This window comes from Stappia taiwanensis, from assembly GCF_014635285.1.
In the GTDB taxonomy this organism is placed as follows: Bacteria; Pseudomonadota; Alphaproteobacteria; order Rhizobiales; family Stappiaceae; genus Stappia; species Stappia taiwanensis.
Genome location: NZ_BMCR01000002.1, coordinates 672,809 through 729,887, shown reverse-complemented (window position 1 = coordinate 729,887; position 57,079 = coordinate 672,809). Strand labels below are relative to the sequence as shown.

General features: G+C 65.9%; 48 protein-coding genes and 2 pseudogenes (1 of these 50 only partly in view). 31 read left to right on the top strand and 19 right to left on the bottom strand.

Annotation, left to right across the window (positions count from 1 at the left end):
* The first annotated feature begins 86 nt into the window (after positions 1–86).
* Both IEV83_RS07165 and IEV83_RS07160 read left to right on the top strand, forming a co-directional pair.
* A complete protein-coding gene (locus tag IEV83_RS07165) occupies positions 87–965 on the top strand; it encodes a CoA transferase subunit A (protein ID WP_181759516.1) in 879 nt (292 codons plus the stop codon).
* 9 nt (positions 966–974) lie between these two features.
* Positions 975–1,778 (top strand): CoA-transferase subunit beta, encoded by an 804-nt coding sequence (locus IEV83_RS07160; RefSeq protein WP_181759515.1) that lies wholly within the window; start codon positions 975–977, stop codon positions 1,776–1,778.
* Positions 1,779–1,787: 9 nt separating this feature from the next.
* Here IEV83_RS07160 and IEV83_RS07155 read toward each other — a convergent pair whose 3' ends face one another.
* Genes IEV83_RS07155 through IEV83_RS07145 form a run of 3 tightly spaced genes read right to left on the bottom strand, consistent with a single transcriptional unit; the run spans position 1,788 to position 3,901 of the window.
* A complete protein-coding gene (locus IEV83_RS07155; RefSeq protein ID WP_181759514.1) occupies positions 1,788–2,231 on the bottom strand; it encodes an iron-sulfur cluster assembly scaffold protein in 444 nt (147 codons plus the stop codon).
* Entirely contained in the window at positions 2,228–2,668 is a 441-nt protein-coding gene (locus IEV83_RS07150) for a DUF1641 domain-containing protein (RefSeq protein ID WP_181759513.1), read from the bottom strand. Before IEV83_RS07150 ends, IEV83_RS07155 begins: the two co-directional genes overlap by 4 nt.
* A 42-nt stretch (positions 2,669–2,710) precedes the next feature.
* Positions 2,711–3,901 carry an NAD(P)/FAD-dependent oxidoreductase gene (locus IEV83_RS07145; RefSeq protein WP_181759512.1) on the bottom strand — a complete coding sequence of 397 codons (1,191 nt, stop codon included), beginning with the start codon at positions 3,899–3,901 and terminating at the stop codon, positions 2,711–2,713.
* A gap of 235 nt (positions 3,902–4,136) precedes the next feature.
* Here IEV83_RS07145 and IEV83_RS07140 point away from each other — a divergent pair, with 235 nt between their 5' ends.
* Positions 4,137–4,574, top strand: a complete 438-nt coding sequence (locus IEV83_RS07140) for a winged helix-turn-helix domain-containing protein (protein ID WP_181759511.1) — start codon at positions 4,137–4,139, stop codon at positions 4,572–4,574.
* A 27-nt stretch (positions 4,575–4,601) separates the two neighbouring features.
* On the opposite strand, the gene IEV83_RS07135 is transcribed toward IEV83_RS07140, so the two are convergent.
* Entirely contained in the window at positions 4,602–6,611 is a 2,010-nt protein-coding gene (locus IEV83_RS07135; protein ID WP_181759510.1) for an adenylate/guanylate cyclase domain-containing protein, read from the bottom strand.
* 303 nt (positions 6,612–6,914) lie between these two features.
* Between IEV83_RS07135 and IEV83_RS07130 the strand changes: the two genes are divergently transcribed.
* The 4 genes from IEV83_RS07130 (at position 6,915) to IEV83_RS07115 (ending at position 18,641) form a co-directional block, all read left to right on the top strand.
* Positions 6,915–8,795 (top strand): amidohydrolase, encoded by a 1,881-nt coding sequence (locus IEV83_RS07130; RefSeq protein WP_181759509.1) that lies wholly within the window; start codon positions 6,915–6,917, stop codon positions 8,793–8,795.
* Positions 8,796–9,124: 329 nt separating this feature from the next.
* A complete protein-coding gene (locus IEV83_RS07125) occupies positions 9,125–9,733 on the top strand; it encodes a hypothetical protein (protein ID WP_209003011.1) in 609 nt (202 codons plus the stop codon).
* 39 nt (positions 9,734–9,772) lie between these two features.
* Positions 9,773–11,458, top strand: coding sequence for a methyl-accepting chemotaxis protein (locus IEV83_RS07120; RefSeq protein WP_181759508.1), 1,686 nt, complete (start codon positions 9,773–9,775; stop codon positions 11,456–11,458).
* Positions 11,459–11,870: 412 nt separating this feature from the next.
* Positions 11,871–18,641, top strand: coding sequence for an autotransporter outer membrane beta-barrel domain-containing protein (locus IEV83_RS07115; protein WP_181759507.1), 6,771 nt, complete (start codon positions 11,871–11,873; stop codon positions 18,639–18,641).
* A 200-nt stretch (positions 18,642–18,841) separates the two neighbouring features.
* Here IEV83_RS07115 and IEV83_RS07110 read toward each other — a convergent pair whose 3' ends face one another.
* From IEV83_RS07110 to IEV83_RS07085, 6 genes are all read right to left on the bottom strand, one after another.
* Positions 18,842–19,918, bottom strand: coding sequence for a hypothetical protein (locus tag IEV83_RS07110; RefSeq protein WP_181759506.1), 1,077 nt, complete (start codon positions 19,916–19,918; stop codon positions 18,842–18,844).
* 494 nt (positions 19,919–20,412) lie between these two features.
* A complete protein-coding gene (locus IEV83_RS07105) occupies positions 20,413–21,213 on the bottom strand; it encodes an ABC transporter permease (RefSeq protein ID WP_181759505.1) in 801 nt (266 codons plus the stop codon).
* 3 nt (positions 21,214–21,216) lie between these two features.
* Positions 21,217–22,113: an ABC transporter permease gene (locus IEV83_RS07100; RefSeq protein ID WP_244628083.1), complete on the bottom strand. Its 897-nt coding sequence runs from the start codon at positions 22,111–22,113 to the stop codon at positions 21,217–21,219.
* Complete coding sequence (locus tag IEV83_RS07095; protein ID WP_181759504.1) at positions 22,106–23,182, bottom strand: ABC transporter ATP-binding protein; 1,077 nt, start codon at positions 23,180–23,182, stop codon at positions 22,106–22,108. Before IEV83_RS07095 ends, IEV83_RS07100 begins: the two co-directional genes overlap by 8 nt.
* A gap of 158 nt (positions 23,183–23,340) precedes the next feature.
* Entirely contained in the window at positions 23,341–24,360 is a 1,020-nt protein-coding gene (locus IEV83_RS07090) for a polyamine ABC transporter substrate-binding protein (RefSeq protein WP_181759503.1), read from the bottom strand.
* Positions 24,361–24,471: 111 nt separating this feature from the next.
* Positions 24,472–25,776 (bottom strand): NAD(P)/FAD-dependent oxidoreductase, encoded by a 1,305-nt coding sequence (locus tag IEV83_RS07085; RefSeq protein WP_181759502.1) that lies wholly within the window; start codon positions 25,774–25,776, stop codon positions 24,472–24,474.
* A 90-nt stretch (positions 25,777–25,866) separates the two neighbouring features.
* Here IEV83_RS07085 and IEV83_RS07080 point away from each other — a divergent pair, with 90 nt between their 5' ends.
* A complete protein-coding gene (locus IEV83_RS07080; protein WP_209003010.1) occupies positions 25,867–26,478 on the top strand; it encodes a cupin domain-containing protein in 612 nt (203 codons plus the stop codon).
* Between the two features lie 34 nt (positions 26,479–26,512).
* Here the strand turns inward: IEV83_RS07080 and IEV83_RS07075 are convergent, their stop codons facing one another.
* The 5 genes from IEV83_RS07075 to IEV83_RS07055 form a co-directional block, all read right to left on the bottom strand.
* Positions 26,513–27,364 (bottom strand): hydroxymethylglutaryl-CoA lyase, encoded by an 852-nt coding sequence (locus IEV83_RS07075; RefSeq protein ID WP_181759501.1) that lies wholly within the window; start codon positions 27,362–27,364, stop codon positions 26,513–26,515.
* A 10-nt stretch (positions 27,365–27,374) separates the two neighbouring features.
* Positions 27,375–28,697 carry a TRAP transporter large permease gene (locus tag IEV83_RS07070; protein WP_181759500.1) on the bottom strand — a complete coding sequence of 441 codons (1,323 nt, stop codon included), beginning with the start codon at positions 28,695–28,697 and terminating at the stop codon, positions 27,375–27,377.
* Positions 28,697–29,188, bottom strand: a complete 492-nt coding sequence (locus IEV83_RS07065) for a TRAP transporter small permease subunit (protein WP_181759499.1) — start codon at positions 29,186–29,188, stop codon at positions 28,697–28,699. Before IEV83_RS07065 ends, IEV83_RS07070 begins: the two co-directional genes overlap by 1 nt.
* A gap of 69 nt (positions 29,189–29,257) precedes the next feature.
* The gene (dctP, locus tag IEV83_RS07060) at positions 29,258–30,298 is read right to left on the bottom strand and encodes a TRAP transporter substrate-binding protein DctP (protein ID WP_181759498.1); all 1,041 of its coding nucleotides are present in this window, start codon (positions 30,296–30,298) and stop codon (positions 29,258–29,260) included.
* A 41-nt stretch (positions 30,299–30,339) separates the two neighbouring features.
* A complete protein-coding gene (locus IEV83_RS07055) occupies positions 30,340–31,641 on the bottom strand; it encodes a hydroxymethylglutaryl-CoA reductase, degradative (protein WP_181759497.1) in 1,302 nt (433 codons plus the stop codon).
* A 162-nt stretch (positions 31,642–31,803) separates the two neighbouring features.
* Here IEV83_RS07055 and IEV83_RS07050 point away from each other — a divergent pair, with 162 nt between their 5' ends.
* Positions 31,804–33,186 carry an aminotransferase-like domain-containing protein gene (locus tag IEV83_RS07050; protein WP_181759496.1) on the top strand — a complete coding sequence of 461 codons (1,383 nt, stop codon included), beginning with the start codon at positions 31,804–31,806 and terminating at the stop codon, positions 33,184–33,186.
* A 16-nt stretch (positions 33,187–33,202) separates the two neighbouring features.
* On the opposite strand, the gene IEV83_RS07045 is transcribed toward IEV83_RS07050, so the two are convergent.
* Both IEV83_RS07045 and IEV83_RS20200 read right to left on the bottom strand, forming a co-directional pair.
* A complete protein-coding gene (locus tag IEV83_RS07045; protein ID WP_244628082.1) occupies positions 33,203–33,907 on the bottom strand; it encodes an RES family NAD+ phosphorylase in 705 nt (234 codons plus the stop codon).
* Complete coding sequence (locus tag IEV83_RS20200; protein WP_181759495.1) at positions 33,904–34,317, bottom strand: MbcA/ParS/Xre antitoxin family protein; 414 nt, start codon at positions 34,315–34,317, stop codon at positions 33,904–33,906. Before IEV83_RS20200 ends, IEV83_RS07045 begins: the two co-directional genes overlap by 4 nt.
* Positions 34,318–34,598: 281 nt before the next feature.
* Here IEV83_RS20200 and IEV83_RS20420 point away from each other — a divergent pair.
* From IEV83_RS20420 to IEV83_RS07025, 4 genes and pseudogenes are all read left to right on the top strand, one after another.
* Positions 34,599–34,805: pseudogene (locus IEV83_RS20420) on the top strand (hypothetical protein); the annotation flags it as partial.
* Positions 34,706–35,320, top strand: a complete 615-nt coding sequence (locus IEV83_RS20195) for a hypothetical protein (protein WP_209003314.1) — start codon at positions 34,706–34,708, stop codon at positions 35,318–35,320. The pseudogene IEV83_RS20420 and the gene IEV83_RS20195, both read left to right, overlap by 100 nt.
* 46 nt (positions 35,321–35,366) lie before the next feature.
* A complete protein-coding gene (locus IEV83_RS07030; RefSeq protein WP_181759494.1) occupies positions 35,367–37,178 on the top strand; it encodes a condensation domain-containing protein in 1,812 nt (603 codons plus the stop codon).
* A gap of 185 nt (positions 37,179–37,363) precedes the next feature.
* Entirely contained in the window at positions 37,364–37,639 is a 276-nt protein-coding gene (locus IEV83_RS07025) for a phosphopantetheine-binding protein (protein WP_181759493.1), read from the top strand.
* A 173-nt stretch (positions 37,640–37,812) separates the two neighbouring features.
* On the opposite strand, the gene phnF is transcribed toward IEV83_RS07025, so the two are convergent.
* Positions 37,813–38,553, bottom strand: coding sequence for a phosphonate metabolism transcriptional regulator PhnF (gene phnF / locus IEV83_RS07020; protein ID WP_181759492.1), 741 nt, complete (start codon positions 38,551–38,553; stop codon positions 37,813–37,815).
* A 230-nt stretch (positions 38,554–38,783) separates the two neighbouring features.
* Between phnF and phnG the strand changes: the two genes are divergently transcribed.
* The 15 genes from phnG to IEV83_RS06945 all read left to right on the top strand — a co-directional run bounded on the left by phnG (position 38,784) and on the right by IEV83_RS06945 (position 52,618).
* Positions 38,784–39,263, top strand: a complete 480-nt coding sequence (gene phnG / locus IEV83_RS07015; RefSeq protein WP_244628081.1) for a phosphonate C-P lyase system protein PhnG — start codon at positions 38,784–38,786, stop codon at positions 39,261–39,263.
* Complete coding sequence (gene phnH / locus IEV83_RS07010) at positions 39,263–39,952, top strand: phosphonate C-P lyase system protein PhnH (protein ID WP_371873414.1); 690 nt, start codon at positions 39,263–39,265, stop codon at positions 39,950–39,952. The genes phnG and phnH overlap by 1 nt, the downstream gene beginning before the upstream one ends.
* Entirely contained in the window at positions 39,952–41,085 is a 1,134-nt protein-coding gene (locus IEV83_RS07005) for a carbon-phosphorus lyase complex subunit (RefSeq protein ID WP_181759491.1), read from the top strand. The genes phnH and IEV83_RS07005 overlap by 1 nt, the downstream gene beginning before the upstream one ends.
* Positions 41,082–41,999, top strand: coding sequence for an alpha-D-ribose 1-methylphosphonate 5-phosphate C-P-lyase PhnJ (locus IEV83_RS07000; protein WP_181759490.1), 918 nt, complete (start codon positions 41,082–41,084; stop codon positions 41,997–41,999). Before IEV83_RS07005 ends, IEV83_RS07000 begins: the two co-directional genes overlap by 4 nt.
* Positions 41,996–42,787: a phosphonate C-P lyase system protein PhnK gene (gene phnK / locus IEV83_RS06995; protein ID WP_181759489.1), complete on the top strand. Its 792-nt coding sequence runs from the start codon at positions 41,996–41,998 to the stop codon at positions 42,785–42,787. Before IEV83_RS07000 ends, phnK begins: the two co-directional genes overlap by 4 nt.
* A 2-nt stretch (positions 42,788–42,789) precedes the next feature.
* Positions 42,790–43,515 carry a phosphonate C-P lyase system protein PhnL gene (gene phnL / locus IEV83_RS06990; RefSeq protein WP_181759488.1) on the top strand — a complete coding sequence of 242 codons (726 nt, stop codon included), beginning with the start codon at positions 42,790–42,792 and terminating at the stop codon, positions 43,513–43,515.
* Positions 43,516–43,539: 24 nt separating this feature from the next.
* The gene (locus tag IEV83_RS06985) at positions 43,540–44,187 is read left to right on the top strand and encodes a DapH/DapD/GlmU-related protein (RefSeq protein WP_244628104.1); all 648 of its coding nucleotides are present in this window, start codon (positions 43,540–43,542) and stop codon (positions 44,185–44,187) included.
* A gap of 186 nt (positions 44,188–44,373) precedes the next feature.
* On the top strand, positions 44,374–45,081 hold the full coding sequence (locus IEV83_RS06980) for a DUF1045 domain-containing protein (RefSeq protein ID WP_244628080.1): 708 nt from the start codon (positions 44,374–44,376) through the stop codon (positions 45,079–45,081).
* A 10-nt stretch (positions 45,082–45,091) separates the two neighbouring features.
* Positions 45,092–46,231 (top strand): alpha-D-ribose 1-methylphosphonate 5-triphosphate diphosphatase, encoded by a 1,140-nt coding sequence (locus tag IEV83_RS06975; protein ID WP_181759487.1) that lies wholly within the window; start codon positions 45,092–45,094, stop codon positions 46,229–46,231.
* A gap of 14 nt (positions 46,232–46,245) precedes the next feature.
* The gene (gene phnN / locus IEV83_RS06970) at positions 46,246–46,839 is read left to right on the top strand and encodes a phosphonate metabolism protein/1,5-bisphosphokinase (PRPP-forming) PhnN (protein WP_181759486.1); all 594 of its coding nucleotides are present in this window, start codon (positions 46,246–46,248) and stop codon (positions 46,837–46,839) included.
* Positions 46,840–47,118: 279 nt separating this feature from the next.
* The gene (locus IEV83_RS06965; protein WP_181759485.1) at positions 47,119–47,832 is read left to right on the top strand and encodes an FkbM family methyltransferase; all 714 of its coding nucleotides are present in this window, start codon (positions 47,119–47,121) and stop codon (positions 47,830–47,832) included.
* A 206-nt stretch (positions 47,833–48,038) separates the two neighbouring features.
* Positions 48,039–48,524, top strand: a complete 486-nt coding sequence (locus IEV83_RS06960; RefSeq protein ID WP_244628079.1) for a putative pterin-binding protein — start codon at positions 48,039–48,041, stop codon at positions 48,522–48,524.
* A 25-nt stretch (positions 48,525–48,549) separates the two neighbouring features.
* Positions 48,550–50,544: a putative bifunctional diguanylate cyclase/phosphodiesterase gene (locus IEV83_RS06955; protein WP_181759484.1), complete on the top strand. Its 1,995-nt coding sequence runs from the start codon at positions 48,550–48,552 to the stop codon at positions 50,542–50,544.
* A gap of 274 nt (positions 50,545–50,818) precedes the next feature.
* Complete coding sequence (locus IEV83_RS06950) at positions 50,819–51,655, top strand: 3-oxoadipate:acetyl-CoA acetyltransferase (protein ID WP_181759483.1); 837 nt, start codon at positions 50,819–50,821, stop codon at positions 51,653–51,655.
* Positions 51,656–51,739: 84 nt separating this feature from the next.
* Positions 51,740–52,618 carry a glycosyltransferase domain-containing protein gene (locus IEV83_RS06945; protein WP_181759482.1) on the top strand — a complete coding sequence of 293 codons (879 nt, stop codon included), beginning with the start codon at positions 51,740–51,742 and terminating at the stop codon, positions 52,616–52,618.
* A gap of 15 nt (positions 52,619–52,633) precedes the next feature.
* Here the strand turns inward: IEV83_RS06945 and IEV83_RS06940 are convergent, their stop codons facing one another.
* On the bottom strand, positions 52,634–53,611 hold the full coding sequence (locus IEV83_RS06940; RefSeq protein WP_181759481.1) for a GlxA family transcriptional regulator: 978 nt from the start codon (positions 53,609–53,611) through the stop codon (positions 52,634–52,636).
* 81 nt (positions 53,612–53,692) lie between these two features.
* Between IEV83_RS06940 and bcoG the strand changes: the two genes are divergently transcribed.
* The 3 genes and pseudogenes from bcoG to IEV83_RS06925 all read left to right on the top strand — a co-directional run.
* Positions 53,693–54,601: a 3-dehydrocarnitine:acetyl-CoA trimethylamine transferase BcoG gene (gene bcoG / locus IEV83_RS06935; RefSeq protein ID WP_181759480.1), complete on the top strand. Its 909-nt coding sequence runs from the start codon at positions 53,693–53,695 to the stop codon at positions 54,599–54,601.
* Positions 54,598–55,544, top strand: a pseudogene (locus tag IEV83_RS06930) (3-hydroxyacyl-CoA dehydrogenase NAD-binding domain-containing protein); the annotation flags it as partial. The gene bcoG and the pseudogene IEV83_RS06930, both read left to right, overlap by 4 nt.
* Before the next feature lie 190 nt (positions 55,545–55,734).
* Positions 55,735–57,079, top strand: partial view of an ABC transporter substrate-binding protein gene (locus IEV83_RS06925; protein ID WP_181759479.1) — the 5' portion only. 236 nt of this gene lie beyond the right edge of the window; only the first 1,345 of its 1,581 coding nucleotides appear in the window; its start codon is at positions 55,735–55,737; its stop codon lies beyond the right edge, outside the window.

Below are 57,079 nucleotides of genomic sequence, written 5' to 3'. Positions count from 1 at the left end.
AGAGCGGCCGGTTGCCGCTCTAGGCTCATGGCGAGTGGGCGGAAATCCTTTCTGCCGAACGGCAACAGCGACTACGGGTTCATCACATGGACAAACAGAAAAACCTTCGCGAGGCCGTCCGCAGTCTGCATGACGGGATGGTCATCGGCGTCGGCGGCTGGGGCGCGCGGCGCAAGCCAATGGCCTTGGTGCGGGAGATCCTGCGCTCGGATCTGACGGATCTGACGCTGGTCGCCTATGGCGGGCCGGAGGTGGGCATGCTCTGCGCCGCCGGCAAGGTGCGCAAGGTGATCTACGGCTTCGTTTCCCTCGACCGGATCCCGCTCGAACCCTATTTCCGCAAGGCGCGGGAGGCCGGGGCGGTCGAGGTGATGGAACTCGATGAGGGCATGTTCCTGCTGGGCCTCAGGGCGGCGGCCGAAGGGGTGCCCTTCGCACCGACCCGGATTGGCCTTGGCACCGATGTGCTGACGCACAATCCGGAGCTGCGCCTGGTCACCTCTCCCTATGATGCGGAGGATGTGCTGGTGGCGATGCCGGCGCTGAAGCCGGACATTTCGCTGATCCACGTCAACCGCGCCGACCGGAGGGGCAATGTGCAGACCGACGGGCGCGATCCTTATTTCGACGATCTGATCGCCCGTGCCGCCGGCCGGGTGATCGTGTCGGCGGAGGAGGTCCACGACCGGCTCGACCTCACCCATTCCCACATGGCGCAAAAGAGCCTGTTCGACCGCTCCGTGGTGGAAACGGTGGTGGCGGCCCCGCTCGGTGCCCATCCCACCACCGCTCATGACGCCTATGGCTGGGACATGCCGCATCTGAAGGCTTACTGCGACGGCGCGCGCCAGGACGGGGGATGGGAGGCCTACATGCGGGATTACGTTGGCGCGGACGAGCCGAGCTATCTGGAACGGGTGGGCGGCGCCGAGGCGATCCGCAACCTGTCGATCCCCAATCTGTGAGGTGCCGTCATGATCCACGCTGAGACTTTCACCCTCGCCGAGCTGATGATCACCGCCGCCGCCCGGGCTTGGGCGGAGGACGGGGAGGTGATGGCGAACGGCATCGGTACGCTGCCCCGGATCGCTGCCGGCCTCGCCAGGCTCCGGCTGAACGACCGGCTGCTCTTAAGCGATGGCGAGGCCTTCGCGGTGGAAGAGCCTGTGCCGCTCGGCTGCGCGCCGGAGGATCGGCCCGGCCATTCCGGCTGGTTTCCCTACGGACGAGTATTTGAATGCCTCTGGTCCGGCCGCCGGCACGCAATGGTGACGCCGGTGCAGATCGACCGCTTCGCCCAGGCCAACATTTCCTGCCTTGGCGACTTCCAAAAGCCCAAGGTACAGATGCTCGGCGTGCGCGGCTTTCCCGGCAACAGCATCAACCACCGTAACTCCATGCTGGTGACGAGCCATGACCGGCGTACCTTCGTGCCGGGGGAAGTGGATGTGGTGTGCAGCGCCGGCTTCAACGACCGGCTCTGGCCGGAGGGCGCGCGGCGGCCGGACATCCGGATCGGCCTGGTCATCACGCCGCTTTGCGTGATGGATTTCGGCGGGCCGGACCACGCGCCGCGCGTGCGCTCGCTGCATCCGGGCGTGAGTTTCGACGAGGTGGCCGCGAACACCGGTTTCGAGCTGTTGCGGGCGCCGGATCTTCATGAGACCGCGACGCCGACGGCGGAGGATCTGGCGGTGATCCGCCAGCTCGATCCGCATGATCTGCGGGCCAGCGCGGTGAAGGGCAATCCGGCGGGCATCCGGGAAAAGGCCGCCTGAGGCGGCGTCTCAGGCGGGCGTGGGGGCGCTGAAGGCCTCCGCCAGCGCCTCGAACGGCAACAGGATCGAGCCGTGCCGGGTCGGGAAATCGCGGGCGGCCACGAACATCTCAAGCGCCTCCCAGGGGGCGGGGAAGCGGGTGTCCTCGCCGGCCAGCAGCTCTCGCAGCCTCTGTTCGGCGGCAAGGGTCTCTTCCACCGGTCGCCCCGGGGCGGTGGCAACCACCACCGCGGCCGAGGCCATTCCCAAGGTGCAGGCGCGCACCCGGTAGCCCAGTTCCTGGATCGTCCGGCCTTGCGCCCTGACATCAAGTGTCAGGGCGCTGCCGCAGATGGGGCTTTTCTTCGTGACGGTGAGGTCCGCAGGCGAAAGCCGGCGATCGTTGCGTGCCCTGGCGGCCCAGTGCCGCACCCTGTCCTGATAGAGTGCGGCAAGGTCCGCGTCGCCGGTCATGCTTCGCCGTCGTCCTTCATCCGGCTGCCGAGCACGGCGAGGAAGCGCAGCGCGAAATGCAGGCCGCGGCGCACGTCCTCGTCGCCGGCCGCGCGCAGCAGGCCGAACAGGGTCGGCACCGGCAGGGTGGCGGCCTCCGCCTGGGCGTAGCGGGCGGCATTGCTGAGCGACCAAGCCGCGCCGATGCCTTCCTCATAGGCCTTCATCAGCTTCTGGATCATGGCGTCATCGGCCATGTCGACCGCATCCGAGGCCAGCGACAAAAGGTCGATCACGTTGTGGAACCGGCCGGCCTGAAGCAGCGGCGCGACCTTTTCCAGAAGGTCCGCAAGACCCTTTTCGGTCGCTTCGTCCATCAGGGTGGAAGTTTGCGCGAGGCGCTCCACCAGCGGTTCGGTGGCGGCGGCTTCGGGCATGTCAGTGGTGGATGTGCTCATTGGTGTTTCCTTCCCAGAGGTTGTCGGTGATCCGTGCCGAAATCAGATGATGCCGCGAGCGACGGACCAGTAGATTCCTCTATTGAATGCCTTGCGAAGCAGTCCTCCGACCTTGGTCGGCGGGGTCGGATGCACATCCTCGTCGTAGTCGTACCAGAGCGGCATACCCAGCTCGAGACCCATCTGGGCGACCGCCTGGACGCGGCCGTCATAGGCATCGACCGTGTGGCCGAGACGCAAGTCGCCGGCGATGTTGTTGGCGATCACCGGGCACTGGTTGTGGCAGGAACCGCCGGCCTTGCTGATCGGCAGGTCGACCGTGTCGCCCATGATGTAGGCGTTGGGGTGGCCTTCGAGCTGCAGGGTCTGCCGGTCGGTGGGAAGCCAGCCTTCGTTGTTCGGCGCTTCGGAGATGCCGCTCTCGATCACCGCATCGACGGCGCGGATCGGCGGGGTGCACATGAGGATGTCGAATTCCTCTTCCTTGCCCTCTTCCGACACGGCGATCTTCTTGCCCGGATCGACGGACTCCAGCGTGAAGCCGCGCTGATACTTGATGCCCTTGCTCTCGAAAACCGGCGGCAGCACTTCGCAGACCTCCTGCTGGAGGAACAGGCAGTTGCGCAGAAGCTGGGAGACGGTCGGGTAGGTGTAGACGATCTCCACCTGATCGCGCACGCCCTTGCGGCGCAGATACTCGTCGACCATCAGCGTGGTTTCCATCGGCGCGATGCCGCACTGGTGCGGCACGTTCGGCGTCTTCGGGAAATTCACGGTGATGAAGATCCGGCCCTTCTCGAAGTTGCGCAGCTTCTCGGCAAGCTGGCGCGCCGGGTCGTACTGGTAGAAGTAGTCGCCGCCTTCCTTGAGGCCGGGAATGCGCTCGGGAGCAGGCAGGCAGCCGGTCGACACGACGATATAGTCATAGCCGACGGTCTTGCCGCTGGCGGTCTTCACCCGCGAGCCGGCAAAGTCGAACTCCACCACCTTGTCGACGTTGAAATCGATCTCCGGGCGCAGCAGCGTGCGTTGCTTGCGCCGCAACTCGCCCTCGAAGAACATGTCGAAGGCCACATACATGAAGGCCGGCTTGTAGTAATGCCAGGGGGAATCCGACAACATGCTGACCTTGACCTCGCCCCGGGAAATCTCCGGGTAGAGCTTGGCAACAATGCTGTTCGCGGTCATCGTTCCGCCGATGCCGCCGCCAACTACAAGTATGTGTTTCGTCATGCTTTTCTCCTCCGCCTCGCGCCGTTCCCGGTGCCTTTGGCGTGCCTTTATCATTGGCCATGGGACAGTGAGGTCATTCGCCGTGGAGCAGTTCGCTCCATGTTTCCAATAGCATGCGACATAACGCCCCGAGCTTCGGATGTTCCCATTCTGGAAAGGAGCCGGTAGCCTTGTGCAAAATGACAAGGTCTGCGCGAGGCGCGGGGGAGGGGAAAGACATGCAGCGGCAGCGCCAATGAATATCCGGCAGAAGTTCCCGCAAGGCGCGGAGGAGGAACTGCGGCGCATCGTGCAAACCCAGATAATCGAGTGCCTGAACCGGTTCTATGCCATCGAGACCGGTATGTGGGGCGGGCCGCTCGATGCGCTGATCATCCGCACGGTGATCGTCGGGGAAAACCAGCGGCGGCTTTATGATCTCTCGGCGCTGGCCGGCGTGCTCGACCTGCCGCTGTCCACCGTCCACCGCAAGGTGCGGGAGCTGGAGGCCGCAGGCTTTCTGACGAGCGAGCGAAAAGGGCGCTCAACCTATCTGCGGCCGACGGACAAGACGTGTGTGGAATTCGACAAGTCGTTCCAGGACATGATCGGCACCCTGCAGCGGCTCTACCGATCCCGCTCCGTGCCCTGCGTCGAAGTGGCGTCCGCTCCGCTTTGGGATAAACCGGACTGACCAGCGCGAAGGTGGCGACCGTTCAGGTCAACCTCGGTAAGCGGCCTCTCGGCCCTGGGCAGCGGTCGTTGTTCCCGGCTCCACCCCCGGCGTTGCGCCGTCGCCGGCCTCGCCAACGAGCTCAAACACATCCAAGGGTTCGGCCCGGCCCTTCACCTGGGTGCTGCCCAGGGGGCGGAACCGGATCGCGCTGCCGCAGCGCTCCACCACCGCCGCGCTGGTGAGGGCGGAGGTGCCGAACACCTTGTTGGTGCCTTCCAGGCGCGAGGCAACGTTGATGGTGTCGCCCATCGCCGTGTATTGCAGGCGTTCGGTGGCGCCGACGCTGCCGACGACCGCCGGGCCGGAGTGGATGCCGTAGCGGGTGCGGAACTCCGGCAGCCCCTTGCGGCGCTGCTCCGCGTTGAAGGCGACCAGCCGCTGCTCGATGTCGAGCACGCAGAGGCAGGCATGCAGTGCATGATCCTCGTCGGCAAGCGGGGCATTCCACATGGCATAGACGGAATCGCCGAGGAACTGGATGATGGTGCCGCCATGGGCACTGACGGCGGCGTCGAACACATCGAAATAGCCCGACAGCATTTCGACGACCTCTTCGGGGGAGAGGTTCTCGCTGATGGTTGTGAAATCGTAGATGTCGGAGAACATCGCCGTCACCTCCTGCCGGCGAGCGGAACGTCCCTTGAAATAGCCGGCCTCGATGCCCTTGCGCACGAACTCCTTCGGCACATAAAGGGCGAAGGTGAAGATCGCGTCCTGCGCCCGGTTGATGGCGCCGCCCAGGGTGGAAATCTCGGTGACGCGCGAAGTGGCGTCGATCGGCTGGGAAAAGTCGAGGCTCTGCATCCGGTGCGCGCCGAGGGTCAGGATTTGCAGGGAGCGGGAAATCCAGCGCGCCAGCGCGAGCGCGAACAGGATGGCCGCGATCACCACGGCGATGGAGATCAGGACCCCATGCAGAAGGTCGCGGTTGGCGCTGGCGAGCAACTCGTCGAGCGGGGCGGCGACGACAATACGGTGATCAGCGAGCAGAACACTGGAGATTTCCGGTCCGACCGTGACGAGGAACGGCTCGTCCTCGACCTGGTAAATGCGGGCGGGGCGAACGCGCGGCGCGGCGTCTTTCGGTCCAGCCGCCTCCACCAGCGGCGCCAGCACCTTGGCGGACCAGCCGTCGACCGCCTTGTCCGGCAATGCACTTGCCAGGCGCAAGGAACCGGGCCCGGCGTGAATGGCGATCCCCAACTCCTCGTCGAGGACGAAGGCGTTGGTGTGTTCGGTCAGGCGCCCGGCGGCGAGGAAATCGGTGACGGTGGCGAGGATGATGTCCGCGCCGATGACGATGCCATCCGCAGTCTGGTGTTCGCGGGCGATGGTCATGCCATGGGCACGGGTGGTCGCCATCTGGTAGGGGCCGACCGAGATCGTGCGTCCTCCTTGCGCGCTGGCCTGTTGGTACCAGGGGCGCGCGCGGGGATCGTAGGTGCCTGCGTCGAAGGGGCGCCGGCCAATGATCGTGCCGCTGTCATCGAGGAAGGTGACATAGGCGAGCCGACTGTCTTCCACTCCGGCTTCGATGGTGCGGATTGCAAGCGTCGCCTTTTCCGGCGCGGCCAACGTCTCTCGCCAACCGGCATCACGCAAGCTGACCGCATGGATGAAGCTGCCATCGGGATAGCCGGCATAGAGGCCATCGATCTGCGGTGACCGTGTCATGGCAACCCGCAGGACAGCGATCTTGTCGCTCATGCGCCCGGGCGGGGGGACGAGAAAGGCGTTCTCGGTCTGGGCCATGAGCTCGATCGGTGCGACCGTGTCGGCCGACAGGGCGCTGAGCCGGTCGGCGAGCCTTTCGGAAAAGGCGCCCATCGCCTGCTCCGCGGCGATCAACTCGGCCTTGCGGGTGCGCTGATAGTCGAGGGAAATCAGCACGCCGGAGAGGATCACGATCAGCGAGATCATCACAATGCCGAGCAGGGACCTCAGCGAACAGCTCCAGCTGGGGTTGCGAAACCCGGATTTGTCGGCGGTCGTCATGGCCCAATCCACCCGTTCTGGTCGGGCATTCGGTGACTTGCACCAGTTGCGCCCGTCCGGCATCGCTGAAGCCGCCTGTGCAGGCAGGCGTCTGATTTTTCTAGCACATCCTTTCAAGGTATGGGAACGGCGGTCGGCGTTCACAGCTATCGGTTGTCGATCCCTGTTTGTTCGTCTGACGCTTCATAATGATGAAAGCATTGGCGGCGCAGGATCGCTCCTGCGTGCCGAATCCGGCGGCCGGTCCTGGCTGGCCTTGCTCAGGGCGCGGGTTGAAGAGGCAAGGAGACTATCTTGACGCGAATGTCCATTTCATGCCTTGCGGTGATTGCCGCCGGGCTTAGCGCATTCCCGGCGTTTGCTGCCGAGGAAATCGCCGACCGGATCTGGTCGGGCGGCCCGGTTCTGACCATGAATGACCAGGCGCCCAGAGCCGAGGCGGTGGCGGAAAAGGATGGTGTCATCCTGGCTGTCGGCACGGCCGAGGAGGTGATGAAGTTCAAGGGCAAGGGGACAACGCTGATCGACCTGAAGGGCAAGGCCATGTTGCCGGGCTTCGTCGATGCCCATGGTCATGCCTTCATGATTGGCATTCAGGCGGTGGCCGCCAACATCCAGCCGGCGCCCGATGGCAAGGTCAACGATATTCCCGCCCTTCAGGCGACGCTCAGCGAATGGGCCAAGACCTATCCGGACCGGGCCAAGCGGCTCGGCACCATCCTCGGCTTCGGCTACGACGATGCGCAGCTTGCCGAGCAGCGCCACCCGACCCGTGAGGATCTCGACAAGGTCTCGACCGAGGTTCCGGTCATGGTGATGCATCAGTCCGGGCATCTGGGCGTGATGAACTCCAAGGCGCTGGAATTGGCCGGGATCACCGCGGAGACCCCGAACCCGACCGGTGGCGTGATCCGCCGTGAAGAAGGCTCGAACGAGCCGAACGGGGTTCTGGAAGAGGCCGCGTTCTTCGGCGCAGCGCTCAAGCAGCTCAGCGATCTCGATAAGGAAGGCGCGCAGGAGCTGTTCGTCGCTGGCACCGAGTTGCTGACGAGCTACGGCTACACCACCGGTCAGGAAGGGCGCTCGACGCCGGCCGTGGCCCGCCTGATGAAGGCGGCGGCCGATGCCGGCCGCATCAAGATCGACGTGGTGACCTATCCGGATGCGTTGGTCGACAAGGACTTCATCGCCAAGAATGTCTCCGCGTCCTACACCAACCGGTTCCGGGTGGCTGGCGCGAAGCTGACCATCGACGGCTCGCCGCAAGGCTTCACCGCGCTGCGCGATCGGCCCTACTACAATCCGCCCTCGACCTACCGGGCCGACTATGCGGGCTATGCGGCGGCGACCACCGACGAGGTGTTCGACGCGATCGACTGGGCGTTTGCCAACAACATCCAGATCCTGACCCATTCCAATGGCGAGGGGGCGTCGGACATGCTGCTGGCGGCGGTGAAGACCGCGACGGAGAAATACGGCCGCGCCGACCGGCGGCCGGTGTTGATCCATGGTCAGTTCCTGCGCAAGGATCAGGTCGCGGCGGTGGATGAACTCGATATGTTCCCGTCGTTGTTCCCGATGCACACCTTCTACTGGGGCGACTGGCACCGGGACCGGACCGTCGGTCCGCTCAATGCGGAAAACATCTCGCCGACCGGCTGGGTGCGCGAGCGCGGCATGATGTTCTCCTCGCATCATGACGCACCGGTGGCCTTCCCCGATTCCATGCGCATCCTCGATGCCACGGTGACCCGGCGGACCCGGTCGGGCGATATCCTCGGTCCCGATCAGCGGGTCGACGTGATGACGGCGCTGAAGGCGATGACCATCTGGCCGGCCTACCAGCACTTCGAAGAGGCCGGCAAAGGCTCGATCGAGGTTGGCAAGACCGCCGATCTGGTGGTGCTGTCCAAGGACCCGACGGCGGTGGATCCGGAAACCCTCGACAGTCTCAAGGTGGTGGAGACCATCAAGGAGGGTGAGACGATCTTCACCTACAAGCCGGAGGAGAAGCAGGGCTCCCTGCAGTTGCGTCCAGGCTCGACCGGCGGCGATGCCTTCGGTAACTTTCTGCGCCATGCCTCGGCCGAGGTCGAAGAGGCCGGCGGCCATGCGCATGGGCCGGATGTCTACTACACCGCCTTGTCGGAGGGGCTCGCCCGCAACGGAATGGCCGCGCGATAAAGTTTGAAAAAAACAGCCCTGTCCGGGCTTTACCCGGGCGGAGACAGCCACGACAAGCCGTCCGGGGCGAGCGCTCCGGCCGGCTTTTTTGTGGGCACAAGGAAGACCGCGCCCACAAAATCTGCCGATACGGCATATTCATATCCCATAGATTGCATTTTATTTTAAATATAGACCTGCAATTGCGGTTCGGCTCCACTGCGTTAAATGAGATGAAGTCCTTATCAGGGTGCGCGATTACAGGTTTTCGCATGAACTTTCATGCTTTGCACCTTTGATTAACATATCCCGCGAAAAGATAGGCTGCTCAAAATGGGGGAGCCTACGCGATGAAATCACCGACCTTTGTTCTCTTGTGTGCGTCATTGCTGATGACGAGTGGAGCCCGGGCGGAGCCGGCGGCGCCAGATGCCAAGGCGTTGATCACGCCGGCGGTGATCGAGGCGACCCGGGCCTGGCTGACCAACCCAATCGTGCCGCTGTCGGTGAACGCGCAGAACGAGCGGCGGGGCAACCTGACCCAGAGTGAGATCGACGCGCTCGACAAGCAGTGGCGGGCGGAGCGGGAGGTGGCGGACAAGCCGCTGATCTCCGCGACGCTGTCGGCCCCCCTGTCGATTTACCTGTTGCGGGTGCAGGCCGGCAGCCTCGGGCTCTACACGGAACTGTTCGTGATGGACGCCAATGGGCTGAATGTCGGCCAGAGCGCGATCACTGGCGATTACTGGCAGGGGGATGAGGCCAAGTTCCAGAAGACGTTCCCCGAAGGCAGGGAGGCGGTGTTCATCGATGAGCCCGAATGGGACGCGGAGCGGCAGATCTGGCGGGCCCAGCTCAACATGACGCTGGCCGACCCGAAGGGCGCGGGGCCGATCGGCGCCGCCACCATCGAGATCAATCTGACCGAATTGCAGCGCCGCACCATGCCGCAAGGCTGATTGGCTGCGCCATCCTGCTGACCCTTCGAGGACGTTTTCATGTTTGCCAATATGTCTGTTTCGCGGAAAGGCCTGATCGCCTTTCTTGGCATTGCGCTGATTGGCGCGCTCACCGGATTGACCACCTACTACAAGACCGCGTCGACCAACGCGGCGGTGCGGGAGGCGGAAGTGATCGTCTCGCTGGCGCGGGAGATCGACGGACTTCAGACCGCGGTTCTCGATCAGGCCCTGTCGGTCAAGACCTTCCTCCTGACCGGCGACCGGGAGTGGGTGCGCAAGACAGAAGCCAGCACCGCCGGGATCGACGAGGCGCTGAGCGGCCTGGAGCAGCGCCTCAAGGCGGCGGTGCCGGAGCAGGCCGGCCGGGTCGCGGATATCCGCGAGGCCTGGAAGGGCTGGCTCACCGGCTTTGCCAATGAGCAGATCCGCCTGATGCGAGACCCCAACACGGTCGACCTTGCCCGGGCGATGGAGCTGACAAGCACCGGCCAGAGCCTGCTCGACACGCTGTTTGCCCGGCAGGGCGACTTGCGCACGCAGTTGCAGACGCGTGAGAAAGCGCTGTTGGAGTTCGAACATGCCGAGCTCAGCTCCACCCAGATGATCGCCATTGGCGGCGGCTTCCTGCTGGTCCTCATGGCCATCGGCTTCGGGGTCCTCAACCATCGGCTGGTGTCGCAACCGCTGACGCGGCTGGCCGGCGTCGTCCGCCAGTTGGCCGAGGGCAACACCGAGCGGGAGGTGGACCTTGGTGCGCGTCGTGATGAGATCGGCCAGATGGGCGAGGCGCTCAGCGTCTTCCGCGCCAACCTCATCCGCACCCGCGAGCTTGAGGAGGAGACGGCCCGTGACCGGGAAGAGACCGCCGCGCGGCGTCACCGCGACATGCAGGCCGTTGCCGATCAGTTCGAAAGCACCGTTCTGTCGATCAGCGAAGAGATGATGACGGGGCTGGATACCCTGAACATCTCCGCCGAGGATCTGGCCGAGATCGCCCGGGTCACCTCGGAGCGGGCGCTGGCGGTGTCCGCAGCCTCGGAGCAGACCACCGGCAATGTCAACACGGTGGCGAGCGCCTCGGAGGAGCTGTCGAACTCGATTGCCGAGATCGACACCCAGGTCAATGGCGCGGCCAAGGCCGCCACCGACGCGGCTGGCGAGGTCGAGCGCTCCAGCGAGGCGGTGAACCGGCTGCAGCAGGTGGTCTCCAAGATCGGCCAGGTGACCGGGCTGATCACCGACATCGCCGAGCAGACCAATCTTCTCGCCCTCAACGCGACCATTGAGGCGGCGCGGGCCGGCGAGGCGGGGCGCGGCTTCGCCGTGGTCGCCTCCGAGGTCAAGGCGCTGGCCGAGCAGACCGCCCGGGCGACCGAGGAGATCGACCAGCAGATCACCGAGATGAAACGGGCGGCCTCCGATTCGATTGAGGCCACCGCGTCGGTCGCGGAGATGGTGCGGATGATCGAAGAGCGCGCCTCCGCCATGACCGAGGCGACCGAACAGCAGAATGCGGCGACCAACGAGATTGCCCGCAGCATTGCCGAGGCGGCGAGCGGCACCCAGAGCGTGACCGGGTCGATTGGCGAGGTCAGTTCCTCGGCCATCAAGACCGGCGAATACAGCACGGACATGCGCTCCTCGATTGCTGATCTGCATGAGCGGTCGGACCGGATGCGCACCGCGATGAAGGAGTTCCTCGCGACGATCCGGGCCGCCTGAGGCGCCGTCCGAAAAGTGGACCTACAGGGAACGCGTCGGCCATTCCGGTCGGCGCGTTTTTTGTTGGGACCTTTTTTGCCGGCCCCAGTGGGTTGCCCTATGCGGGATGGCGCCGGAGATCGAGACCCAGAGGGATATGTCATCGTAAAAAATGACAATTCACGTGAAAATTTAGCGGGTTGTTAAGCGAATGCGTCACTAGATGGCGCAATGAGAGGTTGCGTAACTGATCGGCTGGTGGGGACCAATGAACAAGTTTCAGATTAGTATTCTAAGTATATGTGCGGCGCTTTCGAGTTCTCTTCTGTCCTCATCGGCAATCGCCGGGTGCTCAATTTCCAACGGTTCGGAAACGTGTACCGGGTCATTCGGTCCGATATTCCACAATGATGGGTCTGTCGTCGATCTGACCTTGCAGGATCTCACCGCTGACTTTGGGGGGAGTGGCTCTGGAGTCAATGCTGTTCTGCTCCAGCATACGGGCGGCGAGGATGAGGTTGGAAAGGACCTTACGTTAACCGGCCATTTCGACAAGGGCTACGGCATCGTCAGCAACAGCGGCGAAGGCGTTCATCTGGAATCCACTGGCGGGGGCGGCAAGAAGGGCTCGGAGCACAAGACGTCCTTCACCACCGCCCGCGGCGACAATGGCCACGATGCCGGTGACGGTGGTGACCTGACCGCGACCTTCTCCAAGTCACCCTCCGGCGGCACCAGCAACGTCAAGCCGATCACATCGGGCATCGGCCACGGTCTTTTCCTTCGCACAACCGGTGGTACTGGCGGGACCGGCGGCGAAGGCTACATGGTGGGCTTCATCAAGGACGGTCACGGCGGCCAGGGGGGGGATGGCGGCCACGGCGGCACGGTCAATATCTCGTTGCTGGATGGCCATGCCATCAATCAGGTCGGTGCGGGCAGCGGCATTGCCGTCATGAGCAAGGGCGGCACCGGGGGACACGGCGGAGAGGGAAAATCCGGTGCCAGTGGCTATGGCGGCGCTGGTGGCGTGGGCGGCGATGGCGGCGATATCACCGTCAATGCCACCGGCGACAACAAGATCCACACCACGGCGGACGGCTATCATGGTGTGGTGCTGATCAGTGCCGCCGGTGATGGCGGCAAGGGCGGCGACGGCGTCGGCGGTGGTGCGCATGCGGGCAATGGCGGCGAGGGCGGTGATGGTGGCACGATCAAGGCCACGCTGAAGGCGGACATCACCACGGACGGCAAGCAGGCGGTGGGCATTCACATGCTCAGCCTGGGCGGAGCAGGCGGCGATGCCGGCGATGGTGACGGCACCTTTCATTCCCATGGCGGCGAATCCGAGGGGCCCGGGCCGGGCGGCAATGTGACGCTGACCCTGTCGGATAGCTCGGTGACGACGGCAGGCGCGGAATCCAACGGCATCCTGTTGCAGAGCGTCGGCGGTTTTTCCGGTGCCTCCGGATCCACCAGCGGTTTTGTCGCCTATGGTGCCAGTGGCCATAGCGGCGGCGATGCCGGGACGGTGACGGCGACGCTGTCCTCGGTGACGGTGACGACGACCGGAGCGCATGCGGCGGCCTTCGAGGCGATCAGCGTTGGCGGCGGCGGCGGCAAGGGCAGCAGCTCCGATGGCTTTGATGCCATGGGCGGCGATGGCGGTGCCGGCGGCGATGGTGGTGCGGTGACGGTCGACCTGACCAAGAGCACGTTTTCCACCGATGGGGTCAATTCCATCGGTGTGGGGCTGATCAGTGTCGGTGGCGGTGGCGGTGCCAGTGGCGCCAATGGCGGTGTGCTGACGACCGGCGGCGCCGGTGGCCCGGGCGGTGATGGCGGCACTGCCGATCTTTCGGTGAACGGTGTCACGGTTACCACCAAGGGCGACAGCTCGATGGGTGTTTATGTCGCCAGCATCGGCGCTGGTGGCGGCAATGCCCATTCACCCAGCGGACTGGAGGCGATTGGCGGCAACGGGGGCGATGGCGGCGGTGGCAAGGATGTCTCCCTGACCGGTTCGGGCGATGGGCTGTCAGTGACGACAGAAGGCCAGTTCGCCGATGGCGTGCTGTTGCAGAGCATTGGCGGCGGCGGCGGCAAGGGCGGCGGCACCTTCAAGCTCAACCTGGGAATCGGGACCACCGGGGTCGGCTCGACCGGCGGCGACGGCGGGTCCGGCGGCAATATCAGCTTCACCGGCACTGACAAGGACATGATCCACACCAAGGGTGCGCAGGCTCGTGGGTTCGTGGCGCAGTCGATTGGTGGCGGCGGCGGCACCGGCGGCACGGTCACCGAGATCGATGTCGGTCTCACCTTCGGCACCCAGACCGGTGCCACGAATGGCAGCCATCACCATGACGGGCGAACGGTGAAGGGATCGCTCGGCGGGTCGATCACCACCGAAGGGGACAGCGCCACCGGTGTTCTCCTGCAAAGCGTCGGCGGCGGCGGCGGGTCGTCTGGTACCCATGCCGATGTCAGCATCGCCGATATCAAGATCAATCACGATATGGGGGCCGATGGCGGCGATGGCGGCGATGGCGGCGAGGTCGACCTGACCTCCAGCGCGGCGATCACCACGAGCGGTCACGATGCCGATGGCATCCTTGCCCAGTCGATCGGCGGCGGCGGCGGCCACTCCAGCAACATCTATTCCGCCGGCGTTGGCGATCTGGAGATGAGCCAACAAGTCGGCCTCATGGGCGCGGAAGGTGGCGCGGGCGGTGCCGGCGGAACCGTCTCGGTGACGTCGAAAGGCAAGATCATCACCGCTGGCGATCATTCCACCGGTATCTCGGCCCAGAGCCTGGGCGGTGGTGGCGGCAAGGCCGGGAGCACCATCTCCGGCATGATCGGCCTCGATCTCGCCTCGCAGATGCTGGGTCAGCTTGGCGGCGATGGCGAAGCGGCCGGCACGGTCGATGTCTCCAGCTTCGGGGCGATCGAGACCAAGGGCTCCTTCGCCTACGCGATCCTCGCCCAGTCGCTCGGCGGTGGCGGCGGCAGTGGTGGCACCACGATCCACGGTGACATCTCCCTGGCCTCGGCCAGCTACACCCATGGCGGTGATGGCGCCTCGGGCGGTGCGGGCAATGCGGTCACGGTGACAAGCGAAGGCGACCTGACGACGACCGGCGATGCGGCGGTCGGCATTCTCGCCCAGAGCATGGGCGGTGGCGGTGGTGCCGGCGGTCTGACGGTCAATGGCGCGGCGTCGATGGCCTCGGTCAATGTCGCGGTTGGTGCGTCCGGCGGCGATGGCGGAACTGGCGGCACGGTCGACATCACCAACAAGGGCGGCATTTCCACTGCCGGCAACCTGGCGGCGGGCGTTCTTGGGCTTAGCCAGGGCGGCAGCGGCGGCAAGGCCGGCGTGCTGGTCAATGGCTCGGTAAGCGCCGGCGAGGTCTCCGGCGCGATCAATGTCTCGCTCGGCGGTGATGGCGGCAAGGGCGGCAAGGCCGACAAGGTGACCGTGGCCAATTCGGGAACGGTCAGCACCACCGGGTTCGGATCCGCCGGCCTTTCGGCCCTGAGCATTGGCGGCGATGGCGGCGCGGGTGGTGTCGTCTACGCCGGAACGCTCAACGTCTCGACCGAGGGCGGCGGTACGTTCGATCTGGCGATTGGCGGCGATGGCGGCGACAGCGGCGTCGGCGGAGCCGTGGAAATCAACAACGACGGCGCGATCACCACCAGCGGTCACTATGCCGATGCGATCTACGCCCAGTCGGTTGGCGGCAACGGCGGCAGCGGCGGCAGCAGCTATGCGGTGACGGCTTCGCTCAGCACCGGATCGAACCTGCAAAGCACCATCACCGTGGGCGGAGGCGGTGGCGGCGGCGCCGTTGGCGGCGACGTCAGCGTCACCAACACCAAGACGCTGACCACCACCGGCGGTTCGGCGGACGGCATCTACGCCCAGTCGATTGGTGGCAACGGCGGCGACGGTGGCTCGGGCATTGCCTTCCTGGGCGACTTCGCCATCGACAAGGACGAGACCTTCAAGGTCAATGCCAATGTCCATGTGGGCGGCAGCGGCGGTCCGGGCAGCGACGCCGGCAAAGTGACGATCGACAACTCGGGCAATATCTCCACCAAATCCGGCTCATCGAATGGCATCTTCGCCCAGTCGGTCGGCGGCGGCGGCGGCGATGGCGGCAGTGCCGGGTCCTATACCGTCGGCTACACCAAGAAACCGGAGGATCTGGAAGGCTCGGGCTTTTCGCTGGCGGTCACCATGGGCGGCAGCGGCAGCGGCGGTGGCCATGGCGATACGGTCACGGTGTCCAATTCGGCGCAGATCCAGACCGCGGGCGATGTGTCCTACGGCATCTTCGCCCAATCTGTCGGTGGCGGCGGCGGCACCGGCGGCAATGGCAGCCCGGGTCTTGAGGGCTGGGCGGCCGATATCTACGAGCTCTACGAGCAGATCAACCAGGCCAAGGAAGTCAAGGAACAGTATGAGGATTGGAAGAGCCTGTTCGAAGGCTTTTCCGTCGATATCGGTGGCTCGGCCGGTCAGGCGAGCAATGGCGGCGAGGTGCTGGTCACCAACGATGGCGGGATCATCACCACCGGCAGCGATGCCACGGCGATCTACGCCCAGTCGGTCGGCGGCGGCGGCGGTGCCGGCGGCGACGGATCCCAGGGGCTTCTCAACTCGGCGACGGTGACCGGCTCGGGCAGCGATGGCGGCGACGGCGGCAGCGTCACGGTCAAGAACAACAAGGGCATCAAGACCTCCGGTGATCGGGCGATGGGCATCTTTGCCCAGTCGGTCGGCGGTGGTGGCGGCGCCGCTGGCGATCTGGAATCGACCATCATCGCCAGCCTCGACAGCTTCGAGCAGACCCTGGGCGTGATGGCGGTTGGAACGGCGTCGACCGGCGGCGGCGGCAATGGTGGCGATGTCTCGATTTCCTCCGATGGCAGCATCGTCACCAGTGGCGATACGGCACATGGCATCTTCGCCCAGTCGGTCGGCGGCGGCGGCGGCGGCCGGGGATCCTATTCCTCCGGCGTTGGCGGGACCGATATCGAGTTCGAGGGTGAGGTCGGCAGTGAGGGCGCCAAGGGTGACAGTGGCGCGGTGTCGGTCGATGTGTCCGGCACGGTCTCCGTCAGCGGCGACAACGCGGCCGGCATCTTTGCCCAGAGCGCGGCCGGCGGCGACGATTCCGTCTCCAAGGGGGTTTCCATCTCCGTCTCCGGCACGGTTACGGCGGGCGGCAAGCACGGCCGCGCGATCCTTGCCCAGACCGGCGAGAGCAAGACCGACGCGGAGGCCTCGGCAACCGACGGGCAGGTGCATGTGACGATCGCCAAGGGCGCGACCGTTTCCACCACCAACGCCGATGCCTATGAAACGATCGCCATTCTTGGCGGCCGCAATGACAACGTCACCACCACCGACAGCAACCCGGATTTCAAGGGCAACTGGATCACCAACGACGGCACTCTGACCAGCGCCAGCTTTTCGTCGGTGGTGATTGCCAATGACGATGCGGCCAGCCTGGCGATCCGCAACACTGGCCTTCTGTCCGGCTCGATCAAGCTCAACGACACCAAGGCGCATTTGCTGATGAACGACAAGGGCGGTGTCCTTGCCATGGGCGACAGCATCGATCTCGGCTCGTCGACTTCGGTGAAGATGTACAATCACGGCACGATGTCGGCCCATGGGGTGGGGAAAGTCGGTACGACCACGCTGCGCACCAAGACCGGCTTCCTCCAGACATCCGACGGCACGCTGCTGGTGGACATGACCACCGACGGCGCAAGCGTTGCGGCCCCCTCGGCGGATGTGCTCACCGTCGATTTCGCCGGCGGCACCGGCAAGGCCGACTTCGGCAGCGGCTCGATCACGCCCAACTGGATCGGCTCCAACACCCTGGCCAGTGGCGACAAGGGCAGCGTGGCGATCCTGCACACCCAGAACGGCGGGTCCATGGACGTCAGCAAGGTGGTGCTGAGTGGCAAGCCGGCGGTCAAATACACGCTCGATCCGAGCCAGGACAGCAACACCACGCTGCAACTGAGCTACGAGGTCGACTACTCCGGTCAGGCGACCGGTGCGACCCTTGGCAACCGGTCGTTGCGCTTTGCCGAGTTCTTCGATGCAGCCATGACGGCGGTGCGCGATGCCTCTGCGGACGACGACACCAGCAAGGCGCTGTCGCAGGTCGGAAACCGGGCGCTCAATGCCGGTTCGGTGGCGGAGCTGGAGGGGATCTACGGCGAGCATGTGCTGGACGAAAGCTCGGTCAGCGCCGCCGGTGCCATCTCCGCCGCACGGGCATTGCGCGGTTTGCTGCAAAGCTGTCCGGAACTGGACCCGAACGCGGAGATCCCGTTCTACCGGCAGCGCGAATGCCTCTGGTCGCAGGCGCTCGGGTCGAAGCAGAACCAGGGTGCGACCAATGGCAACCCGGGCTTCGACGAGGTGATCACCGGTATCGCGCTTGGCGGCCAGCATGAGATCTTCGACGGAACCTTCGTCGAGTTCGCTGGCCAGTATGAGGATGTCTCCGTCAAGGGCAGCAACTTCTCGCAGAACGGCTACCGGATCAGCGCCGGTGTGGCCTTGAAGCACGAGATCGACAACTACACCCTGTCCGGCACCCTCAGCGGCGGTACCTACAGCTACGATCACAAGCGCAACTACGTCCTGGGGGGCGTGACCAACCAGGCACTGGGTGATCTCGATGGCCGCTACCTGTCGGCGGCGGCGCGGATCGCGGCGGTGTTCGAGCACAACACCTTCTATGCCAAGCCAAGCGCGGCGCTCGCCGTCACGCAGATCTGGCAGGATGCGATGACCGAAAGCGGAGCTGGGGGCCTGAACTGGCAGGTGGATGCGCTGTCGCATACCTTCGTTGCCCTGCGGCCGTCGATCGAGGTGGGCAAGTCCTTCAAGTGGTCGGAGCAGTCTGCGGTGGTGTTCCTGCGGGCCGGTGTGACTGCCGCGCTCACCGATCCGGAGATCACCACCACCTCCCGGCTTGTCGGCAGTGGCAGCATGTTCAACGACCTGACGGTTGCCAGCACCAGCGATCGCTTCATCGGCGAGCTGGAGGCCGGGCTCAATGCCGACCTCAGCGACCGGCTCTCCCTGTCGCTGCTCGGGCAGACCGCCTTTTCGGAGAACTCGTCCCAGTTCGGCGGCTATGCCCGGATGAAGATGCGGTTCTGATCTCGCAAGAAGGCCGGCGCCACAGTGTGCCGGTCCTTTCTCTCTGCCGGACATGAAAACAGCCTGCGCCCCGGTCGGGACGCAGGCTGTTTTCGTTTCTGTGGGCCCGTCGTTTGCCGCGAGAGGCGGTCAGTCCGCCTTGCGGGCGAACAGGGCGACGGCGATCAGCGCGGCCAGCCGACTGTCCCGGATGGCGATTCCTAGTCAACTGACGGCCTGTTTCGCCTCCACTCCTCCGGATTGAGCAGGATCGCCTTGGCGGCGGCGGCGGATTGTTCATTGTGAAACAACTGCGGGATGAGCTCGGGGGTCTCGAGAACATCGTCGGCAATCAGATTCAGTAGGGCCGTGCCTTTGCTCGCGCCTGCCTTGTCAGCGTCCTTCAGAGCGCCCTTCACATCATAGCCTGCTTCTTCCAAACGCTGGTGGAACTCCTCGGAGGAGAACTCGGAATAAAAGGCCTCCAGCTGTTCCACGGCTATCCTGTTGAGACGGACCTGACCGCTAACGGTCTGAAGGTCGGCGATGATCTGCTCCAATCCGAGCACTCCGGTGTAGCCGCGGTCATCTACGGCAGTTGGCAGGACATCGGGCAGATGTTCGAGAAGATCTCTGGAGCTGATGTCTTTCTCTCGGCCTACCGCCAGGATCTTGTCGACGACGCGTGGAAGAGCTTGGGCATCGATGTTCAACGCCCTAGACACCATTTTAAGTGTTTCTGCCGTGTCCTCGAACGACGCACCGGAGAACCTGGAGGCTTTGATGGTCGGCCGCAACCTCAGCCAGGCCTCGTCGTAATTTTTCACTCCGGCGTGCCGGATTGCGCGAAGTGCCTCAATGACGTGCTCTATGGGAATGCTTAACGCGTAGGCGATATCTGGGATTTTATCGCCGATCTCTTCTATTTCGCTGTCGGACGCGTCGAGACGAATGCCTATCTCTCTAATCTGCATTTTATAGTCTGCATGTTTTTTAAAGCGATCATAGGCTGTTTCACTGAGCAATATTATACCGCAACCAATGAGAAAGCCCACTAGGACGTTAGACGGCCACCCTGCGAGCTGAACGTCTTCTCTTCTCCGGAGGCGTTCCAGAATTCTGGTTTCGGGCGGCAACGACATCGCCCCCGGCACGTCGCCCTCGCCATCCTTGGCGAGCTGGACCGATTGGGCGGTCCGATGGGAGTCGCCCCAGGATGCCACAGTGACTTCCTGCGCCGTGCCAGCGGCGGTGAAGGCCAGCACCGTGCCGGCGGCGAGTTTGATGGGAAGGTGCATATGTCAGTTCTCCTCTCCCGACTTATGCACGTGGGTTGCAGCGGGCGGCAAGGGTATTTTCTCGCGTGCAATGGGCTCTTGCATAACGTCGATGGGTTTGGGGGGCGACCTGCTGCACCCATTGTAGCCGATAGCGGCGAACAACCCTTCCTCGGGTGCCGGCGATGCGTTCCGCTTCGAAGGCCCGTGCCCGCACCGCTTCGCCAACAATGGCACCACCGAGGCGCGTATCCTGTGGATGGTGACCGAGGCGTTCTCCTGAGCTTTGCCCCAGCCGCCGGGCGGGCGGGGGCCGGTCAGGGGATCTTGCTTGCGATCCGCTCCGCCTCGGCAAGGGCCGCCAGATCGACGCCGGTGGTGAAGCCAGGGGCGGTGATGCGCTCAAGTGCGCCGGCCTTGTCCTCTCTTCCTTTGGAGACGAAAACAGCCTGCGTCCCGGTCGGAACGCAGGCTGTTTTCGTTTCTGTGGGCCCGTCGCTTGCCGCGTGAGGCGGTCAGTCCGCCTTGCGGGCGAACAGGGCGACGGCGATCAGCGCGGCCAGGGTGATGACGATCAGCAACGAGGAAATCGCGGCGATGGTCGGTTCGATCTGATCGCGCAGCGACAGGAACATCCGCCGGGTCAACACCGTGTTGTCGCCGCCGGCGACAAACAGTCCGATCACCACTTCATCCAGGGAGGTGATGAAGGCGAAGAACGCGCCGGAGACCACCGACAGGCGGATCTGCGGCAGGGTCACGGTGAAGAAGGCCACCGGCCAGGACGCGCCGAGGCTGCGGGCGACCTTTTCCTGCGTCATGTCGAAGCTCTGCAGGCCCGCCAGCACCGTGACGACGACGAACGGGGTCGCCAGCAGGGTGTGGGCCAGGACGATGCCGAGCATCGAGTTCACCAGGCCAAGCTGGATGTAGACGTAGAACAGGCCGATGCCGATCAGGATCAACGGCACCATCTGCGGCAGGAGCATCAACACATGCAGGGACCGCACCCAGCGGCTTTGCGCCCGGTGAATGGCGTAGGCGGCGGCCGTGCCCAGCGGGGTTGCGAACAGCACCGTCAAGCTGGCGGCGATCAGTGACACGCGGGTTGCCGCCATCCATTGCGGATCGCTGAAATAGGCCGCGTACCAGCGCAAGGAAAAGCCGCGCGGCGGGAATTCCAGGAATTCCGAATCCGAGAAGGAAATCGGAATGACGATGAAGATCGGTGCGACCAGAAAGAACAGGACGCTGGCGACCACCCCGTAAAGCCAGAGCCGGCGATAGGGCGCGATGGGAAGGGGACCGACACTCATGGCTTACCTCGCGAAGATCCGGTCAAGGCCGGCCAGACGGTGAACAAGATAGAAGATCGCAAAGACGATCAGCAGCAGGACAACGCCAAGGGCACTGCCGGCACCCCAGTCGAAATAGGTCTGCACGTTCTGCTGGATCTTCATCGAGACCATGATGACGCGGCCACCGCCCAGGATCTGCGGCGTGACGTAAAAGCCCAGGCACAGGATGAACACCAGCAGCGAGCCGGCGATCAGGCCGGGCATCGACAGGGGCAGGAACACATCGCGGAAGGCGCGGGCGGGCGAGGCGCCCATGTTGTTGGCCGCGCGCATCAGGTCGCCATCGATGTTGCGCACCGTGGCATAGAGCGGCAGCACCAGAAAGGGCAGCATCACATGGGTCATGCCGATGATCGTGCCGGTCAGGTTGTGGGCAAGGCGCAAGGGCTCGTCGATCAGGCCGATGCCGATCAGCGCGTCGTTGACGATGCCCTGACGCTGCAGGATCACCAGCCAGGCATAGGTGCGCACCAGGATCGAGGTCCAGAACGGGACGATGACGAAGGCAAGGCCAATGGTCGCCAGCCGGGGCGGTAACTGACCGAGCAGATAGGCGACCGGATAGCCCAGCACGATGCACAGCACCGTGACGAACAGGCTGACGAGGATGGTGGTGGAAAAGATCGACAGATAGGCGCTGTACTCGACCATCCGCGTGTAGTTCGCCAGGCCGATTTCGCCGTTGGAGACGAAGGAGAGGGCGAACAGCCAGCCGACCGGGATCACCAGCAGGACGAGGATGATCGCCGCGGCGGGCAGGGAGAGGCCGAGGATCTGGCGCTTCTCGCGCCGCTCGTCCGCCGCCAGTTCCTGCCGGTTCAGCGTGTGGCCGCGTTGACAAGCTGTCATGTCATGCATGGGCGGCCTCGTCGATCAGCACCGTGTCGTCCCGGTGCAGGCCAAGGCGGATCGGCTCGCCGACCTGCGGCATCTCGCTGAGGGCCTGCTGGCGGGTGCCACGGCGCAGGGCAATGGTCTCGCCACCGGGGAGGGTAACGTAGATCAGCATGGTCTCGCCCTGGTAGACCAGCTCCTCCACCGTGCCGTCGATCGGATTGTGCTCGGGCGCGGGAGCGGCACTGAGAATGTCGAGCTTTTCCGGGCGCACCAGCAGCGCCTTGCCACCGGCGCCGGCGGCCTGCCCCTCGGCAAGCTGCAGGGGGATGCCGCCGAAGACGGCCGCGCCGCCGCGCATCTCCACGGGCAGGAAGTTGGATTCGCCGACGAAATCGGCGACGAAGCGGTCACAGGGCCGCTCGTAGATCTGGCGCGGCGGGGCGACCTGCAGGATATGGCCGTGGTTCATCACCGCCACCCGGTCGGACATGGTCAGCGCCTCGCGCTGGTCGTGGGTGACATAGACGGTGGTCATGCCGAGCCGGTCGTGCAGATGCTTCAATTCGATCTGCATCTGTTCGCGCAGCTTTTTGTCGAGGGCGGAGAGGGGCTCGTCCATCAACAGGATCTGCGGCTCGAAGACGATGGCGCGGGCAAGGGCGACACGCTGGCGCTGGCCGCCGGAAAGCTGGTTGATGCGCCGGTCCATCAGGTGATCGAGCTGCACCAGTTTCAGCGCCTCGCGCGCGCGCTCATATCGCTCGGCGGCACCGACCTTGCGCAGCTTCAGCGGGTAGCCGACATTCTCGCCGACGGACATGTGCGGAAACAGCGCGTAGTTCTGGAACACCATGCCGATGTTGCGCAGATGCGGTGGCTTGCGCAGGATCTCGTCGCCATCGACGGTGATGCTGCCGGCTTCGGGGCGAATGAACCCGGCGAGGATCATCAGCAAGGTGGTCTTGCCCGATCCCGACGGACCGAGCAGGGTCAGGAACTCTCCCGGGGCGATGTCGAGACCGACACTGTCCAGAGCCACGAACTGACCATAGGTCTTCCTGACATCGCGGATCGTGATGCTGCAGGCCATATATTTCTTTCCTGTGTTGCGGATCGGCGGCGGGGCCGGGCCGATGGCCCGGTACGGGCGCGGCCGGGGCGCCTTGCGCCCGGACCCGGACTGAAGCCGGGCCGAAAAGGGCCCGACCGGCGGCGGTCGGAGTGCCGCCGGTCGGGGAGTTTTGGGGGTCAGCGCTGGATCATGCTGTCCCAGCGTTCGCGCATGCGGTTGCCGTTCTCGCCCCACCATTCGGCATCGACGACGATCTGCTTTTCCAGATTGGCCGGAAAGGTGTTGATCTTGCTCTGGGCCTCTTCCGGGATCAGGCCGGTCTCGAAGGCGCGCACGTTCACCGGGCCGTAGGAGATGTGCTGGGTGAGCATCGCCTGCTGTTCGGGGGACACGAACTTGGCGATGGCCTTCATGGCCAGCTCCTTGTTCGGTGCGCCCTTGGGCACCGCGAGGCAGTCGGCGTTCAGCAGGCCCTCGTTGTAGGTGAAGTCGATGGCGGCCTTGTCGGCAATGGCGGCAGCGAGCCGACCGTCCCAGGCGGCGATCATGTCGACCTCGCCATCCTTGGCAAGCTGGACCGACTGGGCGCCGGATTCCCACCAGGTGGCGATATTCGGCTTCAGTTCCTCGATCTTGGCGAAGGCACGGTCGACGTCGAGCGGGTAAAGGTCCTTCGGCGCGACGCCATCGGCGAGCAGGGCCATTTCCAGCATCACCTGCGGGCGGTTGCGCAGGGAGCGGTCACCAGGGAAGTCCTTGACGTTCCAGAAGTCGGCCCAGCTCTGCGGCCCGGCCTTGACGGTCTTGGTGTTCCAGGCCGGCACGGTCGAATAGTAGATGACGCCGATCCAGTGATCGTTGACCATCTTGTCATCAATGCCCTTGGCGTCGATCACCGAATAATCGAGCTTCTCGAACAGTCCCTCGCGAGCGCCGATGGCGCAATCGGTGGCGCCGAGATCGACCACATCCCATTCCACGGCGCCGGAGCGTACCTGCAGGCGAATATCGGCAAGCCCGCTCAAGGTCGCTTCCTTGACGGTGATGCCAAGCTCCTTTGCGGTGGGCTTGAACATCGCCTCGCTCTGGGCAGCCTGATAGGACCCGCCCCAGGACGCGACGGTGACCTCCTGCGCCGTGGCGGCGGTGGTAAGGGCCAGCACCGCGCAGGCCGTGAGTTTGATGGGAAGGTGCATGTCGGTTCTCCTCTCCTGTCATATGCACGTGGGTCGCAAGGGCCGGCGGGAGCGTTTCCCCGCACACCATGGGCTCTTGCGAAAAGTCGATGGGTCTTTGCGGGCGCGACCTCAGGCCCTGTCGACCTGCCGGGCCTCCCTGTCGTCGCGCCAGCGGTAGTAGCGGATCAGTGCTTCGAGCACCGGGCGGTTAAAGCCATGGAAGCGCATGGGCTTGATGCCGGTAATCGGGAAGGCGGCGGCCTCGGCCGGGTCGCCGGCGGCCAGCCTCGCCAGTTGCCGGCCCATTACGGTGCCGAGGGCAACGCCGCGCCCGTTGTAGCCGATGGCAGCGAACAGCCCTTCCTCGGGCACATGCAGATGCGGCAGGTGATCGGCGGTCATGCCCACCCGGCCGCTCCAGACAAAGTCGATCTCGATGCCGGCAAGCTGCGGGTAAAGATCGGCGATGGCCGCTTCCAGCGGCGGGGCATCGCCCATGTCCGGCACTTCCTTGAAGGGTGCGCGGCCGCCCATCAACAGCCGGCCGGTGCTGTCGAAGCGGTAGTAGCGCAGCAGCCGGCGGGTGTCGGAGGCGACGTGGCCTTCCGGCAGGATCGAGGCGCGTTCTTCCGCCGTCAACGGGCGGGTGGCGATCTGGTAGCTGTAGATCGGCACGATGGTCCGCTCCAGCCCGGGCACCAGCGTGCCGGTGGTGTACGCATTGGTGGCCAGCACCACGGCGCGGGCGGTGATGCGCCCGCGCGGGGTGTCGATGGTCCAGCGGCCATTGGCGCGGGACAGCCGGTCGGCGCGGGTATTGTCGAACAGCCGCACGCCGAGGCCCGCCGCCGCATGGCCCAGGCCCCTTGCATAGCTGAGCGGCTGCAGGCCGCCGCCGCGATGGTCGATCAGGCCGCCCATATAGGCGCGGGTTCCGGTCAGCCGCGCCACCTCGGCCGCGTCGATGGTATGGATGTTCGCGCCGCGCGCGGCCCATTGGCGGGCACGCCGGGTCACCGTCTCGACCGCCGAGGGGCAATGCGCCGGCTGGATCCAGCCCACCCGGCTCGTCGGGCAATCCATCGCGTAGCGGTCGATCAGGGAAAAGGCCAGCTCCGGGCCGCCGCCGACCTCGCGGACAAGGCGCGGTCCGAGCTCGGGCCCCATCATCTCTTCCAGATCGTCCGGGTCGTATTTCAGGCCGGGAATGGCCTGGCCCCCATTGCGGCCCGAGCCGCCATATCCCAGACTGCCCGCTTCGATGAGGACGGTGTCCACGCCAGTTTCACCCAGGTGAACAGCGGCGGACAATCCGGTGAAACCGCCACCGATAATGGCGACATCGGTGCTGATATCCCCGGGCCATTCCGCTGAAAGCGGGGCAGGGGACGCAGTTGCAGCCCAAAGCGACGCAGGGGGATACAATGTGGACATGGAAAAATGGGAGCCCATTTGCACTTCCATACTTGTGAAATTATATCTAAGGCAATTTCACGCTAATGAAATATGATGGGCTGGTCAACCATGACGGATCAGAATGAAGGCGGCGGCGCCGCGACGGACGACACCGGCGGGAACTCCGACCGGGAGATGGGCGCGCGGCTGAGAGCCATGCGCAAGGCGCGCGGGCTGAGCCTGAAGGAGGTGTCGGAGGGGTCGGGCTCGTCGCTCGGGGCGCTCAGCCAGATCGAGCGCGGCGTCTCCTCCCCCTCGATCAAGGCGCTCCGCTCGATCTGCAATGTGCTGGATGTGCCGGTTAGCTCGCTGTTTTCCGGCGATGAGGGGCCGGGCGAGGAGCAAGGCATCATCGTGCGCAAATGGGCGCGGCGGCGGCTCGACTTTCACCACAAGGGCATGGCCAAGGAGCTTCTGACCACCGGCGAGGACGGCGGCATCCAGTTGATGGAGGTCATTCTCGACGTGGGCGCCGGATCGGGCGACCAGCCCTACAGCCATGCGGGCGAGGAGGCGGGCGTCGTGCTGGCCGGCCAGATGAGCCTGTGGATCGACGGGCGGCGCTATGATCTGGGCACCGGCGATGCGTTCCGCTTCGAAAGCCCGCGCCCGCATCGCTTCGCCAACAACGGCACCACCGAGGCGCGCATCCTGTGGATGGTCACCGAGGCGTTCTACTGAGCCTCGGTCACGGCGCCGGCCAGGCGGGATCCGGTCAGGCGATGGTTGCCGCGATCCGCTCCGCCTCGGCAAGGGCCGCCAGATCGACGCCGGTGGCAAAGCCTAGGGCGGTGATGCGCTCCAGCGCGGCGCGGGTGTCCACATTGCCGCTGGCGCCGGGGGCGTAGGGGCAGCCGCCAAGACCGGCGACGGAGGCGTCGAACACCCGCAAGCCACGGTGAAGCGCGGTTTCGATCATTGCCAGCGCGGTGCCGTGGGTGTCGTGGAAATGGCCGGCGAGCCGGTCCGCCGGCACGTGGTCGAGCAGCACATCGAGCAGCGCCGAGAGGCGCGCCGGGTCGCCGGCGCCGATGGTGTCGCCGAGCGAGATTTCATAGCAGCCCATCTCCAGCATCCGCGCGGCGATGCGGGCGACCGTCTCCGGAGGTGTCGGTCCGTCGAAGGGGCAGGCGATCACGGTGGAGAGGTAGCCGCGCACCGGCAGGTGATCTGCGGCGGCCGCTTCAAACAGCGGCGCGAAGCGGTCGAGGCTCTCCGCCACCGAACAGTTCAGGTTGGCGCGGCTGAAGCCTTCCGAGGCGGAGGCGAAGACGGCGACCTCGTCGGCGCCTGCCGCGCGCGCCCGGTCCAGCCCGGTGAGGTTCGGCGTCAGCACCGCGTAGCGCACGCCGGGTGCGCGGGTGATCCCGGCCATCACCTCGGCGGCATCGGCCAGTTGCGGCACCCATTTCGGGCTGACGAAGCTGGTGACCTCGATCTTGCCAAGGCCGGTGTTCGACAGGGCGTCGACCAGGGCGATCTTGGTCGCCGCCGGCACCTCGGTCTTGAGGCTTTGCAGGCCGTCGCGCGGACCGACCTCGAACAGGGTGACGGTATCGCCGGACATTGTGCGTTTCCTACTTCAGTTGGGCGGTTGCCATTTCCGGCAGCCAGGTGACGATGTCCGGGAAGACGGCGAACAGGACGAGCACGGCGAGCTGGATCAGGAAGAACGGGATCACGCCGCGATAGACCTGGCCGATGCCGATCCCCTCGGGCAGCACGCCCTTCAGATAGAACAGGGTGTAGCCGAAGGGCGGGGTGATATAGGCCATTTGCGCGGTGATCATGAACAGGACGCCGAACCACAGCGGATCGAAGCCGAGGGTGTGGACGATCGGCAGGAACACCGGCACGCACAACAGGATGAGGCCGATCTCGTCGAGGAACAGGCCGAGCAGGATCAGCACCGCCAGCATGGCCAGCAGGACCACCCAGCGCGAGGCCTCCAGCCCCTCGACAAAGCCGAGCACGCTGTCGGCGCCGCCGGTGGCGATGAACACCGAGATGAAGGCACGCGCGCCGATGGTGATCCACAGGATCATGGCGGTGACGCGCAGGGTGTCCGTCGCGGCGCTGGACAGGTTGGCGATCCTCAGCCGCCCGGAGACCGCCGCCGACAGCAGTGCGCCAAGCACGCCGACGGCAGCGGCCTCGGTCGGGGTGGCCAGGCCGAGATAGATCGTTCCGAGCACGCTGAAGATGACGAAGGCGGGCAGGATCAGCGTCTTCAGCGCCGCAAGCCGGACCGCCAGCGGCACGGCGGTCTGGGTGTCCGGGCGGGGCGCCAGCTCCGGGTTCAGCTGGACGCGGACGAAGATATAGAGGCAATAGCCGGCGGCGAGGATGACCCCCGGCACGATGCCGGCGATGAACATCTTGCCGATCGAAATCTGCGCGGTGATGGCATAGACGATGGTCACCACCGAGGGCGGGATGAGGATGCCGAGCGTGCCGCCGGCGCAGATCGCGCCAAGGGCGAGCGGCGCATTGTAGCGCCGGGCCAGCATCGACGGCAGGGCGAGGATGCCCATGGCGGCGACGGCGGCGCCAACCACGCCGGTCATTGCCGCCATGATGGTGCAGATGACGATGGTGCCGATGGCCAGCCCGCCGCTGAGCCCCTGGAACCACTTTTCCATCGCGTCGTAGAGATCGTCGATGATTGCCGATTTCTGCAGGATCGAAGCCATCAGCACATAGAGCGGAATCGCCATCAGCGATTCGGAGGTCATGGTTTCGAAGGTGTTGAGGACGGCGACGATCAGCGCGCCCGGCCCCCACAGCAACACGGTGGCGAGAAAGGCGATGGCGCCGAGGACGAAGGCGAGGCCGGTGCCGGTGAGCATCAGCAGCACCAGCGCGGAGAACATGCCGACGAGGATGAGGGAGCTTTCCATCAGGCGGCATCCTTGGGGGAGAACACGAAGATCAGTTCGGCGAGCGCCTGCAGCATCAGGAGCAGCGCGGCAAGCGGCAGCACCGCCTTGGTCGGCCAGATCACCGGATTCCAGGCCGAATAGCTGGTTTCGCCATATTCGAAGGACTGCATCGCCAGCGGCAGGGCGAACCAGAACAGAATGCCGCCGAACAGGAGCGCCATCAGCGCGGCCAGGGCGGCCAGGGCTCGGGCGGTGCGGCCGGTGGCGCGGGCGGACAGGATGTCGACGGCGACATGGCCGCCGGTGTGCAGCAGATACGGGCCGCCCAGCAGGAAGAACGGACCGAACAGGAGCGTCGCCAGTTCCGGCCCCCAGGAGGTCGGGTTGGCGAGGCTGTAGCGGGAAACCACTTCGAACAGCATCAGCGCCGCGATCACATAGACCAGCCATTTGGTCAGCGAAAACAGCGCCCGGTTCATGGTCGTGACCGCGCGTGCGAGTGCCTGCATCTCAATGCCCCTTGATGGAATGGGCCGCCCGGCGTCTGGCGCCGGGCGGCTGGTCGGATTGCCCTTGGGTCAGAGCAACCGCAGCTCCTGCATCAGTTGACGCTGGCTGTCCATCATTGCCTTGGCGAGTTCGTCGCCCTTGGTGGCCTTCTCCCAGGAAGCGACCGCCTTGGCGCGGGCCTCGGCGACATCCGCCGGATCGAGGGTGATGACCTCGACGCCGGCCTCCTCGAACTTGCCGATGTACTCGCCGTTGGAGACGATGATGTTCTGGCGCAGGGCGCCGGACACTTCGCGGGCGGCCACTTCCAGCGCGGCCCGCTGTTGGTCGTCGAGGCTCTGATAGGCCGCCGTGTTGGCCACATAGGAGGTGGCGGTGGAGGGTTGGTGCACGCCCGGAAGGATCAGGTACTTGGAGACTTCCTGGATGCCTTCCTCGTAGTTGGCCTTGATGTCACCCCGGTCGGCGAAATCGATCAGCCCCTTGTCGAGGGCGGAATAGACCTCGGAGGTCGGCAGCGGCGAGACGGTGACGCCGAAGTCGGCCATGACGGCGGAGGCAAGGCCGACGAAGCGTCCCTTCAACCCGTTCATGTCGGCGATCTTGCGGATTTCCACGTTGGAGTGGATCGGCTCCTCGCCATAGACCGTCGGCGCGATATAGGTCAGGCCGGCGGGGGCGTAGGACTTGCGGGCAAGCTCAAGGCCGCCGCGCTCGTAGAACCAGGCCTCGTACTGGTCCGCCTCGGGAAAGCCGAAGGGAACCGTGGAGGAAAAGCCATGGGCCGGGATCTTGCCGGCGGTGTAGCCGTCGAAGGTCTTCATCAGCTGGAACGCGCCGCCGCGCACCGCGTCGAAGGACTGGGCGGAGGGGACGATCTGGCCGCCGGAGAACGGGGTGATCTCCAGGCTGCCGCCGGTCAGCTCCGCGACGCGCTTGCAGAAGCGCTCCTCGTAGAGCATCGGCGTGGTGCCGCCGCCCCAAAGCGCCTGCATGCGCCACTTGGTGACCCCTTGGGCGCGCACCGAGGTGGCGGCGACGATGGCCGGGGCGGCGAGCGTCACGGCACCGGCGGTACGCAGGAAATCGCGTCTGCTTGATTTCGTCACTGGTGTTTCCTTCCCTTTTATGAAGTTTTTTGTCCTGCCGGCTATTGGTTGCCAAGCAGTTCCTTCGCCTTGCCGACGCTGACATCGCCAGCCGCCGCAAGGGCCTTGGCGATCCGGTCGACCTCTTCGCCCTTCGCACCGGCCATGATGGCGATGTTGCGGGCATGAAGCGTCATGTGGCCCTTCTGGATGCCTTCGGTGGCCAGCGCCCTGAGCGCGGCCATGTTCTGGGCGAGACCAACGGCCACGGTGACCTCGGCCAGTTCCTGGGCGCTGGTGACGCCCAGCACCTTCAGTGCCGCCTGCGCCGCCGGATGGGTCTTGGTGGCGCCGCCGACGAGGCCGAGCGCCATTGGCATTTCGATGGTGCCGACCAGGTTGCCGTTGGCGGCGATCTCCCAGTTGGTCAGCGAGGTGTAGCGGCCATCGCGGGCCGCCCAGGCATGAGCGCCGGCCTCGATCGCCCGCCAGTCGTTGCCGGTGGCGACCACCACCGGGTCGATGCCGTTCATGATGCCCTTGTTGTGGGTCGCCGCCCGGTAGGGGTCGATCTTGGCAAGGGTGCAGGCCTCGACCATGCCGCGCGCCACGTCGGCGCCGGAAAGGCTCTTGGTGGTCAGCGCCTCGGGGGTGAGGGTGACGCTCGCCCGGGCAAGGCGGCGGTCGGCGAGATTGGACAGGATCCGCAGGCGGACGTTGCCGCCGGTGATCTCGGCGACGCGCGGCGCGATCATCTCGGCCATGGTGTTGACCGTGTTGGCGCCCATGGCATCGCGCACGTCGACCAGAAGGTGCAGCACCACCATCGGTCCGACCGGCGAGGTCTCGAACACCTCGATCTCGATCTGCTTGCAGCCGCCGCCAAGGCCGATCAGCACCGTGTCGCGCGAATTGGCCATGGCGATCAGTTCATCGCTCGCCGCCAGCAGGCGCTGGCGCGCGCCATGGGGATCGGTGAGGCCGAGAGCCTGGATCTGCGCCCGCATGATCGGCTGGTCGCTGGAGGTGGTGAACCCGCCGCAGCCCCGGGCGATCTTGGCCATGTAGGAGGCGGCGGCGACGACGGAGGGCTCCTCGACCGCCATCGGCACCAGATAGTCGCGGCCATTGACGGTGAAGTTGGCGGCAAGGCCGAGTGGCAGCTCGAAGGTGCCGATGACGTTCTCGATCATGCCGTTGGCCCGGTCGAGCGGCAGCGCGCCCTTGCCGGCGAGGGCGGCCCTGGCATCGGCGTCGAGCCCGGTGGTCTCGGCCAAGAGGTCGAGGCGGCCGGTCGGCTCCAGCGCGCGCAGGCCTTCCAGGCGCGAATTGATCCGGCGGGCGGGCGAAAGAGTGTCCGTCATGGAAAGGCTCCGGGTCGCGGAATGGGAACAGGATCCGGACGGATCCGATTTTGGGTTCCTCACCTAGGCGGAGGGACGGCTGGAGAAAAGGTACAGTTCATGGCATTCTGAGCAAATCATACTCGTACGAATATTGGTACAGTTTGTCGGGAGGGGGCGGCAATGACCAAAACCGAGCGGATCGTCGCGGATTTGCGGCGGCGGATTGAGGAGGGCGCCTTGCCGGTCGGGGCGCGGTTGCCGTCGATCCGCCGGGCGGCGGAGGAGTTCGGCGTGTCCAAGAACACCGCCGTGGAGGCCTATGACCGGCTGGTGTCGCTCGGTCTGGTGACCGCCCGCCAGGGGGCGGGGTTCACGGTGGCGGCGGCGGGGCGGGAGGCGCGCGGCGAGGCCGCGCCCCGGCATCTGGTGGATGCGGTGGACAGCGTGTCGCTGCTGCGTGCCCAGCTCGATCAGAACTACGAAATGCGGGTTGGCGACGGGCGTCCGCCGGCTTCGTGGATGCAAGGGGTGGTGCCCAAGCGCACCTTCGGCGCCTCCACCGAGGCGATCGCCGACAGTTCCGGCTATGGCTCGCCGAAGGGGTACAGTGGCCTGCGCGACATGATCGCCGCGCGCCACAGAGCGCAGAACATCGCGCTCGATCCGGAGCAGATCGTCACCACCTTCGGGGCGAATCACGCGCTCGACCTGATTGTTCGGCGCTATCTGGCGCCCGGCGACACGGTGCTGGTGGATGACCCGGGCTACTATCCGCTGTTCGCCAAGCTGAAGGTCGCGCAGGTGCGCTATGTGGGGGTGCGGCGGCTGGCCAATGGTCCGGATCTGGAGGATCTGCGTGCCAAGGCGGCGAGCGAGCGGCCGGCGCTGTTCTTCACCCAGTCGCTGGCGCAGAACCCGACCGGCAGTTCGATGGATCTGGCCTGCGCCCATGGTGTGCTGCAGGCGGCCGAGACCTTCGGATTTCGCGTGGTCGATGATGACCCGTTCGTCGACCTGCCGGGTGCGCGCGGGGTGCGGCTCGCCGCGCTCGACCAGTTTCGCAACGTGATTTTCGTTGGCACCTTCTCCAAGACCCTGTCGGCGAGTTTTCGCTCCGGCTATATCGCCGCGGCGCCGGAGATCGTCGACAAGCTGGCCGAGCTGAAGATGATCACCGTGGTCAACAGTTCGCGTTTTTCCGAGCTTCTGATCGCCGACATGATCCACAACCGGCGCTACCAGAAGCACCTGAAACGGGTGGCGGGGCGGATCGACGAGGCGGCGCGGCAGCTTGCCGCCGGCCTTGCCGGGCTGGGCCTCACCACCCTCGCCCCGCCGGGCCATGGCTATTACACCTATCTGCAATTGCCCGAGGGCTGGAGCGACCTGGAGTTCGCGCAAGCCGCCGCTCGTGACAGCATTTTCCTGGCGCCGGGCACGGTCTTTGCCGTCGATGAGGCGGGGCACCGGCCGGGCCTGCGGATCAACATCGCCCGGGCGGGCGATCCCCGGTTCCTGCGCTTTCTGCGCAAAACCCTGTCGGGTGTGGGGCGGTCAGGGTAGATGGGCGCGAATGGCGTCAGATCCGGTCCATGGCCGGGGTCCGCTCGCCGGCCCAGGTGAAGCACCAGGTCGCGCCCTGACGAATGTTCTGAACCAGATTGGGACGGAAGGCGGCAAGGCACAGGCCCTGGCTTGCCCGCGCCGACGGGTAGAGCACCCCCGCCGAGCCGGTCTGGCGCAGGTTCTGGGCCAGCACCTGGCCGGCGGGATAGGCGGTGTCCGGATCGGCGCCGAGGAAGGGGGCGCCGGCAAGCCCCCTGAGGTCATGCATCCGGGTGGTGAAGCCGGCATGGAGCTCCCGGTAACAGGTGACATTGTCATAGACCTCGGTCGCGTCGAGCTCCCGGGTCAGGTGCCAGGCCACCTCGGCCCGGGCCGTGGGGCCGGCGTTCGGGCCAAAGGTGGCGTACCAGGCGCCGCGCTCCGGTCCGTTGAAGCGGTTGCCGGTGGCGCGGGTGTAGCAGAAGGCGGCGTTGATGTAGCTCCAGCCATAGCCATGGGCCTCGGTCAGAAGCTCCTCCGGCAGCAGGCCGGCGGGCAGCGGCATGGCCAGGACACGGCGGCGTGAGGTCAGTCCTTCCAGTGCCTCCAGCACGGCCAAGTCCTCCGCCGTGTCCGCGAGCGGGGCCATGGCCGGCTCGTCGATATGGGCGGTGGCGATCAGGCGGATGGTGTCCGGGTCGGTGAAGTCGGTTTGCGGAATGTCCGGCCAGTCGGTCAATTGCCACCTCGCAGGGCATCGATATGCTGGCGCACCTGCATCATCGCCGGGATGCCGCCGCGGATCATGATCTCCGCCGGGCTGCGGCCGCCGAACAGCGGGCCGGCATTGTCGGTGCGCACCCAGCCGAAGGTCAGCGGGCCGTTGAACAGCAGGCGCAGGCCCTTGTAGATGCCGATCAGCAGACTGGCCCGGGTCACTTTGTCCTGATCGAGGTTGCCGTTGAAGCTCTCCGCCTTCATCCGGTTCCAGGTGGCGACGGGCACATCGAACAGTGCCGCGCCCTCCGCGTTGGTCAGGCCCCAGGCCTCGGTTGCGCGTACCACCGCCTTGACGATGGCGGCGACCTGGTCCCGGTCCCGGATTGGCGCCATGCGCTCCGGCTGTGGCAAGGGGGCGGAGGCGGGCATCACAAGCCTCGTTCATGGATCATATGGAACATAATTTATGATCATATGATGAAATTGCAAGGGGCGCGACTGCCGTCACCCGCATGGTGCGGCGCCTGAAGGCTGCGCTGCGTAAGGAAGGTAAATGTAACTCGGGGGTGTTTTTGTAAAAAATACTATTTGAGGTATAAATCCTGGCTTGTAAGCTGAAAAGGCTAATTTCTGAAAATCACCACTCAATGAAATAATGTTTTCATTCGGGGGGCGATATGGAAATTCTGGGTGGCTAGCCTGTTCATGATCTTGTTGGCATCGGATTCGGCCCTTCAAATCTCGCAATTGCCGTAGCGGCGCGGAGGAGATCCTCAAGGATATCGGCCCGCGCCGGGGCAATGGCCGCGCCGAGCCGGTGCTGCCGGGCGGGCAGGCGGATGCGGCGGCCGCCGCATCTGCCCCCTTCGATTGCGCGCGGGTTCAGGTTGAGTTGCACCGGGCCGGTTCGGAGATGATGCGCGGGGCGCATGAGCTATGCGCCAAGGCCAATGACGCGCTGGCGGCGCCACATGCGCAGATGAATGCCGCCATTGCCGAGCGCACCAACGTGCTGCAGCGCGAGATGTTCGAGGCGTTTCAGCGGGCGCAGGCCAGCCGGATGGCGGCGAGCCAGAGCGGCGAGGCGATGCCGTTGCCGGAGCTGGTGGCGGCGAAGGCGGCCTATTGGAAGCTGCAAACCACCTTGTGCAATCTGACCGTACTCGATCCGGCCGCCAGCGATGCCTATGCGGCGTATCTCGCCAGCGAGGCGGAGATCCGCGCCGGCTACAGCCGGGAGATGGCCAGCCTGCAGGAGGACCACGACGGGCGGATGCAGGAGATCTTCGGTGTGGTGGAGGCCGCGGATCTGAGTGCGCAGGACCGGGCACAGGTTGCCGGCTTGCGGGCCTGGTACGCCAGCGGATCCATGGCGGGCCCCATGGCTGGCGGGATGACCGGCATCGCCGGCATGACTGGCGGCATGTGCTGAGTACCGCCGATATCACCACCTGCGGGCAATCAGGATTGGAACGCCAATGAGCGAGGGCGCCGTCACCCAAGGGGAGGGGCCGGAGAGGCCAGAGCCGTCAGGGCGGCCAGAGCAGCCAGAGCAGGCAGCGGCGCGGGGGCTGCGGCCCTTGTCCTTTGCCCAGGAGCGGCTGTGGTTTCTCGACCGCTACAATCCGAACTCGCCGCTCTACAATCTTCCGGCCTATCTGCCGATCCCCGATGCGGCGCCGGAGGATCTGGTGCGCGCGGCCATCGAGATCATCGCCGGGCGACACGAGACGATCCGCACCCGCTTCGTGGCGGTGAATGGCAAGCCGTATCAGGAGGTGGTTGCCGATGCGTCGATCGAGCTGGACACCCGGACCTTTGCCGAGACACTGCCCGATGACGCCTTCAACGGCGAATTGTTCCAGGCGCTGAAGGCCATCGGCGACCGGACGTTCGATCTTTCCGAGGCGCCCTTGATGCGGGCGGCTCTGCTGCGGCGCGGAGGGCGGGACGCCTATCCCGTCTATTGCATTCACCACATCGTTTCCGACGGCTGGTCGATCGGGGTGTTCCAGCGCGAGTTCACGGCGGCCTATCAGGCGCTGAAAAGCGGGGCGAGGCCGGCCCTGCCGGATCTGCCGATCAGCTACGTCGCCTATGCGGCGCGGCAGCGGGCGGAATTGTCCGGGGAGCGGGTCCAGCGGCGGCTGGCGGTCTGGAAAGAGCGGCTGGCCGGGCTCGATCTGGTGTTGCCGCTGCCGGCCGACCGGCCGCGCCCGGCTCATCTGACCTTCGCCGGGGCGGCCCAGAGCTTCGCGCTCGACCCGGAGGCCAGCGGCCGGCTCGCCGAGCATGCCAGGCGCTGGGGCGTGACCCCCTTCATGCTCTTTCTCGCCGCCTTCAAGGTGCTGTTGTTCCGCTACACCCACAAGCGGGAGGTGATCGTCGGCTGTCCGACGGCGGCGCGCACCACCACCGACATCGAGCCGCTGATCGGCTTTTTCGTCAACAGCATGATCCTGAAGACGGATCTCGGCTCCGAGATGACGTTCCGCGAGGCGGTGCAGGCGGTGCGCGAGACCACCTTGACCGCGCTCACCGACGAGGATCTGCCGTTTGAAAAGATCGTCGAGACGGTGCAGCCGGTGCGCAGCGCCAACATCAACCCGATCTTTCAGGCGATGTTCGATTTCCAGGGCACGACCATCGCCAGGGATGCGCCGCGCTACGAGGCGCCGGCACGGTCGGTTAATACCAGCACCTCGAAATTCGATCTGACCCTGCAGATGCAGACGCCCGGCGACCGGCTCCTGAGCTATTCTGAGCTGAATGCCCGGGCCAACCGGTTCGCACGGGCCTTGCGGGCGCGCAATCTTCCTGAAGGCGCGATCATTGCCATCTGCGTGGATGGGGCGCTGGAGCTGCCGGTGGTGGTGTTCGGAATTCTCAAGGCCGGCTATGCCTATCTGGCGCTGGACCCGCGCTATCCGGACGGGCGGATCGCCTTCATGCTGGAGGATTGCGCAGCGGCGCTGGTGGTGACCCAGTCGGAGCTGGCCGCACGGTTCACCGAGGGGCCGCCGGTGCTTTGCGTCGATCCGGGCGACGATTTTGGCGCGGATACTGGCGCGGATTTTGGCAACGATCCGGGGGCGGCGGAGCGGGACGCGGAAAATCTCGCCCTTTGCCGCCATCCGCGCAGCCTTGCCTATGTGATTTACACCTCCGGCTCCACCGGGCGGCCCAAGGGGGTGATGATCGAGCATCAGAGCGCTGCCAATCTGATCACCCAGACGATTGGAATCTTCGGCCTCGGTCCCGGCGACCGGGTGCTGCAATTCTCCTCCTGATGTCTCGGTGCGGGAAATCTTCGAGGCGCTGTTGTCCGGCGCAGCGCTGGTGCTGGCGCCGCGCGCGCAGCTTCCGGCCGGCGAGGAGCTTCTCGATCTGTTCGAGAGGGAGCGGATCACCGCCGTTACCCTGCCGCCCTCGCTGTGGAGCAGCCTGCGTCATCGGCCCTTGCCGCATTTGCGCTGTGCCGTCTCCGGCGGAACGGGAGGTTGCCGCGGTCTGGCAGGAGGTTCTGGACCTGGAAGGGCTTGGCGTTCACGACAACTTCTTCGAGCTTGGCGGGCAGTCGCTGCTCGCCGCCCAGATCGTCACCCGGCTGAATGATCGGGTTGGGAGCGGCATTGCGCTGCGGCAGATCTTCGAGACGCCGACCATTGCCGGGCTCGCCGCCGCTCTGTCGACGGACGCTGGCGAGGCTCAGCCGGGATCGGCTCCGCCGGGGAGCGCGGCGGCCCAATGAGCGTGGGGGCGGTGCATACGCTGGTCTGCCTGCCGCCCGCCGGGGCGAGCAGCGCCTATTTTCAGGGGTGGCAGGCGGCGGTGCGCGAGACGATTGCCGCTGTCGAGCCCTGACCGGAACGCGCGTTGCGACGGGCTGTCCTCGAGGCGGTCGTTTTCTGGTGGGTCTGGTTTCTAGATCTCCCCGGGCATCCTGACCGAGAGGGTCACCCTGTCGGCGGCAAAGCGGCTGCGGCTGTACTGGACCGGCCCGCCGCCAACCTCGCCGTTGACCGAAAGGGTCAGCAGCACGACGGCGCCGGGCTCCAGGTCGAGATCCTGCCGGTCGGCGGCGCTGGCCGGGGCGGCGGTGATATCGGTGAACAGCCGCACGTAATCCTCCACCCCACAGGCCGCCAGTGCCCGGGTGATCGAGCCGAACGCCCGGTAGTGGTCGGGCAGGTGCGCGAAGCGGGTTGCCTCGAACCAGTGGGTTGCCCGCGAGAGCGGGGTGCCATCGGCCTCGCCGAGCATGTCCAGCCGCAAGACCGGGGCATCCGGCGCAAGGTGGAGCGCCTCGGCAACCGGCGCGGATGCCGGTTCGATCCGGCTTTCCAGCCCACGGGAGCGGGTGCGCGCGACCTGCCCCTCAAGCCCGGCGGAAAACCGGGTGCGCGGACCGATGGGATAGCTCAGGCGCTTGCGGGCGACGACGAAGCTGCCGCGCCCTTGTGTTGTGTCGATCATGCCATCGCGGGCAAGGGCGGCAAGGGCGGCGCGGACCGTGTGCCGGTTGACGCCGAACTGGGTGGCCAGGGCCGCTTCCGTCGGCAGCTTGCCGGTGTCCTCATAGGCACCGTTGCCAATCGCCGCGCGAATGTCATCGGCGATCTGGCGCCAGAGCGCGATGCCGGTGCGTCGTTCAAGGCTGCTCATGGATGGGTCTTCTCTCCACTGGCGAGCGGATCGCCGATCAGTGCCCGCCCTGTCGCAAAAGGTCATGACAGTGTCACAAGGAGAGACTACATTACCGCAATGTTGGTTGTCTATAGAACTAGACAAATAAGAGATGAACGCAGCGCTGAAGGGGTTCGCTTCAAGCAAGGAGCGAAGCGCCATCGGTGCGGGCCGGGCGAGAGGGTGCGCGCAATGCGGGGATTTTCAGGATGACGGAGCGGGTGGACGCGGCCTCGCCGGCGGATGTGCCGGGTGGTGACTTGAAGCTGTTGATGGACGTGCTTGCCGCCGCGCCGCGCGCCGAGATCGAGGCCTGTGTCGCGGCGCTCGGGGATCTGCCCGAGGCGGTGCCGGTGCGCGGGCCTGAAACCGGACTTGTCATGGTGCGTGGGCGCATTGGCGGCGACGGTGCCCCCTTCAATCTTGGCGAGGCGGCGGTGACCCGCGCCAGCGTCCGGCTGGCGGACGGGTCGGTCGGCCATGCCTATGCGCTTGGGCAGGATCGGGCGAAGGCCAGCCTGTCGGCGCGGCTGGCGGCGGCTTGGGTGCAAGGAGACTTGCGGTCCGAGATCGAGACGCTGGTGCGCGATCCGCTGATGGCGACGCGGGCCGCCGAGGTGTCGCAGGTCAAGCGCGAGGCGGCAGCGACCAAGGTCGAGTTTTTCACGATGGTGCGGGGAGACGACTGATGACCCATTCTGCGCAAGCCTCCGCCTCACAGGCCCCGTCTTCCCAATCTGCAGTTTCCATGTCCGCTGCCTGTGTCGAGGGCGGCTTTTCCGATCCGGTGATGGAAGCGCAGGTTGCGTTTCGCGCGCTGATGGATGCAACGGCGCGTCCGGGCAGCCTGTGCGATCTGCCCGGCTCGTTGGCCCCGCCCGCGCCCTTGCCGGAGGGGCTCGGGGCGGTCGCCCTGACCCTGTGCGATCCGGATACGCCGGTGTGGCTCGCGCCGGCCTATGACACGCCGGAGGTGCGCGGCTGGCTGGCGTTCCATTGCGCCTGTCCCCTGGTCACGGAGCCCGCGGAGAGTGTCTTCGCCTTTGCCCCGGCCGGTGCCGATTGCCCGCCGCTGACGGCCTTCAATTCCGGCACCCAGGAATATCCCGACCGCTCCACCACGCTGGTGCTGGCGGTCGAGGCACTGGAAGGCGGCGCGCCGCTTAATCTTGAAGGGCCGGGCATCCGCTCCCGCGAAACGCTGGCGGCCGCTGGTCTGCCGGAGGGTTTTGTCGCTCAGCGGGCGGAGAACCGCGCGCTGTTCCCGCGCGGCAGCGATCTTCTTCTGGTGGCCGGTTTGAGGGGTTGTGCCCTGCCGCGCACCACCCGCGTCACCGCCGCATCGACCGGCACGTCAACCGATGAGGGGGCTGAATAATGTATGTGGCAGTCAAGGGCGGCGAGGCCGCCATCGCCAATGCGCACAAGCTTCTGGGCGACCGCCGGCGCGGCAATCGCGACCTTCCGTCGATCACGCTGGACCAGTTGGTCGGGCAGCTGTCGTTGGCCGTCGACCGGGTGATGGCGGAAGCCTCGCTCTATGCGCCGCATCTGGCCGCTCTGGCGGTCAAGCAGGCGCGTGGCGACATGATCGAGGCGATCTTCCTGCTTCGCGCCTACCGCACCACGCTGCCGCGTTTCGGCGCCTCCCGACCAGTGGAAACCGGCGAGATGGTGGCCGAGCGACGGGTGTCGGCGACCTTCAAGGACCTGCCCGGCGGGCAGGTGCTCGGCCCGACCTTCGACTACACCCATCGGTTGCTCGATCCGGAGCTTGCCGGCGACGGTGAGGTTGAAGCGGCGCTGCTCAGTGAGACCGACGGCGAGCCGCTGATGCGGGTCACCGACATTCTCGCCCATGAGGACATCATCGAAAGCTCCCGGGGCGCGGGCGGGGACACGCCCCTGCCGGAAGAGCCGAGCGGCGACCTGACGCGCGAGCCGCTGGAGTTCCCGATGCAGCGGGATCAGCGCCTGCAGGCGCTGGCGCGCGGCGACGAGGGCTTCCTGCTGTCGCTCGGCTATTCCACCCAGCGCGGCTATGGCCGCACCCATCCCTTCGTCGGCGAGATCCGCATGGGTGAGGTCGAGGTGGAACTGGATGTGCCGGAGCTGGGCTTTGCCGTTTCGCTCGGCACCATCAAGGTCACCGAATGCCAGATGGTGACCCAGTTCGCCGGATCGGCCAAGGCGCCGCCGCAGTTCACCCGGGGATACGGGCTTGTCTTCGGCCAGTCCGAGCGCAAGGCCATGTCGATGGCCCTGGTGGATCGGGCGCTGCGGGCGGACGAGTTCGGCGAGGACCGGCTGGCGCCGGCGCAGGACGAGGAATTCGTCATCTCCCATTCGGATAACGTGCAGGCCACCGGCTTCGTGGAGCATCTGAAACTGCCGCATTACGTCGACTTCCAGGCCGAACTGGATCTGGTCCGGCGCATGCGCGGCGAGTTCGAGGCGCGCGAGGCGGCCAGCCTTGAGACTGACAACGCGAGCCGGGAGGCAGCGGAATGACCGGACAGGCACAGGATATCGCCGGCGGCATGGCCGCCTACAACTTCGCCTATCTCGATGAGCAGACCAAGCGGATGATCCGCCGGGCGATCCTCAAGGGCATCGCCATTCCCGCCTATCAGGTGCCCTTCGCCAGCCGCGAGATGCCGATGCCCTATGGCTGGGGTACGGGCGGGGTGCAGGTGACCGCTTCGATCATCGGCCGCGACGACACGCTGAAGGTGATCGACCAGGGCGCCGACGACACCACCAATGCGGTGTCGATCCGCGCCTTCTTCCAGAAGGTCGCCGATGTGGCGGTGACGACGCGCACCCGTGAGGCGAGCGTGATCCAGACCCGCCACCGCATTCCCGAGGAGCCGCTGACCGTCTCCCAGGTGCTGGTCTATCAGGTGCCGATCCCCGAGCCCCTGCGCTTTCTGGAGCCGCGCGAGACCGAGACCCGCAAGATGCATGCGCTGGAGGAATACGGCCTCATGCATGTGAAGCTTTACGAGGATATCGCCCGGCACGGCCATATCGCCACCACCTATGCCTATCCGGTGCTGGTCGACGACCGCTATGTGATGGATCCCTCGCCGACGCCGAAATTCGACAATCCGAAGATGGATATGTGCCCGGCGCTGCAGCTCTTCGGCGCGGGCCGGGAAAAGCGGATCTACGCCATCCCGCCCTACACCCGGGTCGTCAGCCTCGATTTCGAGGACCATCCCTTCGAGGTGCAGCGGTTCGAGGAGCCTTGCGCTCTTTGTGCGGCCCGCGACGTCTATCTCGATGAAGTGATCCTCGATGACAAGGGCGGGCGCATGTTCGTCTGTTCCGACACCGATCACTGCGAAGAGCGGCGGGCCGCCGGTAATCGTGGCCATCTGGCCGCCGAGGAAGCCTATGCAACGACGGAGGCGGCGCAATGAGCGGACCGCGTGAGGATGATCAGCCGCTTCTGTCCGTGCGCGGGCTGGGCAAGCGCTATGGCGACCGGATCGGTTGCCGCGATGTGAGTTTCGACGTGTGGCCGGGCGAGGTTCTGGCGATCGTCGGCGAATCCGGATCGGGCAAGACCACCTTGCTCAACTGCATCTCCACCCGGCTGGAGCCGACGACGGGCGCGGTGCGCTATCGTCTGCGCGATGGGCAGGAGCGCGATCTCTACGAGATGAGCGAGGCGGAACGGCGTCTCCTGATGCGCACCGACTGGGGCTTTGTGCATCAGAACCCGGCCGATGGCCTGCGCATGAGCGTTTCGGCCGGCGCCAATGTGGGCGAACGGCTGATGGCGGTCGGTCAGCGCCACTACGGCAACATTCGCGGCACGGCGGCGAACTGGCTGGAGCGGGTGGAAATCGCCGAGGACCGGATCGACGACCGGCCGCGCGACTTTTCCGGCGGCATGCGCCAGCGTCTGCAGATCGCCCGGAACCTGGTCACCGGTCCGCGTCTTGTCTTCATGGACGAGCCGACCGGCGGTCTCGATGTGTCGGTGCAGGCGCGGCTTCTCGATCTCGTGCGCGGTCTCGTCGCCGATCTGGGACTGGCGGCGATTGTCGTGACCCACGATCTGGCGGTGGCCCGGCTGTTGTCGCACCGGATGATCGTGATGAAGGACGGGGCCGTCATCGAGGCCGGGTTGACCGACCGGGTGCTCGACGACCCGCAGGCGCCCTACACCCAGCTTCTCGTTTCCTCGATCCTTCAGGTGTGACCATGACCGCACAGGCACAACAGGCGGCGCCCGTCGCCGTTTCCGTCGAGGCGCTGGCGAAGCGCTTCACCATGCATCTTCAGGGCGGGATCGAACTGCCGGTGGTGGAGAACGTCACCTTCAGCGTTGCCAAGGGCGAGTGCGTCGTCCTCGGCGGTCCGTCCGGCGCGGGCAAAAGCTCCGTGATGAAAATGCTTTACGGCAACTATGCCGCTGGCGGCGGGGCGATTCTGGTCCGCCATCATGGCGAGATGGTCGATCTCGTCAGCGCCGATCCGCGCCAGGTGATCGCCATGCGGCGCGACACCATCGGTTACGTCAGCCAGTTCCTGAGAACGGTGCCCCGGGTCAGTGCGCTCGACCTGGTGGCTGAACCGCTGATCGCGCGCGGGACGGATTCGGAGGAAGCGCGGGAGCGGGCGCGTGTGCTGATGGCCCGGCTCAATGTGCCGGAGCGGCTGTGGTCGTTGCCGCCGGCAACCTTTTCCGGTGGTGAGCAGCAGCGGATCAACATCGCCCGCGGGTTTATCACCGATCATCCGGTGCTGTTGCTCGATGAGCCGACCGCGTCGCTCGATGCTCTGAACCGGGAAATCGTCATGGCGATGATCGCGGAGAAGAAGGCCGCCGGGGTCGCACAGATCGGCATTTTCCACGATGCGGATGTGCGCGACGCGGTCGCCGACCGGATCATCGACATGCGCCAGTTCGCCGCTGCGGCGGCCTAGGAACAGGGGGATATCGTGACGGGCATCACCGCAGCCGCGCCGGCGACGACGCGCCTTTCCGACGAACCGTTGGTGCATGAAACGGCCGAGGTCAAGGACAGCCGTCTTGGCCGCTACACCGAGATTGCCGAGCGGGTGCGCATCAGCGAGACCGAGTTCGGCGATTATTCCTATGCGATGTGGGACACCACCATCTGGTGCGCGACGATCGGCAAATTCGCCAATATCGCTGCAAGCGTGCGCATTAATGCACCAAATCACCCGCTGGAACGTGCAACTTTGCATCATTTCACCTATCGAGCGAACGACTACTGGCCGGGTGCGGATCAGGATGCGACGGTCTTCGCCTGGCGGCGGGAAAACCGGGTGGTGATCGGCAACGATGTGTGGATCGGTCACGGCGCCACCGTCCTGCCGGGCGTCACCATTGGCGATGGCGCGGCAATTGGCGCCGGCGCGGTCGTCAGCCGCGATGTCGCCCCCTACACCATCGTCGGCGGGGTGCCGGCCAAGGTGATCCGCGAGCGCTTTCCCGCCGATATCGCCCGGCGGATGGCCCGGCTCGCCTGGTGGGACTGGGACCATGACCGGCTGGGCGCGGCGCTGGAGGATTTCCGCACATGCGACGCGGAAACCTTCCTTGCCCGCCATGAAGGCGCGGTGCCGGCCTGACGTCCGGCGCGCCGGACGGGCTGTCGGAAAACGGTCATGAAACCGAATTTCGACTGTCATGAAAGGGCTCTACGGCAGCGGGACCTTGCCCCGCCTCCGACCTGCCCGACGCCTTGAGCGAAACGGCCTGTTCCCCGCTGCCCTCGTGGTGGGCGGGGGGACGGGGACAGGAAACAACCGATACGGATGATCATGCGCTACGCCATCTATTTTACCCCGCCCGCCGAGCATCCGCTGGTCCTGCGCGCCGAGGAATGGCTCGGCCGCAGTGCCTTCGGCCGGAACGTGCTGCCGACGGAGATCGGCGGCCTGACGCCGGCAGCGCGGGCGGAGCGGGTGACTGATCCGGCGCGCTACGGATTTCACGGCACGCTGAAGGCGCCGTTCCGCCTGGCGGAGGGCTCCAGCGAAGCGGACCTGATTGCCGCGCTTGACGATTTTGCCGCCAAAACGCCCCGGTTGCCGCTGCCTTTGCGGCTTTCCGCGCTCGATGGGTTTCTGGCGCTGACGCCGGCAGGCGATGCCGCCGCGCTCAATGGTCTTGCCGGCGCGGTGGTGCGCGGTTTCGACCGGTTCCGCGCAGCCATGACCCCGGCGGAGCGGGCCCGACGTCGGCCGGAGCGGCTCGATGCGGTGCAACTGCGCCACCTCGACGACTGGGGCTACCCTTATGTGTTTGATGCCTTCCGCTTCCACATGACCCTGACCGGGCGGCTCGATGCGCCGGCGACCGAAGAAACCCTGGCTGCGCTCGCCCCGCATTTTGCTGAGGCGCTCACGGCCGATCTCGTCATCGATCATCTGGCGCTGTTCCGGGAGCCTCAGCCCGGTGCGCCCTTCAGCTGTCTCCACCTTGCTCCCTTGACGGGCGCTGTTCGTCCGATACCTGCCTGAAAGACCGATTATGGAAACGATCTTCACCAATGCCCGCATTGTCCTTGGCGATCAGGTGATCGACGGATCGCTGCATCTCAAGGATGGCCGGATCGCCGGGATCGACACGGGCGCCTCGGCCTCAGCCTCGGCGCGGGACATGGAGGGCGATTACCTGATCCCCGGTCTGGTGGAGCTGCACACCGACCATCTGGAGACCCACTACACGCCGCGGCCGAAGGTGTTCTGGAACCCGGTCGCCGCTGTCTGTGCCCATGATGCGCAGATCGCGACCAGCGGCATCACCACCGTGTTCGACGCGCTGAGGGTCGGGCTCGACGACGAGGCCGGGGTGACCAGCACCGACATGCGCCGCCTTGCCGATGCCATCGAAAACGGCGTCGAGCGTGGCCGGTTGCGGGCGGATCACTTCATTCACCTGCGCTGCGAGGTGTCCGCGCCCAATTGCATCGAGGGGTTCGAGGCCTTTGCCGGAGACCGCCGGGTGAAGCTGGCCTCGCTGATGGATCATTCCCCGGGGCAGCGTCAGTTCGTCAGCCTGGAGGCCTATGCCATCTACTACAAGGGCAAGAACAAGATGTCCGACGCGGAGTTCAACGACTTCTGCGAGCGGCGGATGGCGCAGGCGGCGCGCTACTCCGAGCCCAACCGGATGGCGGTGGCCGAAAGCGCGCGGGCGCAAGGCATCATGCTGGCCAGCCACGACGATGCCACCACCGCGCATGTGGAGGAGGCGGCGGAGCTGGGAACGAAGGTGGCGGAGTTCCCGACCACGATGGAGGCGGCCCGCGCCTCGCACGAAAAGGGCATGGCGGTGCTGATGGGCGCGCCGAACGTGGTCCGGGGCGGGTCACATTCGGGCAATATCTCGGCGCGGGATCTGGCCGGCGCCGGCGTGCTCGACATTCTCTCCTCCGACTACATTCCCTTCAGCCTGATCCAGGCGGCGTTCTTTCTCGGCGATGTGGTGGAGGAGGTCAGCCTGCCGCAGGCGGTCGCCATGGTGACGCGCAACCCGGCCGCCGCCGCCGGTCTCGATGACCGGGGCGAGATCGCCATCGGCAAGAACGCCGATCTGGTGCGGGTACGGGTGGAAGAGCACATTCCGATCGTGCGCCGGGTCTGGCGCCGGGGCGAGCGGGTGGCGTGAGCGGGGCAGGGCAGATGGCAACCCTTGACGCCCGCGCGCCGGGACCGCTGATCGTCGTCGTCGGTCCGAGCGGCGTCGGCAAGGATAGCCTGCTGGCGGCGGCCCGGGCGGCTTATGCCGGCCGGCCGGAGATGCTGTTCGTCCGCCGGGCGATCACCCGCCCGGCCTCGGGGGATGCGGAAGACCACCTGCCGATGAGCGCCGCCGACTTCGAGGCGACGCTGGCGCGTGGCGGTTTTTGTCTTGCCTGGCGGGCGCATGGGCTGGCCTATGGCTTGCCGGCCGCCTTGCGGGCGCATCTCGACGCCGGACGGCCTGCGGTGGTCAACGGCTCGCGCCGGGCCTTGCCGGAAATGGCAGAGTGCTTTGAGAACCTGGCCATCCTGTCGGTGACGGCAAGGCCGGAGGTTCTGGCCGCCCGGCTGGCCGGGCGGGGACGGGAAAGCGCTGAGGAGATCGCCGCCCGGGTGGCCCGTGCCGCGCCGGTGCCGCCCGTTGCGCCGATCCGCGAGATCGACAACAGCGGCAGCCTTGAGGCTGCGGTGCCGCGCTTCATTGATGCAATTGCCGCGTTTTCCGGTCTGGAGCCTCTGCCGCGAACGGCGTGACGCGCTGTCGCCCTGCCATTGACGCAGGCAAAGGCGTCCTGCCGGACGCAAGCGCCAGCGGCGATCGGGGAGCGGCGCGGCACGATCTTTCAGTTTCGCTCCCATCGAAACGCGCGTTTCTTTTCGCGTCCCGACTGCACGCCAGGCGATAGGGGCGCCGTTCGGAAAATGTTGTGATTGCATCTTGCGTGGCATGTTGGCTATCACCCGGGGGCAGGATGCGGCATTCCCCCGGACGGCGGGCGGGAGGGCATCCTTTGCACTCAAGGGAGGTGGGCCATGTCGCATGAGATGGTCAAGCACGGGACTTGCGATCTCTACCTGAGCGTCGATCAGCTTGTCGCCAATGACCGGATCGTCTCGGAAATCGAGAAGGGCCGCTACGAGACCAGCGAACTCAACGTGGCGACCCGGTTCGTCAAGCCGACTGATCGGGTGCTGGAACTTGGCGCCGGTGTCGGCTTCATCTCCGCCGGGGTGATGCGCGCGGTGCGCCCGGCGTTCTACGCGGCGGTGGAGGCCGATGCCCGGCTGATCCCGCATATTCGCCGGACCCACCAGCACAACGGGGTCGAGGGGGTCGAGGTCATCAACGGCGCCTGTGTCGCCAATCCCGCGACCCTGAGCGAGGGCCGGGTTGAATTCGTGGTGCACCGGGAGTTCTGGCAGTCGGGGATCGACCGTCGCCGCCGCACCGAGGATACCATCGTCTCGGTGGAGACCTTCGATGCCTCACGCTTCATCAAGGAGCACGCGGTCAACGTGCTGATTGCCGATATCGAGGGGGCGGAGCTCGATCTGCTGCGTCATCTGCGGTTTGGCAGCTTGCGCAAGATCGTGGTGGAACTGCATCCGCAGACCATCGGTCAGGAGGGAGTTCTGGAGATCTTCTCGATCCTCTGCGCCGAGGGCTTTGCCTACAGCACGGCCCTGTCCGCCGCCACGGTGGTGTGTTTTGAGAAGGTGCGAAGCCGGTCCGATACCGGCGCCTGAAACCATCGCCAACCTGGCCATTGTGTTGCGGATGTGCCGATAGGGAAGTTTTCGCCGCGCGCGCCCGATTTTTTTGGCGGGCTGCGCAGAATCTTCAGGGTTTCTCGATATTCTTCGGTAAGACAGGGCCCATTGCACACTGGTATCGGAAGGGGGAACTGTCGATGAGGCCAGGGGACCGGGCGAAAGCCGTGGCCGGAAATTGCTTGCGTGCACTTGCGGCGGTGGTGGTGTTGCTGTGTCTGGCGAGTGCGTCCGGTGTTGCTGCTGGACAAAGAGCCGACGGCGTGGTTCTGACCATCGACGGAAAGATCGCTGGGGAGGGCCCCCGGCAGTTTACGCTGGATGACCTGGAGGCCATGGAGCGGGAGAGCTTCACCACCTGGACCCCGTGGCACGATGCACCGGTCACCTTCGAGGGCGTACCGCTGGCGGCGCTGATGAAACACGTCGGCGCGCGCGGCCATTTGGTGAGCGCCAAGGCCCTCAACAATTACTATGTGGAATATCGGGACTTTGACTTTGCGCGTTATAAACCAATCGTCGCTTACAAGGCCGATGGCGCGTATATGGAGATCAGCGACAAGGGGCCGTTGTTTGTGATTTTCCCGTTCGATTCCGATCCGGAGCTGAGGAGCGCGACCTATCTCGCTCTCTCGATCTGGCAACTCAGATGGATGACCGTGCAATGAGCGCTTCGGTCCGCGCAGGTCTCCCATGTCGCGCACGGGCATGATCGACTGGTTCCGCCATATCGCGATCGGTGTCATCTGCCTGCTCGGCATCGCCATCGTCGTGCATTCGGACACGGTCTCGACGTCGAGCGAGACCGTCGAGCGGTCCATGCGCTACGATATCGCCGTGACCGCCTTCACCGGCCGGATCGACGTGCTGCAGGCCAGGGAGCGGCTGGCGCGCTTTATCGTCACCCGCTCGCCCGCCGACGCGCAAGGGGCGACGCTCAGCTACCAGATCCTGCTCGGCCGGCTGGAGACCTGGACCTCCGGCGGGTTCGGCGAATTCGTCAATGAAGCCAAAGACCGGCGCGCCGTGCTGATCCGGCTGAAGGACGAAATCTACGAACTGGACGATGAATACGAGACCCTGTCCGATCCCGAGGCCGTGGCGGAAATCCAGGAAACGCTGGATGAGGCGGTGGCCATCATGGACCGGATCGGCGGTCAGGCGCATATGGCCAATCTCGCCGAGGCCGAAGAGATTCGCGAGACCCTGCGCGAAAAGCAGCACCTGCAGAACACGCTGGTCGAGGCGCTGATCGGCGTCGGCGCGGCGCTTCTGGTGTTCACCACCTTCCAGTCGCGCTCGCTCCGCCGTGCCCATGAGGAGGCGCAGAACAACGCCCGCAAGTTCGAGTTCCTGGCTCAGCACGATTCGCTGACCGGCCTGCCGAACCGGCTGGCCTTCACCCAGGTTCTCACTCGGACCGACTGCCAGCCGCAGGACGGACGGCAGATCGCCGTTCTTGCCATTGATCTGGATGGGTTCAAGGCCGTCAACGACATGCTCGGCCATGCGGCCGGCGATGATCTCCTGGTGTCGGTGGCGCGCCGCTTGCAGCGGATCGTCGATGACTGGGGCGAGGGCAATCTGGTCTCGCGGGTAGGCGGCGACGAGTTCATCGCGCTTCTGACCGTTGAGGGCGGGCAGGCCGAGGCGATGGACAAGGCGCAGCAAATGGTTACGGTGCTGCGCAGGCCGCATGAGGTCGTTGGCGGCAATGTGGTCGTGAATGCGACCATCGGTCTTGCGCTTGCCGAGGAATGCGGGCCGGATGCGCGCGAAGCGCTGCTGCGGGATGCGGATCTTGCTCTTGGGCATGCCAAGGCCCGGGGCAAGGGCCGGGTGCACACCTACGATCCGTCCATGCGCGCGGCCATCATGCGCCGCAGGCAGATTGAGGCGGACTTTCCCGCAGCGCTCGTGCGTGGGGAGATCCGGCCCTACTACCAGCCGCAAATCGAGATGCAGACCGGCCGGACCACCGGCATCGAGGCGCTGGCGCGCTGGCATCATGCGGATCTGGGCTGGATTTCGCCGGCTGAGTTCATTCCCATCGCCGAGGCGTCTGGCCGGATCATCGAAGTGGGGCGGACGGTGCTGGAATCGGCCTGCCGCGACGCGGTGCGGCTCGGCGATGGCCTGGCGGTGTCCGTCAATCTGTCGGTCGCCCAGCTCGTGCGCGAGGATATGGTGGAGACCGTGCGCGCGGTTCTGTCCGAGACCGGCCTCGCCGCCACGCGGCTCAAGCTGGAAGTGACCGAAAGCGTCGTCATGACCGACACCGAGCGGGCCGTTTCGGCGCTGCGCCGGCTGCGCGAGATCGGCGTTTCGATCGCGCTCGATGACTTCGGCACCGGCTATTCGGCCCTTTCGTACCTGCGCAAGTTCGAGTGGGACGAGTTGAAGATCGATCGCAGTTTCGTCAAGTCGCTCGACACGGACCTGCACAGCCTGTCGATCATCGAGGCGATTGTGTCGCTGGCGCGTCAGCTTCGGATCGCGGTGCTGGTGGAGGGAGTGGAAACCCAGGAGCAATTCACCCTGCTCAGCAAGGCCGGATGCCGGACCGCGCAAGGGTTCCTGTTCAGCCGGGCGGTGTCGGTGGAGGAGTTGCCGGAGCTGATGAAACGGTGCCTGGAGGACGCGCCCAACTGGCGGCGGGGTGAGGCGTTGCCGGCGGAAACGGTCTGATCCGGAGGGGGTGAAAGCTGGGCCGCGCGCGGTTGGGCTTGAGTTTTCTGACGTTACGGTATTTGCGATTTCCTTCAGGTAACTGTCTGATATTGTGATGAATACCCCATTGCATGCATATGCCGGAATTGCCGTGGCCAAGTGAAGCTGATAGAGGTTTGGCGTGCATTGCGGGGAGGGACCGGTGCCGATCGGGGGACCGCTTCACGCGGTGCTGTCGATCCGGGGCGTCTCGCCCCTTTTAGGGATCTTTGAAGAAAAGAGGCCGGCGGACATGTCCGAACCCTGTATCATCTGCGTTGCCATCACCGGATCCGTTCCGCAGAAATCCGACAATCCGGCGGTGCCGATCACGGTTTCCGAGCAGATCGAGAGCACCCAGGCGGCCTTCGAGGCCGGTGCCAGCATCGCCCATTGCCATGTGCGGGAGGAGGATGGCACGCCGACCTCCGATCCGGAGCGCTTCGCCCGGTTGGTGGAGGGGCTGAAGACCCATTGCCCCGGCATGATCATCCAGCTGTCGACCGGCGGGCGTTCGGGTGCGGGCAAGACGCGCGGCGGCATGCTGTCGCTGGCGCCGGACATGGCCTCCCTGTCGGTCGGGTCGAATAACTTCCCCACTCGCGTCTATGAGAATCCGCCCGATCTGGTCGACTGGCTCGCCAGCGAGATGCGCAGCTACGAGGTCAAGCCGGAGATCGAGGCTTTCGATCTGTCGCATATCTTCCAGGCAGTGGCGCTGAACCGGGACGGACGCATTCCCGGCAAGCTTTACGTCCAGTTCGTGATGGGCGTGAAGAACGCCATGCCGGCGGACCGGGAGGTGTTCGACTTCTACATTCGCACCCTCAAGCGGCTGGCGCCGGAGGCGAGCTGGTGCGCGGCCGGGGTCGGGCGGCATCAGCTTGAGGTCAATGAATGGTGCATTGCCGCTGGCGGTCACACCCGCACCGGCCTTGAGGACAACGTGCGTCTCGACAAGAACACGCTGGCCCCGTCGAACGCGGCGCTGGTGGCGCGCGCGGTGGCGCTTTGCGAGAAGTACGAGCGGCCCGTCGCCACACCGGCACAGGCACGCCAGATCCTTGATCTGCGACCGGCGGCGGCATAACGCCCCCGCCCTCGCAGCCCGTTCGTACCGAAAGTGCCGTCGGGGAGGTGCACCATCCGCACTGAGCATGCGGGCGCGCGCGCCGTGCCGCGCCCCAGTTTCATCACTCAGGCGCCGCGGCCGAGCCCCGGCCTCAGCCGCTACGAGGCGTCCTGCGCGCTGTTCGGCGCGGGGCTCCTGGTGCTGGGCCGAAGCGACCCCGTCCCGGGACAGATCCAGCGGTTGATGCGGCTGCGGGACCATCTGGTCACGCGCGGGGCCGACGAGATCGTGCTGTTCACCGATGCCGCCAATGTCGTGCTGCTGCGCGATCCCGCCGGGCTGACCGAGGATTTCGAACGGTTCGGCGCGCCGATCGTCTTTGCCTGCGAGCCGGGGTTTACCTATCGGTTGCCGGGGGGCTGGGGCGTTTCCCGGCGCTATCCGCCGGCCGGCGGCAAGAGCGGCATGTACCGGTTTCTCAATGCCGGGGCGATGATCGGCCGGGCGGGCGCGCTGCGCCGGATGCTGGACGAGCTCGACACAGACATTCCGGTCGATTGCGCACATACCGTGCTGCACGCCTGGTTCCTGGCGCATACGGGGCGGGCGGCGCTCGACTACGATCAGGAGATTTTCGCCACCTCCGCTTGTCAGGCGGGGCTGGAAACCCGGCTCTTTGAGGTCCGCGAGGGAGTGCTTCGCCACCGCCGGACGGGTGCGGCGCCGTATTTCCTGCATTTTCCCGCCGAAAACCGGATCTGCTCGAACCGTCTGCTCGACATGATGCCGTGGATGCGCAACCTGCCGCGCCTGCCGGTGCGCGGCCGTGATCGCGGCAGCTATCTGATCAACAGCATCGAGAACAGCCTGTCCTGGCTGCTCGACCGGCCGGCCTATCCGCTGAACGACTGGGTCCGGGTGGTGCTGTTCTACCTGTTGCCGGGATTGGTCGCGGCGGGGCTTGCGGCGTCATGCCTGTAGGCCGCCGGGGGTGGCTTACGCCGTCGCCCTGACGCTGCGGTCAGGCCTCACCCGCCGCAAGGCGGAGGGGGTTTCGCCGAATTCGGCGGTGAAGGCACGGGTCATGGCGCTTGGGTCGGCATAGCCGCTGCGCAGGGCGATTTCAGCGATTGACAGCCGGGTGTCGGTGGCAAGGTTGCGGGCGGTCAGAAGGCGGATGCGCCGGTAGACCCGGGCCGGCGAGGTGCCCAGTTCCTCGTTGAACAGATCCTGAAGTCGGCGCCGGGTCAGGCCGACCCTTTCGGCGATCTCCTCCACCGATACCGGTACCTCCAACGCCCCGCGCATGATCTCCACCGCCTGGCGGACGGCCTCGCTGCGGCCGACGCTGCCGATGGTTTCATCGCGCAAGGGCACGGTTTCGTGCATCAACAGCCAGGCGACCTCCAGCCGCAAGGCCTCGCCGTGCTGGTCGCCGATCAGCCGGGCCATCAGGTCGAAGGCGGTCATGGCGCCGCCGCAGCTCAGCCGGTCACCATCCATCACATAGCGCCGGCGGCGGACCCGCACCTCGGTGAAGCGCTCGGCAAAGCTCTGCAGCTCCTGCCAGTGGACCGTCGCGCTGCGCCCTTCCAGAAGACCGGCTTCGGCCAGCAGCCAGCTTCCGGTGTCGAACCCGGCCAGCTTGTCGAAGCGGTGGGCGGCGGCGCGCAAGGCATCGCAGCAGGCGGGTGTGGCGTGGGTCTGGTGATCATAGCCGCAGATCACCATCAGGAGATCGCCGCCGATGTCGTCGGAGAGCGGGCCGGTGGGGGAAACCGGCAACCCGCTGGAGGAGATGGCGGGCGCGCCGTCGAGGGTCAGGAACCGCCATTGGTAGAGCGGCGTACCGGCCAATCCGTTGGCCGCGCGCAAGGGTTCGACGGCGTTGGCAAGGCAATGGTTCGAGAAGCCGTCGAACAGCAGGATGCCGACGGATCGGGGGCGCGAGCGGGGCTTCAGCCAATTCGGCATGAATGGGTTCCGGAACTGCAGGATCACGATTGCCCGCATGGGTATCATCCGGCCACCGTCACGAGCAACCTGGAGTACGCGATGCCGCTGAACATGAATCGGGAGGTCTTCATCACCTGTGCCGTGACCGGCTCGGGAAGCACGCAAGACCGCAGCCCGCATGTTCCGCGCACCCCCAGGGAAATCGCCGACAGCGCCATTGCCGCGGCGCGGGCGGGGGCCGCCGTGGTGCATTGCCATGTGCGCGATCCTGAGACTGGCGCGCCGTCGCGGAAACCTGAGCTTTACCGGGAGGTGACCGAGCGCATTCGGGCATCAGAAACCGATGTGGTTCTGAACCTGACCGCGGGCATGGGCGGCGATCTGGTCTTCGGCACCCCGGAGGATCCGCTGCCCCTGCAGGCGGGCACGGACATGATCGGCGCCAGCGCGCGCCTTGCCCATGTGGCCGACTGCCTGCCGGAGATCTGCACCCTCGATTGCGGCACGATGAATTTCGCCGAAGCCGATTACGTCATGACCAACACGCCCGGCATGTTGCAGGCGATGGGGCGGATGATCACCGAACTGGGGGTACGCCCGGAGATCGAGGCCTTCGACACCGGCCATCTGTGGCTGGCGCGCAAGTTGGTCGACGAGGGCGTTCTGGACAGCCCGGCGCTGGTGCAGCTGTGCATGGGCATTCCCTGGGGCGCGCCGGACGACCTCAACACCTTCATGGCGATGGTCAACAATGTCCCGCCGGACTGGCACTGGTCGGCGTTTTCCATCGGCCGAAACGAAATGCCCTATGTGGCCGCCTCGGTGCTGGCCGGCGGCAATGTGCGGGTCGGGCTGGAGGACAATCTCTGGCTTTCGCGCGGCGAGCTTGCCAGCAACGAGGCGCTGGTGGCGCGGGCGGTGACCATCGTCGAGGCGCTGGGCGCACGGGTGATCGGGCCGCAGGAGGTGCGCGAGCGCCTGTCGCTGACCAAGCGGGCGCCGCGATGACCGGCACGGCGGCAATCATTGGCGGCGGCGTCATCGGCGGCGGCTGGGCGGCGCGCTTCCTGCTGAATGGCTGGGATGTCAATCTGGTCGATCCGGATCCTGAGGCCATGCGCAAGGTCGCCGATGTGCTGGCCAATGCCCGCCGCGCCTATCCGCGCCTGCATGAGGAGGCGCTGCCGCAAGAAGGGCGGCTGACCCATTGCGCAAGTATCGCCGAGGCGGTGGCGGCGGCGGACTGGGTGCAGGAATCGGTGCCCGAGCAGATCGAGCTCAAGCACCGGGTGATCGGCGAGGTTCAGGCGCATATGCCGGCGGGTGCGATCCTCGGCTCTTCCACTTCCGGCTTCACGCCGACGGCGCTGCAGCAGGGCGCGCCGCGTCCGGAGGCGGTGCTGGTCGCCCATCCGTTCAACCCGGTCTACCTGCTGCCGCTCGTCGAAGTCGTCGCCTCGGAGAAGACCGGGCACGGCGGACACTGACCGGGCTCGGCATGTACCCCTTGCAGGTGCGCAAGGAGATCGATGCGCATATCGCCGACCGGCTGCTGGAGGCGGTCTGGCGCGAGGCGCTCTGGCTGGTGCGGGACGGGGTCGCCACCACCGGGGAGATCGACGATGCAATCCGCTACGGGTTCGGCCTGCGCTGGGCGCAGATGGGCCTGTTCGAGACCTACCGGATCGCCGGCGGGGAAGCGGGGATGCGTCATTTCCTCGCCCAGTTCGGACCATGTCTCGCCTGGCCCTGGAGCCGGCTGACCGATGTTCCGGAACTGACCGAGGACCTGGTGGAGACGATCGCCAGTCAGTCCGATGATCAGGCGGTGGGCGTTTCGATCCGTGAGCTGGAACGCACCCGAGACGACAATCTTGTTGCCATGCTGCAGGCGCTGAAGGGGCAGGACGCGGCGGCCGGTGCCCTGCTCAACCGGCATGACCGCTTGCTCGCCCGGCGCCGGACCGGTGCGGAACCCTAGATTTGGCGACAACGCCAGATAGAGCTAGGTTTGCAGACACCTGACCAGGGCGCGAACCGGTGCATGATCCGTGAGGGCTTGTCCCTCACCCGATGCGGCCGAACGGCCGGTCGGCGTTTTTCCGCGCCGGCGAACAAACAGAACAACAAAGGGGAAAGACATGACAAAGACACCGACGACGAAGGATGGTTTCCTGTCGCTCTCGCGGCGCGGGATGCTGCAGGGGGCAGGGGCCCTTGGCGGCGCGGCCCTGATGGGATCGCTCGGCCTTGGCAGCGCCCGCGCGGCGCCGAAAAAGGGCGGAACCATGCGGCTCGCCATGGGCCATGGCAGCACCTCCGACAGCTATGATCCGGCCACCTGGGATCAGGCGTTCGTTCAGGTCTTCGCCACGGCGCGAAACGGATATCTCACGGAAATCGCCGCTGACGGCTCGCTGATTGGCGAGGTCGCGGAGAGCTGGGATGTGTCGCCCGACGCCAAGGTCTGGACGTTCAAGCTGCGCAAGGGGGTGACCTTCCACAGCGGCAAGGCAGTGACGGCGGAAGACGTGATCGCCTCACTGAACCATCACCGCGGCGAGGACACCAAGTCGGCGGCCAAGCCGATTGTGGCGGCGATCAAGGAGATGCGTTCCGACGGTGACGACACGGTGGTGATCACCCTCGACGCCGGCAACTCGGACTTCCCCTTCATCCTGTCCGACTATCACCTGGCGATCCTGCCCTCGGCCGGCGGCAAGATCGACACCAAGTCCGGCGACGGCTGCGGCGCCTATGTGGTGCAGTCCTACGAGCCGGGCGTGCGCGCCAGCATGACCCGCAATCCGAACTACTGGAAAAGCGACCGGGCGCATTTCGACGGGGTGGAGATGCTGACAGTGATCGACCCGGCGGCGCGGCAGAACGCGCTGGTCACCGGGGAGGTCGACGTGATCGACCGGGTCGACACCAACACCGCCCATCTCCTGAAGCGGGCGCCGGGCATCAAGATCCTGGCGACCACCGGCACCCAGCATTACACCTTCGCCATGGACACCCGCGTTGCTCCGTTCAAGGACAACAACGTGCGCATGGCGCTGAAATACGCCATCGACCGGCAGGAACTGGTCGACAAGGTGCTGAACGGCTACGGCGAGATCGGCAACGATCATCCGATCAGCCGCTCCAACCGCTACCACGCGGCCGATCTGGAGCAGCATGTCTATGATCCGGACAAGGCGAAGCACTACCTGAAGCAGGCCGGGCTCGACAGCCTGGAGGTCTCGCTTTCGGCGGCGGATGCGGCCTATTCCGGCGCGGTCGATGCGGCGGTGCTCTACGCGGAGCGCGCGGCGAAGGCCGGCATTACCATCAACGTGGTGCGCGAGCCGAACGACGGCTACTGGTCGAATGTCTGGATGAAGAAGCCCTGGAGCGCGGTCTACTGGGGAGGCCGGCCGACCGAGGACTGGATGTTCACCACCGCCTATGCCTCGGGCGTCGCCTGGAACGACACCTTCTGGG

Excerpts from the sequence above, each read along its gene's own strand:
- IEV83_RS07030 (WP_181759494.1), top strand. The coding sequence starts at position 35,367 with ATGAGCGAGGGCGCCGTCACCCAAGGGGAGGGGCCGGAGAGGCCAGAG.
- IEV83_RS07145 (WP_181759512.1), bottom strand. The coding sequence starts at position 3,901 with ATGACGAAACACATACTTGTAGTTGGCGGCGGCATCGGCGGAACGATG.
- IEV83_RS07085 (WP_181759502.1), bottom strand. The coding sequence starts at position 25,776 with ATGTCCACATTGTATCCCCCTGCGTCGCTTTGGGCTGCAACTGCGTCC.
- IEV83_RS06965 (WP_181759485.1), top strand. The coding sequence starts at position 47,119 with ATGTCGCATGAGATGGTCAAGCACGGGACTTGCGATCTCTACCTGAGC.
- bcoG (WP_181759480.1), top strand. The coding sequence starts at position 53,693 with ATGCCGCTGAACATGAATCGGGAGGTCTTCATCACCTGTGCCGTGACC.
- IEV83_RS06955 (WP_181759484.1), top strand. The coding sequence starts at position 48,550 with ATGTCGCGCACGGGCATGATCGACTGGTTCCGCCATATCGCGATCGGT.
- IEV83_RS07055 (WP_181759497.1), bottom strand. The coding sequence starts at position 31,641 with ATGACGGACACTCTTTCGCCCGCCCGCCGGATCAATTCGCGCCTGGAA.
- IEV83_RS07110 (WP_181759506.1), bottom strand. The coding sequence starts at position 19,918 with ATGCACCTTCCCATCAAACTCGCCGCCGGCACGGTGCTGGCCTTCACC.
- IEV83_RS07005 (WP_181759491.1), top strand. The coding sequence starts at position 39,952 with ATGTATGTGGCAGTCAAGGGCGGCGAGGCCGCCATCGCCAATGCGCAC.
- IEV83_RS20200 (WP_181759495.1), bottom strand. The coding sequence starts at position 34,317 with ATGCCCGCCTCCGCCCCCTTGCCACAGCCGGAGCGCATGGCGCCAATC.
- IEV83_RS07165 (WP_181759516.1), top strand. The coding sequence starts at position 87 with ATGGACAAACAGAAAAACCTTCGCGAGGCCGTCCGCAGTCTGCATGAC.
- IEV83_RS07080 (WP_209003010.1), top strand. The coding sequence starts at position 25,867 with ATGACGGATCAGAATGAAGGCGGCGGCGCCGCGACGGACGACACCGGC.
- IEV83_RS07140 (WP_181759511.1), top strand. The coding sequence starts at position 4,137 with ATGAATATCCGGCAGAAGTTCCCGCAAGGCGCGGAGGAGGAACTGCGG.
- IEV83_RS07070 (WP_181759500.1), bottom strand. The coding sequence starts at position 28,697 with ATGGAAAGCTCCCTCATCCTCGTCGGCATGTTCTCCGCGCTGGTGCTG.
- phnG (WP_244628081.1), top strand. The coding sequence starts at position 38,784 with ATGACGGAGCGGGTGGACGCGGCCTCGCCGGCGGATGTGCCGGGTGGT.
- phnN (WP_181759486.1), top strand. The coding sequence starts at position 46,246 with ATGGCAACCCTTGACGCCCGCGCGCCGGGACCGCTGATCGTCGTCGTC.
- IEV83_RS07075 (WP_181759501.1), bottom strand. The coding sequence starts at position 27,364 with ATGTCCGGCGATACCGTCACCCTGTTCGAGGTCGGTCCGCGCGACGGC.
- IEV83_RS07155 (WP_181759514.1), bottom strand. The coding sequence starts at position 2,231 with ATGACCGGCGACGCGGACCTTGCCGCACTCTATCAGGACAGGGTGCGG.
- phnL (WP_181759488.1), top strand. The coding sequence starts at position 42,790 with ATGACCGCACAGGCACAACAGGCGGCGCCCGTCGCCGTTTCCGTCGAG.
- IEV83_RS07135 (WP_181759510.1), bottom strand. The coding sequence starts at position 6,611 with ATGACGACCGCCGACAAATCCGGGTTTCGCAACCCCAGCTGGAGCTGT.
- IEV83_RS07050 (WP_181759496.1), top strand. The coding sequence starts at position 31,804 with ATGACCAAAACCGAGCGGATCGTCGCGGATTTGCGGCGGCGGATTGAG.
- IEV83_RS07125 (WP_209003011.1), top strand. The coding sequence starts at position 9,125 with ATGAAATCACCGACCTTTGTTCTCTTGTGTGCGTCATTGCTGATGACG.
- IEV83_RS07000 (WP_181759490.1), top strand. The coding sequence starts at position 41,082 with ATGACCGGACAGGCACAGGATATCGCCGGCGGCATGGCCGCCTACAAC.
- IEV83_RS07150 (WP_181759513.1), bottom strand. The coding sequence starts at position 2,668 with ATGAGCACATCCACCACTGACATGCCCGAAGCCGCCGCCACCGAACCG.
- IEV83_RS06950 (WP_181759483.1), top strand. The coding sequence starts at position 50,819 with ATGTCCGAACCCTGTATCATCTGCGTTGCCATCACCGGATCCGTTCCG.
- IEV83_RS07095 (WP_181759504.1), bottom strand. The coding sequence starts at position 23,182 with ATGGCCTGCAGCATCACGATCCGCGATGTCAGGAAGACCTATGGTCAG.
- IEV83_RS07160 (WP_181759515.1), top strand. The coding sequence starts at position 975 with ATGATCCACGCTGAGACTTTCACCCTCGCCGAGCTGATGATCACCGCC.
- phnF (WP_181759492.1), bottom strand. The coding sequence starts at position 38,553 with ATGAGCAGCCTTGAACGACGCACCGGCATCGCGCTCTGGCGCCAGATC.
- IEV83_RS06980 (WP_244628080.1), top strand. The coding sequence starts at position 44,374 with ATGATCATGCGCTACGCCATCTATTTTACCCCGCCCGCCGAGCATCCG.
- IEV83_RS07105 (WP_181759505.1), bottom strand. The coding sequence starts at position 21,213 with ATGAGTGTCGGTCCCCTTCCCATCGCGCCCTATCGCCGGCTCTGGCTT.
- IEV83_RS06975 (WP_181759487.1), top strand. The coding sequence starts at position 45,092 with ATGGAAACGATCTTCACCAATGCCCGCATTGTCCTTGGCGATCAGGTG.
- IEV83_RS06940 (WP_181759481.1), bottom strand. The coding sequence starts at position 53,611 with ATGCCGAATTGGCTGAAGCCCCGCTCGCGCCCCCGATCCGTCGGCATC.
- IEV83_RS07065 (WP_181759499.1), bottom strand. The coding sequence starts at position 29,188 with ATGCAGGCACTCGCACGCGCGGTCACGACCATGAACCGGGCGCTGTTT.
- phnK (WP_181759489.1), top strand. The coding sequence starts at position 41,996 with ATGAGCGGACCGCGTGAGGATGATCAGCCGCTTCTGTCCGTGCGCGGG.
- IEV83_RS07130 (WP_181759509.1), top strand. The coding sequence starts at position 6,915 with ATGTCCATTTCATGCCTTGCGGTGATTGCCGCCGGGCTTAGCGCATTC.
- phnH (WP_371873414.1), top strand. The coding sequence starts at position 39,263 with ATGACCCATTCTGCGCAAGCCTCCGCCTCACAGGCCCCGTCTTCCCAA.
- IEV83_RS07090 (WP_181759503.1), bottom strand. The coding sequence starts at position 24,360 with ATGCACCTTCCCATCAAACTCACGGCCTGCGCGGTGCTGGCCCTTACC.
- IEV83_RS07100 (WP_244628083.1), bottom strand. The coding sequence starts at position 22,113 with ATGCATGACATGACAGCTTGTCAACGCGGCCACACGCTGAACCGGCAG.
- IEV83_RS07120 (WP_181759508.1), top strand. The coding sequence starts at position 9,773 with ATGTTTGCCAATATGTCTGTTTCGCGGAAAGGCCTGATCGCCTTTCTT.